Source organism: Sphaerochaeta sp. UBA5836 (genome assembly GCF_002432845.1).
Taxonomy (GTDB): domain Bacteria; phylum Spirochaetota; class Spirochaetia; order Sphaerochaetales; family Sphaerochaetaceae; genus Sphaerochaeta.
Genome location: NZ_DJGW01000068.1, coordinates 1 through 43,252 on the forward strand (window position 1 = coordinate 1; position 43,252 = coordinate 43,252).

The 43,252-nt window shown below is 52.2% G+C and carries 42 protein-coding genes; 19 read left to right on the forward strand and 23 right to left on the reverse strand.

Translation table 11 applies throughout. The features are described from left to right. The first annotated feature begins 88 nt into the window (after positions 1–88). The 3 genes from B3F49_RS05210 (at position 89) to icd (ending at position 4,504) form a co-directional block, all read left to right on the forward strand. Positions 89–1,276: an MFS transporter gene (locus B3F49_RS05210; protein WP_293891999.1), complete on the forward strand. Its 1,188-nt coding sequence runs from the start codon at positions 89–91 to the stop codon at positions 1,274–1,276. 61 nt (positions 1,277–1,337) lie between these two features. Continuing rightward, a complete protein-coding gene (locus B3F49_RS05215) occupies positions 1,338–3,275 on the forward strand; it encodes an aconitate hydratase (protein ID WP_293909487.1) in 1,938 nt (645 codons plus the stop codon). Beyond that, positions 3,275–4,504, forward strand: a complete 1,230-nt coding sequence (gene icd, locus B3F49_RS05220; RefSeq protein WP_293909490.1) for an NADP-dependent isocitrate dehydrogenase — start codon at positions 3,275–3,277, stop codon at positions 4,502–4,504. Before B3F49_RS05215 ends, icd begins: the two co-directional genes overlap by 1 nt. On the opposite strand, the gene B3F49_RS05225 is transcribed toward icd, so the two are convergent. Together B3F49_RS05225 and B3F49_RS05230 are read right to left on the reverse strand one after the other, a co-directional pair. After that, a complete protein-coding gene (locus B3F49_RS05225; protein WP_293892008.1) occupies positions 4,496–5,161 on the reverse strand; it encodes an HAD family hydrolase in 666 nt (221 codons plus the stop codon). The two genes, icd and B3F49_RS05225, sit on opposite strands and share 9 nt — an antisense overlap. Next, entirely contained in the window at positions 5,148–6,443 is a 1,296-nt protein-coding gene (locus B3F49_RS05230; RefSeq protein ID WP_293892011.1) for a citrate synthase, read from the reverse strand. The genes B3F49_RS05225 and B3F49_RS05230 overlap by 14 nt, the downstream gene beginning before the upstream one ends. A 174-nt stretch (positions 6,444–6,617) precedes the next feature. Here B3F49_RS05230 and B3F49_RS05235 point away from each other — a divergent pair, with 174 nt between their 5' ends. Continuing rightward, a complete protein-coding gene (locus tag B3F49_RS05235; RefSeq protein WP_293892014.1) occupies positions 6,618–6,944 on the forward strand; it encodes an ArsR/SmtB family transcription factor in 327 nt (108 codons plus the stop codon). 15 nt (positions 6,945–6,959) lie between these two features. On the opposite strand, the gene B3F49_RS05240 is transcribed toward B3F49_RS05235, so the two are convergent. Both B3F49_RS05240 and B3F49_RS05245 read right to left on the reverse strand, forming a co-directional pair. Next, positions 6,960–7,430 (reverse strand): nucleoside deaminase, encoded by a 471-nt coding sequence (locus B3F49_RS05240; RefSeq protein ID WP_293892016.1) that lies wholly within the window; start codon positions 7,428–7,430, stop codon positions 6,960–6,962. Between the two features lie 82 nt (positions 7,431–7,512). After that, positions 7,513–8,736: an argininosuccinate synthase gene (locus B3F49_RS05245; protein ID WP_293892019.1), complete on the reverse strand. Its 1,224-nt coding sequence runs from the start codon at positions 8,734–8,736 to the stop codon at positions 7,513–7,515. A gap of 218 nt (positions 8,737–8,954) precedes the next feature. Here B3F49_RS05245 and B3F49_RS05250 point away from each other — a divergent pair, with 218 nt between their 5' ends. Together B3F49_RS05250 and B3F49_RS05255 are read left to right on the forward strand one after the other, a co-directional pair. Next, positions 8,955–9,695, forward strand: coding sequence for an ABC transporter ATP-binding protein (locus tag B3F49_RS05250; protein WP_293892022.1), 741 nt, complete (start codon positions 8,955–8,957; stop codon positions 9,693–9,695). After that, the gene (locus B3F49_RS05255) at positions 9,692–11,347 is read left to right on the forward strand and encodes a hypothetical protein (protein ID WP_293892025.1); all 1,656 of its coding nucleotides are present in this window, start codon (positions 9,692–9,694) and stop codon (positions 11,345–11,347) included. The genes B3F49_RS05250 and B3F49_RS05255 overlap by 4 nt, the downstream gene beginning before the upstream one ends. Here the strand turns inward: B3F49_RS05255 and B3F49_RS05260 are convergent. From B3F49_RS05260 to hflK, 3 genes are all read right to left on the reverse strand, one after another. After that, the gene (locus tag B3F49_RS05260) at positions 11,329–12,000 is read right to left on the reverse strand and encodes a haloacid dehalogenase-like hydrolase (protein WP_293892028.1); all 672 of its coding nucleotides are present in this window, start codon (positions 11,998–12,000) and stop codon (positions 11,329–11,331) included. The genes B3F49_RS05255 and B3F49_RS05260 overlap by 19 nt on opposite strands. A 77-nt stretch (positions 12,001–12,077) precedes the next feature. Beyond that, a complete protein-coding gene (hflC, locus tag B3F49_RS05265) occupies positions 12,078–13,082 on the reverse strand; it encodes a protease modulator HflC (protein ID WP_293892031.1) in 1,005 nt (334 codons plus the stop codon). After that, positions 13,079–14,062: an FtsH protease activity modulator HflK gene (hflK, locus tag B3F49_RS05270; RefSeq protein ID WP_293892034.1), complete on the reverse strand. Its 984-nt coding sequence runs from the start codon at positions 14,060–14,062 to the stop codon at positions 13,079–13,081. Before hflK ends, hflC begins: the two co-directional genes overlap by 4 nt. A gap of 131 nt (positions 14,063–14,193) precedes the next feature. Here hflK and metG point away from each other — a divergent pair, with 131 nt between their 5' ends. Both metG and B3F49_RS05280 read left to right on the forward strand, forming a co-directional pair. Further along, positions 14,194–16,413 carry a methionine--tRNA ligase gene (gene metG / locus B3F49_RS05275; protein ID WP_293892037.1) on the forward strand — a complete coding sequence of 740 codons (2,220 nt, stop codon included), beginning with the start codon at positions 14,194–14,196 and terminating at the stop codon, positions 16,411–16,413. Between the two features lie 75 nt (positions 16,414–16,488). Next, on the forward strand, positions 16,489–17,523 hold the full coding sequence (locus B3F49_RS05280; RefSeq protein WP_293892042.1) for a lipid II:glycine glycyltransferase FemX: 1,035 nt from the start codon (positions 16,489–16,491) through the stop codon (positions 17,521–17,523). On the opposite strand, the gene B3F49_RS05285 is transcribed toward B3F49_RS05280, so the two are convergent. Beyond that, positions 17,489–18,814: a Mur ligase family protein gene (locus tag B3F49_RS05285; RefSeq protein ID WP_293892040.1), complete on the reverse strand. Its 1,326-nt coding sequence runs from the start codon at positions 18,812–18,814 to the stop codon at positions 17,489–17,491. The two genes, B3F49_RS05280 and B3F49_RS05285, sit on opposite strands and share 35 nt — an antisense overlap. Before the next feature lie 492 nt (positions 18,815–19,306). Between B3F49_RS05285 and rpsF the strand changes: the two genes are divergently transcribed. From rpsF to dnaB, 6 genes are read left to right on the forward strand one after another with little or no spacing between them, the layout of a single operon-like run. Beyond that, complete coding sequence (gene rpsF, locus B3F49_RS05290; protein WP_293895266.1) at positions 19,307–19,588, forward strand: 30S ribosomal protein S6; 282 nt, start codon at positions 19,307–19,309, stop codon at positions 19,586–19,588. A 23-nt stretch (positions 19,589–19,611) separates the two neighbouring features. Beyond that, positions 19,612–20,100, forward strand: a complete 489-nt coding sequence (ssb, locus tag B3F49_RS05295) for a single-stranded DNA-binding protein (RefSeq protein ID WP_293895263.1) — start codon at positions 19,612–19,614, stop codon at positions 20,098–20,100. 42 nt (positions 20,101–20,142) lie between these two features. Continuing rightward, the gene (gene rpsR, locus B3F49_RS05300) at positions 20,143–20,433 is read left to right on the forward strand and encodes a 30S ribosomal protein S18 (protein WP_244774806.1); all 291 of its coding nucleotides are present in this window, start codon (positions 20,143–20,145) and stop codon (positions 20,431–20,433) included. Between the two features lie 15 nt (positions 20,434–20,448). Further along, positions 20,449–21,417 carry a DUF115 domain-containing protein gene (locus tag B3F49_RS05305; protein WP_293895258.1) on the forward strand — a complete coding sequence of 323 codons (969 nt, stop codon included), beginning with the start codon at positions 20,449–20,451 and terminating at the stop codon, positions 21,415–21,417. A 12-nt stretch (positions 21,418–21,429) separates the two neighbouring features. Beyond that, positions 21,430–22,002: a 50S ribosomal protein L9 gene (gene rplI, locus B3F49_RS05310; protein WP_293895255.1), complete on the forward strand. Its 573-nt coding sequence runs from the start codon at positions 21,430–21,432 to the stop codon at positions 22,000–22,002. A gap of 4 nt (positions 22,003–22,006) precedes the next feature. Beyond that, positions 22,007–23,392, forward strand: a complete 1,386-nt coding sequence (gene dnaB, locus B3F49_RS05315) for a replicative DNA helicase (RefSeq protein WP_293895252.1) — start codon at positions 22,007–22,009, stop codon at positions 23,390–23,392. Here the strand turns inward: dnaB and rseP are convergent. From rseP to B3F49_RS05360, 9 genes are all read right to left on the reverse strand, one after another. Beyond that, entirely contained in the window at positions 23,382–24,767 is a 1,386-nt protein-coding gene (gene rseP, locus B3F49_RS05320) for an RIP metalloprotease RseP (protein WP_293895249.1), read from the reverse strand. The two genes, dnaB and rseP, sit on opposite strands and share 11 nt — an antisense overlap. Further along, complete coding sequence (dxr, locus tag B3F49_RS05325) at positions 24,764–25,879, reverse strand: 1-deoxy-D-xylulose-5-phosphate reductoisomerase (RefSeq protein ID WP_293895247.1); 1,116 nt, start codon at positions 25,877–25,879, stop codon at positions 24,764–24,766. Before dxr ends, rseP begins: the two co-directional genes overlap by 4 nt. Before the next feature lie 7 nt (positions 25,880–25,886). Further along, positions 25,887–26,717: a phosphatidate cytidylyltransferase gene (locus tag B3F49_RS05330; RefSeq protein ID WP_293909492.1), complete on the reverse strand. Its 831-nt coding sequence runs from the start codon at positions 26,715–26,717 to the stop codon at positions 25,887–25,889. Positions 26,718–26,722: 5 nt separating this feature from the next. After that, a complete protein-coding gene (uppS, locus tag B3F49_RS05335) occupies positions 26,723–27,421 on the reverse strand; it encodes a polyprenyl diphosphate synthase (RefSeq protein WP_293909494.1) in 699 nt (232 codons plus the stop codon). 1 nt (position 27,422) lies between these two features. Continuing rightward, entirely contained in the window at positions 27,423–27,977 is a 555-nt protein-coding gene (gene frr / locus B3F49_RS05340) for a ribosome recycling factor (protein ID WP_293909496.1), read from the reverse strand. A gap of 60 nt (positions 27,978–28,037) precedes the next feature. Beyond that, positions 28,038–28,889 carry a translation elongation factor Ts gene (gene tsf / locus B3F49_RS05345; protein ID WP_293895237.1) on the reverse strand — a complete coding sequence of 284 codons (852 nt, stop codon included), beginning with the start codon at positions 28,887–28,889 and terminating at the stop codon, positions 28,038–28,040. Between the two features lie 11 nt (positions 28,890–28,900). Continuing rightward, the gene (gene rpsB / locus B3F49_RS05350) at positions 28,901–29,797 is read right to left on the reverse strand and encodes a 30S ribosomal protein S2 (RefSeq protein ID WP_293909498.1); all 897 of its coding nucleotides are present in this window, start codon (positions 29,795–29,797) and stop codon (positions 28,901–28,903) included. A gap of 173 nt (positions 29,798–29,970) precedes the next feature. Continuing rightward, on the reverse strand, positions 29,971–30,558 hold the full coding sequence (locus B3F49_RS05355; RefSeq protein WP_293909500.1) for a Maf family protein: 588 nt from the start codon (positions 30,556–30,558) through the stop codon (positions 29,971–29,973). Continuing rightward, entirely contained in the window at positions 30,551–32,500 is a 1,950-nt protein-coding gene (locus B3F49_RS05360) for an ABC-F family ATP-binding cassette domain-containing protein (RefSeq protein ID WP_293909502.1), read from the reverse strand. Before B3F49_RS05360 ends, B3F49_RS05355 begins: the two co-directional genes overlap by 8 nt. A 112-nt stretch (positions 32,501–32,612) precedes the next feature. Here B3F49_RS05360 and B3F49_RS05365 point away from each other — a divergent pair, with 112 nt between their 5' ends. Then, entirely contained in the window at positions 32,613–34,097 is a 1,485-nt protein-coding gene (locus B3F49_RS05365; RefSeq protein ID WP_293909505.1) for a type I 3-dehydroquinate dehydratase, read from the forward strand. 1 nt (position 34,098) lies between these two features. Here B3F49_RS05365 and B3F49_RS05370 read toward each other — a convergent pair whose 3' ends face one another. From B3F49_RS05370 to B3F49_RS05390, 5 genes are read right to left on the reverse strand one after another with little or no spacing between them, the layout of a single operon-like run. Beyond that, complete coding sequence (locus B3F49_RS05370; protein ID WP_293909508.1) at positions 34,099–36,000, reverse strand: hypothetical protein; 1,902 nt, start codon at positions 35,998–36,000, stop codon at positions 34,099–34,101. Then, positions 35,988–37,649 (reverse strand): DNA repair helicase XPB, encoded by a 1,662-nt coding sequence (locus B3F49_RS05375; RefSeq protein WP_293895295.1) that lies wholly within the window; start codon positions 37,647–37,649, stop codon positions 35,988–35,990. The genes B3F49_RS05370 and B3F49_RS05375 overlap by 13 nt, the downstream gene beginning before the upstream one ends. Then, positions 37,649–38,698 carry a chorismate synthase gene (gene aroC, locus B3F49_RS05380; RefSeq protein ID WP_293895219.1) on the reverse strand — a complete coding sequence of 350 codons (1,050 nt, stop codon included), beginning with the start codon at positions 38,696–38,698 and terminating at the stop codon, positions 37,649–37,651. Before aroC ends, B3F49_RS05375 begins: the two co-directional genes overlap by 1 nt. A gap of 1 nt (position 38,699) precedes the next feature. Then, positions 38,700–39,230 (reverse strand): shikimate kinase, encoded by a 531-nt coding sequence (locus B3F49_RS05385; protein ID WP_293895216.1) that lies wholly within the window; start codon positions 39,228–39,230, stop codon positions 38,700–38,702. 2 nt (positions 39,231–39,232) lie between these two features. Further along, positions 39,233–39,706: a hypothetical protein gene (locus tag B3F49_RS05390; protein ID WP_293895214.1), complete on the reverse strand. Its 474-nt coding sequence runs from the start codon at positions 39,704–39,706 to the stop codon at positions 39,233–39,235. Positions 39,707–39,771: 65 nt separating this feature from the next. Here B3F49_RS05390 and B3F49_RS05395 point away from each other — a divergent pair, with 65 nt between their 5' ends. After that, on the forward strand, positions 39,772–40,923 hold the full coding sequence (locus tag B3F49_RS05395; protein WP_293895211.1) for a deoxyguanosinetriphosphate triphosphohydrolase family protein: 1,152 nt from the start codon (positions 39,772–39,774) through the stop codon (positions 40,921–40,923). Here B3F49_RS05395 and nrdR read toward each other — a convergent pair. Beyond that, positions 40,920–41,384, reverse strand: a complete 465-nt coding sequence (nrdR, locus tag B3F49_RS05400; RefSeq protein ID WP_293895299.1) for a transcriptional regulator NrdR — start codon at positions 41,382–41,384, stop codon at positions 40,920–40,922. The two genes, B3F49_RS05395 and nrdR, sit on opposite strands and share 4 nt — an antisense overlap. A gap of 226 nt (positions 41,385–41,610) precedes the next feature. Here nrdR and B3F49_RS05405 point away from each other — a divergent pair, with 226 nt between their 5' ends. The 3 genes from B3F49_RS05405 to B3F49_RS05415 form a co-directional block, all read left to right on the forward strand. Next, the gene (locus B3F49_RS05405) at positions 41,611–42,270 is read left to right on the forward strand and encodes a hypothetical protein (RefSeq protein ID WP_293909511.1); all 660 of its coding nucleotides are present in this window, start codon (positions 41,611–41,613) and stop codon (positions 42,268–42,270) included. Next, positions 42,260–42,760, forward strand: a complete 501-nt coding sequence (locus B3F49_RS05410; RefSeq protein ID WP_293895305.1) for a nucleoside-triphosphatase — start codon at positions 42,260–42,262, stop codon at positions 42,758–42,760. The genes B3F49_RS05405 and B3F49_RS05410 overlap by 11 nt, the downstream gene beginning before the upstream one ends. Continuing rightward, on the forward strand, positions 42,753–43,252 hold a 500-nt coding region (locus B3F49_RS05415; RefSeq protein WP_293909515.1), incomplete at its 3' end, for a queuosine precursor transporter. The genes B3F49_RS05410 and B3F49_RS05415, both read left to right, overlap by 8 nt.

Consider the following 43,252-nt stretch of genomic DNA (forward strand, 5'->3'; position numbering starts at 1 on the left):
GTTCATACCCTACAGTAGCCTTTTTTCCCTGCTTGCGCAAGAATCACTGTTCGCTATACAGTGCACGCATCACCATCTGGAGCCAAGCATGTATTTTTCACCGCAAAAAACAGACACGATCCAATTCTGGGTCCTGAACATCGCATCCTTCCTTGCACAGCTGACCATTGCCATGGTCAACCTCGCCCTCGTGTACCACCTCAGACAGGTGTTTTCCCTCGGTGCCGACGGTATAGGGCTGGCCGCTTCCATCAGTCCCGCCACCTATCTGATCTTCTGCATCCTCCTTGCCCCATATACCATCCACTTCCGACCACGCCATCTGGTCCAGCTTTCTCTTGCAGGGATGGCTGTTGCCGTATTCCTCTTTGTCACTACGAAATCGTTGCCGGTAGCCTATCTCGCCCTCGCACTCTATGGAGGCTTCATGAGCCTGCTGTGGCCGCAGATCGAAGGATGGTTTTCCCGGGGAAAGGAGGGAGCAAGCCTGAACCGGGTGGCGAATGCCTTCAATTTCTCCTGGTCGTTCGGTGTCGGCATAAGCTCCTATATAGCAGGGCTTCTGGTTGAGGTGTCCACCGTGATGCCGTTCTATGTCTCGGTGCTGTTGTTCGCATGTGTCTTTCTCATTATTTTCATCAGCAGTGCATTGGTTCCCGGTATTCGTGCCGTACAGAGCGAGCACTTGGAGAACAATGCCAACGAGAAGGTTGATCAGAGCACTCCGCTCAGATTCTATGCATGGACCGGCATCATGGCTCTGTACAGCGGCATGAGCATCATCCTTACCATTTTCCCCCTCTATGCCCAGGATGAGCTGAAAATCAGTGAAAGTGAAACTGGATTGTTGCTTCTCATCCGCGGGGTGGCGACCTGTCTCTCCTTTCTTGCTCTTGGAAGGCTTGAGTTCTGGCACTTCAAGAAACGCTACATTTTTCTGGTCCAGATTCTCTTTGCCTTGTCCTGCCTCCTGGCAACCGGTTTCACCAAGCCACTTTCCTATGCCTTCTTCTTTTTGGTCTTCGGCTTTCTCTTTGCCTTCGCCTACGACCAGAGCATGTTCCATGGGGCGAGCGGCAGCATCAACCGCTCCCAGCGGATGATCATCCATGAAGTGCTGCTGACCATCGGAACCATCATGGGAGCTGTCGGGGGAGGGTATATCTACGAGAAACTCTCCTTTTCACGGCTGCTTTTCATTGTTGCCCTCGCGGCCCTGGTGCTGGTTGGCATCGAGATGGCGGTTGCAGCAGTGTGGCAGCGAAGGAAGCAATAGGTTTTACACAGACCCGTTGATTCGTATACAATAGCCTTATCATCTGAACAAGGAGTTGGGTATGGGCAAGACGCTGACGGAAAAGATTCTGTTTTCACACCTGAAGGAAGGAACGCTTGAGGCAGGGAAACCAATCGGCATCCTTATCGATCAGACACTGACCCAGGATGCTACAGGGACCATGGCCTATCTCCAATTCGAAGCTATGGGACTGAACCGGGTGCAGAACGAGCTGGCAGTGAGCTATGTCGACCACAACACCATCCAAGTCGGCTTTGAAAATGCCGACGACCATCGCTATCTGCAAACCGTTGCAGCAGCCAAGGGAGTCATTTTCTCCCGGCCGGGCAATGGCATCTGCCATCAAGTGCATCTCGAGCGCTTCGGAAAGCCCGGCAAGACCCTGCTGGGAAGCGACAGCCACACTCCAACCGGAGGCGGCATTGGCATGATCGCCATCGGAGCCGGAGGGCTCGATGTTGCAGTCGCAATGGCAGGAGGAGCCTTCCATCTCATCAGCCCGAAGGTCATCGAAATCAGGCTCACCGGCAAGCTGCGCCCCTGGGTTGCTGCAAAGGATGTGATCCTTACCGTTCTTGAACGATACGGGGTGAAAGGCAATGTGAATTGCATTTTCGAATATACCGGCGACGGGGTTGCCACCCTTGAGGTTCCCGAGCGTTCCACCATCTGCAATATGGGTGCAGAGTGCGGGGTTACCACCAGTATTTTCCCATCCGATGAGAAGACACGTTTCTTCCTCAAAGCCCAGGGCAGGGAGAAGGATTGGGTTGCCTTGTCCGCTGATGATGATGCCGTCTATGACGGGCTTTTTGAGATTGACCTGTCAAAGCTCGAACCGAAAATGGCGTGTCCGCACTCACCGGGAAATATCGAAAACGTCTCGAAGCTTGCAGGCAAGCGGGTGGACCAGGTGCTCATCGGGTCTTGCACAAATTCCAGCTATGCAGATATGAAAAAAGTTGCCGACATTCTGGACGGGCACACGGTTGCCGACCATGTGAGCCTGGGAATAGCCCCCGGCAGCCGTGAGGTCTTCTTGATGCTCAGCAAGGACGGCTCTCTTACCAAGTTCATCCAAAGCGGTGCACGCATCCTGGAAAGCGCCTGTGGCTTTTGCATCGGCAACCACCAGAGTCCGGGAACCGATGGGGTGAGCCTGAGGACGAGCAACCGAAATTTTGAAGGCCGGAGCGGAACAAAAAGCGGACAAGTCTATCTGGTCAGCCCGGAAACGGCAGCCTTGGCTGCCATCACCGGGGTCTTTACCGATCCGCTTTCCGATCATGGAATAAAATACCCCGAGGTTGTTCATCCGACGCAGTTCCTCCTGGATGACTCCATGTTCATATTCCCTCCAAAAGACGGTTCGAACGTCCAGATTTTCCGAGGGCCCAATATCGGCGATCCTCCCAAAAATACCGCCCTGAAGGATGATTTGGAGGGGTATGTCACCATCAAGGTGGGAGATAAGATCACCACCGACCACATCATGCCGGCAGGAAGCCGCCTGAAGTATCGTTCGAATATCCCGGTGTATTCCAAATACGTCTTTGAACCGATCGACGAGCATTTCAGCCAACGATGCATCGAGAATCAGGATCGGGGCAAAGACAACTTCATTGTAGCCGGTGCATCCTATGGACAGGGCTCCAGCCGAGAGCATGCCGCCATCTGCCCGATGTACCTCGGGGTGAAGGCCGTCATCGCCGTCTCCATCGAGCGCATCCACCAAAACAACCTCTGCAATTTCGGCATCATCCCGCTGACCTTCGTGAACGAGGATGATTATGCAAAGTTCGAAGCAAACGATGAACTGTTGTTGGAGAATGTGAAGGAACAGATCAAAGGACGTGAAGTGGTGCTCAAGAACAAGACAAAGAGCACCGAAATCGTCCTTCGATGCGATATCACCGACGAACAGCGCAGCATGCTCATCAGCGGCGGCTTGCTGAACATCCTCAAGGAGAGAAACTGATGAATACAGCAATCAGCATTGAGAACGGCAGGCTTGCAGTACCCGATCAGGTAACCATCCCTTTCATCGAAGGGGATGGCGTAGGGCCCGAGATTACAGCTGTAATGAAAGCTGTAGTCGCCCATGCGGTGCAGAAGGCGTACCAAGGAAGGCGATCGATACACTTTCTTGAGGTGTTGGCCGGCCAGAAAGCCATGGACAGATTAGGCTCCTATCTGCCCGACGAAACCTTGGAAGCGGTCGATACCTACAAAGTTGCCATCAAGGGACCGCTGACTACTCCGGTAGGAAAGGGCGTCAGGTCGTTGAATGTGGCACTGCGCCAGAGCTTGGACCTCTATGTCTGCCTCAGGCCTATTGAGTATTTTGCCGGTGTTCCCTCACCCGTAAAACATCCAGAGAAAGTCGACATGGTTGTGTTTCGGGAGAATACCGAGGACATCTATGCGGGCATCGAGTGGGAGGCCGGGAGCAGTGATGTCCAAAAGGTCTTGGATTTCCTCTCCACCGAAATGGGAGTGAAGAAGATACGCTTTCCCCAAAGCAGCGCCCTGGGTATAAAGCCGGTGAGCCGCGAGGGCAGTGAACGCTTGATCAGGGCCGCCATCTCCTATGCTTTGGAGCACAAGCGACGCAGTGTAACCTTGGTGCACAAGGGCAACATCATGAAGTTTACCGAAGGCGGCTTCAATGCTTGGGGCTATGAGCTTGCCAAGCGGGAGTTCGGGGCCCGGCTGGATGAGAAAAAGCGTGTTTTCATCCCCCGCAAGGATTGTGAACCTCTTTATATCCAGGATTGCATCTGCGATGCCTTCTTGCAGAACATTTTGCTCAAGCCTGAGGCATACGACGTGATAGCGACGCTGAATCTCAACGGCGATTATGTCTCCGATGCCTTGGCAGCCGAAGTCGGTGGTATCGGAATCGCACCGGGAGCAAACATCAATTACCAGACTGGCTATGCAATTTTTGAAGCCACCCACGGGACGGCTCCCGATATTGCGGGCAAGGATATGGTGAATCCGCTTTCCCTGGTTCTGTCGGCGGTGATGATGCTCCAGTATCTGGGATGGGATGAAGCTGCTGCCATAATCAGTAGTGCCGTAGGCAAGGCAATCGCCAAGGGCAGTGTCACCTCGGATTTTTATCAGGCGATGATCAAGGAAGGGCGGGCAGCCAATCTCGTCGGGACGCAGGCTTTCGGCCAAGAACTGGTTGCCTTACTGTAGGGGATAGTAGGAAAAGTCTTCAAGCAGGCCATGGACACCGTCCATGGCCTGTAGTGTGTCCCGGTCGCTTCCCGGGCTTGCCACCGCCCAGATGCTCCCAATACCTGCACCCTTGGCTGAAAGAATGCCGGCTCTTGTGTCCTCGAACACGGTACACAAGGCAGGTTCAATGCCCAGGGCTCTGCAAGCATCGAGATAGATATCCGGCTCGGGTTTTCCTTTGCGCACTCCGTCGTCGTAGATGATCAAGTCCTCGTCGATGATATCGCACAGGCCGAACCAAAGCTTGTAGCGTTCTATGTTGGACTTGCCTGCACTGGTGGCAATGGCCATGGGAACCCCAAGCGCCTTGGCCCTGGCTGCCAAACCCAAGAAGCCCGGAGCAAGGTGAAGCGGCTGATTGTCCATGCAGATGTGTTGATAGATCAGCTCTTTCTCTTCACTCAGCCTTTCCAATTCCGCTGTACCGGGCAGATACCCCGACAGGTACGTGATGGTCTCGGCATTGGTTCGACCATTGAGGTAGTGGCTTTCCTCAAGGGATAATGGTTTTTTCCGGTACTGCATTGAAACGCTGTTCCAGGCTTGTCGATGATACTCGGAATCCCAGAACAGCGTACCATTGAAATCGAAAATCAAGGCATTATCGGTCCTCAAGCGGTACCACCTTGCGCACATGGGGGCCGGAGTAGACTTGTCTGGGCCTGCCGATTTTCTGATACGGATCATGTCTCCATTCAAGCCAGTGGGCGATCCAGCCGGGAAGCCTGCCCATGGCAAACAGCACGGTGAACATCGATTCGGGAATTCCCATGGCGTGGAAAATGATGCCGGTATAGAAGTCTACATTGGGATAGAGATTGCGTTCAATGAAATACGGGTCCTTCAAGGCCGCCTGCTCAAGTTCGATTGCAATCTGCAGCAGGGGATCGGTCTGGCTGTCGGCTCCCAATATCTGCTGGCATAAGTTCTTAGCAATCTTTGCCCGGGGGTCGTAGGTCTTGTACACCCTGTGTCCGAATCCATACAACAGGAAGGGTGTCTCCTTGCTCTTTGCCATCTCAATGACTTTTTCAATGCTCAAGCCCTCGGTGTAAATCTGATTGAGCATCTGCATGACGGCTTGGTTTGCTCCCCCGTGTTTACTGCCCCACAAGGCGCAACAGCCGGCTGCCACCGAGGCGTACAGGTTTGCTTCACTGCTTGCCACAAGGCGTACTGCACTGGTGGAGCAGTTCTGTTCATGGTCGGCATGGAGAATCAAAAGGATGTTCAGGGCTTTTACATGTAAAGGATCGGGAACATAGGCATTGACAGGCGTGTGAAACAGCATATTGAGGAAGTTTTCACAATAGGAGAACTTGTAGGAAGGATCGACGAAATCGAGACCGTTCATCTGACGATAACTGAATGCTGCGATGGTTCTCATTTTTGAAAGCAGCCGGCTGACGGTGAGGTCGACGTTTTCTTCAGGATCGGCATCCTCAAGTTCGGGATAGAAAGCCGAAAGTGAAGCGACCATGGCCGAGAGAATCGACATGGGATGCGCCTCCTGCGGATAATCTCGGAAGAAGTTGCGCATATCCACATGCAGCAGGGAGTGGCGGTTGAGCATTTCCGCATAGGTATGCCGTTGGGCGAGGGTGGGAAGCTCGCCTTTGATGAGCAGGTACGCAACCTCGACGAAATCGCAATGCTCCACAAGGTCCTCGATATCGTAGCCGCGATAGCGAAGGATGCCCTGTTCTCCATCCACAAAGCAGATGGAGCTCATGCAGGATCCAGTGTTCACAAAACCGGGGTCATAGGTTATGAACCCGGTCTGCTTGCGCAGGGAGGTGATATCAATCGATTTTCCTCCCATATTGTCCGTGATGACGGTGAGGTCCACTTCCTTGTCGCCAAGTACAAGCTTGGCAGCTTCTTTCTGAATATCCATATACCTGCCTCCTTAAGGGGGTCTGTTGCTTATAGTTTCGAAAATCAGGGAGATTTTTCGGCTTACGGTCACGGACGATGTGTCAAAAATGTACCGTATATTCCCGGTTTTGGAAATACAGCGGCCATGAAACCTTTACTTTTCATTTCTGCTTGCTCACTCTATACTGGTTGCATGCATACTACAGACAATTCAACAAATGAGATAGTTCTCCCCTTGGAAGAGGAAATCGTGGACATAGCCGATTTCTTCAAAGTCTTCGGCGATCCCACCCGCCTGAAAATCCTCTTCCTCCTCGAACAGGGTGAGCGGGGGGTGAATGCCATCAGCGAGGAGCTCGGGATGCAGCAAAGCACCATCAGTCAGCAATTGAAGTTGCTGAGGGCTTGCCGTTTGGTGCGGTTCCGCAAAGACGGGCGCAATGTCTTGTACCGACTGAACGATGAACATATCCATGACATCCTGGCTTTGGGCATCGAACACTATCAGGAACTGCAGTAGAGGGCAGCCTTCGGATCAATAGAGTTCTTTCTCCAGGGCGGCATACTCTTCAAAGAGGGGAAGGCAGGCTTGTCGATTGCTTGGATGCAGCGCAAGGACGGAAGCATCACTGCATCCTGCTTTGATGTACCGATAGATGAAATCATCGCGGAATCCGATGGCTTGGGCGTCCTGCGGGGTGCATCCATAATACACTTCCTTGATGTTCGCCCAAATGCAGGCTGACAGGCACATGGGGCAGGGGTAACAGGTGGTATAGAGTATGCAACCGCTCAGGTCGTGGGTTCCTTTCTTCTTGCAGGCCTGCCTGATTACATTCACCTCGGCATGGGCCGTAGGATCGTTGCTGCCCAAAACCGTGTTGGAGTCAACAAACACTTCGCCCAGATGATCCACCAACAAGGCGCCAAAGGGCCCTCCCAGGTTTTGATGCATCGTCTCACGTGCTTTCTCTACTGCTTGCACCAAGTATGCCCTGTCATCCATGACTACTCCTCACCATCCTATTGTAGCATGCAAAAATTCAGTCGGTCCAGGAAAGCCGCCTCCATCGGAGGCGGCCCGCTGCTTACTGTGCATCCCGTTTGGCGCTTGCCATAAGCCTGATGGCGTTGATGTTGATGAATCCCTTGCAATCCACCGGCTGGTACCCTCCTGCCTTGTCCATGGACCCGAGCGCCTCATTGTAGAGGGAGACAGGGCTTGAGACCCCGGCGAAAATGACATTGCCTTTGTAGAGAACAACCTTGCTGGTGCCGGTGACGTTCTTCTGGCTCTGTTCGAAGGCGGCAGTGAGCATCTCAAACTCCGGGGCCCCCCAATAGCCGTTGTAAATAAGCTCGGCGTACTTGGGCATCAGCGAATCACGCAGGTGCATCACTTCCTTGTCCATGGTGATGCCCTCCAGGTTGTGGTGTGCCTTCCAAAGGATCTCACAGCCCGGTGTCTCGTATACGCCACGGCTCTTGATGCCGATATAGCGGTTCTCCACCATATCCACCCGGCCTATGGCATTATCGTGGCCGAGCTTGTTCAGATACAGAATCATCTGCAGCGGATCGGTGACACATGTGTGATCCTCTTCATCGGATACAGAGACGGGAATGCCGTCCTTGAACTCGATCTTCAGCAGGGTTTCCTTGTCGGCAGCCTTTTGGGGGCTGAGTGTCAGGCTGAATACGTCCTCTTCGCACCGCTTTGAGGGATCTTCCAGAATACCTGCCTCATGACTGATATGGATCAGGTTCTCATCCTCGCTGTACGGCTTCTTGGTCGATGCCTTGATGGGAATGCCATACTTTTGGGCATAGGCGATCATATCGCTTCTTCCCTCGAACTGGGAAAGCCATTCGGGATCCTTCCAGGGGCTGATTATTTTCACTTCAGGCATGTTCATGTAGTAGCCGAACTCAAAACGAACTTGGTCGTTTCCCTTTCCGGTTGCCCCGTGTGCCACATAGACGGTGCCTTCCTTGCGGGCGATTTCAATCTGGCGCTTGGCGATGATCGGCCTGGCCAGCGAGGTTCCCAGCATATAGGTGCCTTCATAGATGGTATTTGCCTTCAATGCAGGGAATATGTAATCGGTTACCAGAGCCTTGCGCAGGTCCTCAACATAGACTTTGGATGCACCGGTAGCCAATGCTTTTTTCTCGATGGCGGCAAAATCCTCGTTCTGTCCGACGTTCGCAACATAGGCGATGACATCGAAGCCCTTGTTGGCCAGCCACTTGAGGATTACGGAGGTATCGAGTCCTCCGCTATACGCAAGAATGATTTTTTCCTTGTTCATGCTATTTCTCCCTGCTCGGTAAGTTCAATCTGGAAGCAGTGTAGTAAAGAGTACCAAGAATGACAAGAGGTTTTTGCATAAATATTCTATATAATCAAGGAATATGCAGAAAAAACAAAATAACAGGGAATAATGATGAATGAATATTCATAAAAACTAATTCGAAAAATATCGAAATAGAACTTGTCAAATGTACGGTTCCCTTCTATACTGCACTCATGTTGGAATGCAAAAATCTCTATAAACGATATGGCAATCAGAAGAAGAATGCAGTGGATAATCTCTCTCTTTGTGTTGAAAGCGGGCAGATTTTCGGTTTTCTCGGTCCGAATGGGGCAGGGAAAAGCACTACGATCAAAATGTTGGTCGGACTTTTGAAACCCGACCAGGGGACGATCCTCTTTGACGGGAAAAACAGCGGCAGCGATGCCCTCGCGTACAAGCAGGATATCGGTTATGTTCCCGACGAGCCGGTCTTCTATGAGCGGATGACTGCCTTGGAACACCTTGCGTTCATAGCGGACATCTATGAGATTGATCGGCATGAACGAAAAAACCGCATCGACGAACTGGCAAAGAGGCTGCTGCTCTCCGATGTACTTTCCGATCAGATTTCCAGTTACTCACACGGCATGAAGCAAAAGCTTTCGGTTATCGCCGCCTTGCTGCCTTCTCCCAAGCTTCTTATCCTGGATGAACCGATGGTAGGCCTCGATCCGAAAGCCTCGTTCATTCTCAAGCAGTTGCTCAAGGAGTATGCAAAGGCGGGCAACACCGTGTTTTTTTCCACTCACGTGTTGGAGGTTGCCCAGCAACTCTGCGATACGCTGGGAATCATCAAGGAGGGAAAGCTGCTATACAGCGGGAGCTTCGAGCAGCTGCAGGCAAACAAGGGGGAGGGGACCGAGAACTTGGAGCAACTCTTCCTGGAGTTGACCGAAGAAGGAACACCCTCATGAACTGGAAAACCATACGCTTGTTGGTACAAGCATATTGGCTTGGAAACAAGCCCATCACCAGCGCCCTCGAGCGGTTGAGTTTTAAAAGAAAAGGCAGCAGGTCCCCTCTGCTCACGGCTTTGATAGCTTTGATGCTCATAATCATGTTCATCTACTTCTCGTTGCTCCTTGGCCTGAACTACTATAGTTACCAGACGCTGGGCATATTGGTTGAAGAGCCGCTTTTGGGGTTGTTTGTCGCATCCGCCTTATCCTTCATTGTTTTGCTGTTGTTCAGCTTCACCTCCATCCATGATTTTCTCTATACCGCAAAGGACATCCTTTTGGTGCGAACCCTGAAGGTGGGGGATGCCTCCACCGCAATAAGCCGCTTGATTCTTCTCTATCTGCATTATGCACCGCTCTACTGGTTTTTAACCCTTCCTGCACTGGTGGTGGGCGTATTCATCCAGGGCTTCTCCCTATACTACGTACTTGCTTCTCTTCCCTATCTGCTTCTCGGCCCGATGCTTCCGCTCTGCTGCTCGGTTCTCTTTGCAATCGCAATCATCCGTGCAAGCAGAGGCAAGCGATTCCGGTTTCTTGAAGAGACGGCCCCCATGGTCTTGATGGTCCTTTTCATCGTGGGCCTCAGTGCCGCTTTTACCAGAAATCTCGGCCAGGACTCCCTGCTGGACTTTCAATACGAGTCCATGATGGTCACCTTGGCTCCGATTCTAAAAACCCTGCAGAAGCAATTGCCGCTGTTCAGCTTGCAGGCAGCACAGCTATTTTCAGGCTCCTCGGTATTGTTGGTGACCGCCATCAACGGAGCTGTGCTGCTGGTGACCTGCTTGGTGGTGGTCCGCACCTATCAGACAAATCTCTCGAAACTATTGAGCAACCAAAGTACGCGCAGCCGCCGTCGAAAGGAAATTGCATTCAAGGCGAACAGCCAGATGGCCGCATTGTTCAAACGGGAACTGGTAGTCATCAGGTCGAATTCCAGCTTTCTTTTCGAACTCGTGGGAGAACTTTTCATCCCTGTCATCCTGATACTCGTCTATATGCTGACCGGGGTGATGGATGAGATGGCTGGTATGGCCGAGGTCCTTACAGCTTTTCCTTTTTTTGAGCAGTTGGTGTTTTTGACCATGCTGTTGGTGGCCAATCTTGGAATGCTCAGCTCCACAAGCGTCTCCAGACAGGGCCGGATGTTCGTTTTTGACCGACTCTATCCTGTACCGGCAAGTGTATACGTACAGGCAAAGCTGCTCTTTCACTTCTGTCTGGTGGGAATTCCGAATCTGATATACCTGAGCCTGTCCCTCTCGTTTTTCAAGGTGAGCCTGTTTCACCTTGTTTGGATGGCTCCGCTCTCCCTCTGCTTGATCCTTTTGGCCGCTACACTGCATCTTTGCATCGATTACCATAATCCAAAGCTCGATTGGACTTTGGCGCAGCAGGCTATGAAGAGCAACACCAACGGCTTGATCGGGCTGGGACTCTCCTTTGTCTTGGAAGTGGTGGCGGCGGGTTTCTTGATTCTCCCTGTCCTGCTCGATCTTCCGTTCATCTATTTTGCGGCAATCCTGTTTGTGCTTGCCCTCTTCGTGTTGCGCCATGCCTATCGGCTTGCCGTCAACTTGGCCGATCAAGCACTCTCAAGGTAGACCAAAAGTCGTGCACAGATGGATTCAAGGCTGTAGTGGGTCTCAAAGGGGTAAGCCCGATTGTTCTGGTTCCAATCGATGATCAGGCCCAAATCCGATGCTTGCAGCATGGGCCTATCGGTGGGCCCGTCCCCTACAGCCACGATTATCCGGTACAGAGGCCTCAGGTGCGTCAAGGCTTCAGCCTTTGCCTCCGGCGTATCGATATCTACAACCATATGGGTCCTTCCCATCTCATCCCAGACCAAGCGCTTGCCTCGAATAAGGAAAAAGTGCTCACGAAGGCCGATGTGCTGCAGGAAGGACTCGACGAGGTTCTCCGTCCCGCAGGTCAATATGGCAAGGTCTGCCCTGCATCTGAGTGCGGCCAATGCCTTGATGTCCTCTTCGCTGAGAAACAAGGAAAGGTCGCGGGCTACCTCATCGATCATCGAAGGTGTTGCTGTTCGTACCAGATGCGCATATCGCTTGTGGAATGCATCATCAATGAGCCTGCCTGCTTGGTCTTGAGCGATAAAGCGTTTTGCCCTCTGCCTGAAGAGTGTGCCCTTCGAGGCTGCAACCCTTCGGATCAGGCGCTGCTCGCTGTCGTAGGGTGCGATGGGGTAGAGGGTTCCATCAAAGTCGAAGATGATGCACGCTCGCTCTCTCATGAGCGAGAGTGTAGCAGGAGGGCATAAAAAGAGGAAGGGGTATTCTCCCTTCCTCCAAATACTGCGAATACCAGGGGCTACTGAGACTCTTTCCCATAGAGAATATCGAAATACTGCATATCCGTGCTCAGGATCTTGTTGAGTGCCGGAATGGTCTTTCGATAGGACTCCAAGGTTCTCCACAGCTCGAAGAACTCAGGATCGGCTTCATAGGCCTCTGCATAAATCTCTGCTGCACGCGCATCTGCGATACCCTTGATTGTCTCACTGGTCGCATACGCGGCGGAAAGAATCTGGCGTTGTTCGCTCTCGGTCTTACCCTGCCACTGGGCGAGCTGGCCGCGTCCATAGGAGCGGTATGCCTCGGCGATCTGATTTCGTTCCTTGATCATCCTCTGGTATACACTCTCGGTCAAGTCGTCGCTGTATCGGATCTGGCGGACAACAATGTCAATCAGCTCAATGCCAAAGCCATCGGTGAACGGCTTGGCCTGATTGAACATCATCGTTGACAATCCATCACGGCCGATGGAGATGGTCTCCTGCCTCGACTGGGTGACTGTCAGGTTTCTCAACGTTTCAGCATCCTCGTTGCTCTCCACATCCAAGCTTTGGACCTGTTCCTCGACTGTCATCGAGTTGATCTGGTTGGTGTTTCGCACTGCCTCGTTGAGGTAGTTCTCACTGATGATGGTACGAATCGAAGAGTCCAGGATGTCGTTGAGCCTGGAAATACCATTATTGACGGTGTTCACTGTCTCATAGTATTTTGCCGGGTCGGAGATTCTCCAACGGGCCGTGGTATCGACCCAGATGAACTGATTTTCCTTGGTGGGAATGCGCTGTGCGGCTCCATCCCAGCTGAGAATTTTCTTTGGGTAGATGATCACATTGTCGATGAGCGGCATCTTGAACTTCAGGCCTGACTCTTGCTCTGCGTTCACGATTTTCCCGAAGCGGGTGATAACCGACTGCTGGCCTTCATAGAGGATGTAGAAAGGCCCAAGCAGGATGAATATCACTACAAATACCACTACAACAACCAAGGTGGTGATAAGTTTCTTGTTGGTATTCGCCTTCATTTTGCACCTCCTTCAAGCATTTGGACCGGGAGGAAGTTGGCCAGGTTCTTATCAACCAAGGTCACCGAACCTTCGCCGGTTGGGTTGATGATCGACTCCATGGCTTCAATGTAGAGGCGGGTGCGAGTAATATCCTTGTTCTTCTCATACGCTTCACGAACGCTGTTGAAGCGCGCCACGTCACCGGTTGCCTGGTTGACACGCTCGCTTGCATAGCCTTCCGCCACCTGGATGATCTGGTTGGCTTCACCGCGGGCCGAAGGAATGATCTTATTGTAGTTCTGCTTGCCTTCGTTGATCAGGCGGTTCATGTCCTGGATTGCCTTGTTGACATCCTCAAAGGCATCCTGCACCTGACCCATCGGTGGTACGATGTTCTGCAGCTTTACGGTGACGACCCGCACTCCCAAGCCGAAGGTGTCAAACAATTTTTGCATGTTGTCTTGGGCTTCAACCTCGATGCGTGTCCGCTGACTGGTCATGACCGCGAGGATGGGAAGGTCTCCGACCAGTTTGTTCATGACGCTCTGGCTGATGTCGCGAATGGTGGTCTCCCTCGATTCGACGTTGAACATCCATTTTACCGGATCCTCAATCTTGTACTGGACGATCCACTGCACATCAATGATGTTCAAATCACCGGTAAGCATCAAGGACTCATTGGTGTAGTCCGTATTGCCAAAGAACGGGCTGGCATTGGTGGTTGTCCGATACCCGAAGGTCATGGTTTGCACGACCTGCGTAGGTACATTGTAGCTGGCTTCGATCCCCAGGGGAATCTTGGTCTGAAGGCCGGGACCTACGGTACGATTGTACTTGCCGAGGCGAAGCACAACCGCCTGTTCAGTCTGGTCGACGACAAAGAAACTGCTGAGAACCAACATGACGAGCACGATTGCGACAATAATCCAGATAACCAGCTTCGGGCTGATATTGTTCACTTTTCGCGCAGGCCTCGGTGGTTGCTGCATGGTATCCATAATAACTCCTGTTGGTGCCGTAGCACTCTACCAATGTACCCGCTCAGCTTGGTATCGTCAAGGTCGCAATCTTGGCGACAATGTCCGGTTTGCCATTGAAATAAACGCTTTTGAAGGCTATGATGTCCCCTATGAAAAAGAGACTCGTAACCAGCGCACTCCCCTATGTGAATAATATCCCGCATCTGGGCAACTTGACCCAAGTGCTCTCAGCGGATGTATTTGCCCGTTTCTGCCGCTCAAAAGGGTATGAAACCTTGTATATCTGCGGTACTGATGAGTACGGTACGGCCACCGAGACCCGCGCCTTGAAAGAAGGGGTGACCCCCCAGGAACTTTGCGATAGGTATCATGCAATTCACCGCGATATTTATGCATGGTTCACTATCGGCTTCGATTATTTCGGCAGAACGAGCACCCAGGAACAAAAGCGGATAGTCCAGGATATTTTTACCAAAGTGGATGAGGCCGGCTATATCAGCGAGCATGAGCTTGAGCAGCTGTATTGTCCCTCATGCCAGCGCTTCCTTGCCGACCGCTTCGTTGAAGGTACCTGCCCCCACTGTCATTTTGAAGGGGCCAGGGGAGACCAGTGCGACAGTTGCCAGACCCTGCTCGATCCGGTTGAATTGATCAACCCGCGCTGCGGCGTGTGCGGCACCCGCCCGGTTCCCAGGAAAACCAAGCACCTGTACATCGATCTTCCCAAAGCGCTTCCCCTTTTGGAGGGATGGATGGAGAAGGCGAGTAAAGAGGGTTTTTGGGCGAACAATGCCATCCAGGTCACCAAGTCATGGATTCGCGACGGCCTGAAGGAGCGCTGCATCACCCGCGACTTGAAGTGGGGCATCCCCGTTCCCAAACCCGGCTATGAGGACAAGGTTTTCTATGTCTGGTTCGATGCTCCCATCGGCTACGTCTCCATCACCGCCAGTGCAACGCAGGATTGGAAACGATGGTGGCAGGATCCCGAGAACACCGAGTTATTCCAGTTCATCGGCAAAGACAATATTCCCTTCCATACGGTGATTTTCCCCTCCTGCCAGCTGGCAACCGGCGAGAATTGGACCATGCTGCATCATATGAGCAGCACCGAATATCTGAACTACGAGGGAGGGAAGTTCAGCAAGAGCCATGGTATCGGCATATTCGGCAACGATGTGCAGGACACCGGCATCCCGGCTGATGTCTGGCGCTTCTATCTGTTTTATAATCGTCCAGAAAAGAGCGATGTCACCTTTACCTGGGCCGATTTCCAGGAGAAGGTAAACGGGGAGCTCATCGGCAATCTTTCGAACCTCGTCAACCGCACCCTCACGTTCGTCCAGCGGTTCTACCCCGATCCCTCCTCCTTGCTCGCTGCTTCCATTGATGAAGGATTATGGGAACAGGTCTTGGGCAAGGAAGCCGAAATCGACGGGCTTTTGGAGCGTGCTGAAGAGCGGGAAGGCCTGCGTCAGATATTCGCCCTCTCCTCGATCGGCAACAAGGCCTTCCAGGACGGCGAGCCTTGGAAGCTGAGAAGCAGCGATCCCGCCAAGGCCGAGCGCCTGCTCAAAACGTTGCTGTATCTCATCAGGGATTTGGGGATCATGGTTGAGCCGTACATGCCGACCACGAGCAGCCGTATTCTTGCTTTCCTGGGATCAGAGAAAGCCCGATGGACCGACTTGGGTAGCGTGGAAGGAATCGAGCATCTCAATCAACCTGAATTGCTGTTCACCAAACTGGAGGATGATCGGATTGAAAGCTTGAGAAATCGGTTCAGCGGTTCTCAGGAAGAGCGAAAATTGAAGGAACAAACCAGCAGGATGGAGAAGGAAATGGATCACACAGAAGACCAGGTCAGCCTGGCAGAGCAGTTCGCCAAGAGAGTCATTCTCAAGGTTGCCAAGATTACCAATGTTGAAAAGCACCCGCAGGGGGATAAGTTGTATATCCTCACCCTCGATATGAAGGAAGAGGAGAGCAGGACAATTGTCAGCTCGATTGTTCCTTACTACACGGCAGACCAGTTGCAAAACCAGCATATAGTGGTGGTCAGCAACCTCAAGCCTGCCAATTTCAGGGGTGTGAAGAGTTATGGAATGCTGCTTGCAGCCAGTGATCCCAAGGCCGAGGAGCACACCACCTGTGAGGTGTTGTTTGCACCACAGTTCGAAGTGGGTACCATGCTCACCCCTGAAGGTTTTGAGGCTCCGAAGGAGGCTCTGCCCTATGTGAAGGCCGACCATTTTTTCTCCATGCCCATCGTTACCGAGGCAGGAGTGGTGAAAATCGATGGCAAGCCGATCGGAAAGGATGGAGTGTATCTTACCTCCAAGCAGTATCTGGATGGTCCGGTAGGTTGATGGCCTAGAGGAATTTCATGGACTGTATGGGGGCCGTGGGGGCCCCCGTTGTTTCATAAGGGGAAGGTGGAAGCGATGGTTGTCCGGTCGATTGATTACAAGAAATTTGTTTGTGCCGGATCGGTGATGCAGAGCAGTTACTGGGCTGCCGTCAAGCATGGGACCGGTTGGAAGCCGTATGCCTTTGAGGTTGAGGACGAAGAGAGGCAGTTTTCTCTCCTGGTCCTTGTCAAGCAGGTGCTGCCGTTCTGGCAACTGGCGTATATACCGTTTGCCCCTGAGCAATCCTCTCAAACAGGAGAGCTTCTCAAGCAGCTTGCAAAAGCCCTGCGCAAGAAGCTTCCCTCCTCTGTCTTTGCGTTACGCTACGACCTCCCCTTCGATGAAGTCAACGATCAGAATGTCATGCTCTACAACGGCCCCCGCTTCAGAACCTGCAGGGAAAGTGTCCAGCCTGAAGGGACTGTGCGCATCGATCTGCATTGGGGGTATCAAGCGGTGACGAAGGGGTATCGCGACAGAGCAAAACGGGCCCTTCGAAAAGCCAGCCAGGTTTTTGAGGTGGGCCTCTGGGGCGGCGATGGTGCCTCGTTCAAGCGTTGGTACGAAATCTATCTGGAAACTGCCAAGCGTGACGGGTTCTCCCCACGGTCGGAAAAATATATCAAAGCGCTCTTGTCCCTGGATGGCAAGGTGGCCGGCGATGTGGAGTGCAAACTCCTGCTTGCTGCAGAAAAACGCAAGATAGTGGGTGGCATCATCGTGCTGTTTTCCAAATTCGAGGCTGTCTATCTCTACGGGGCTTCCCTGCGCTTCGACTCTCTCTCTTGTGCTCATGTGTTGCAGGATTATGCAATCAGGATGGCTTGTGAGAAAGGTTGCGCAATCTATGACTTGTACGGCATTCCCGGTCCCAAGGGAAGGGGAAGCCATTTGGCGGGTTTGGAGGTGTTCAAGCTCTCCTTCGGCGGCCAGGCGTATTATCGTACTCCTTCAACCGATTATGTCTATGCATTCATACCTTGGAAAATCTATGCTGTTTCGGAGTACATCAGATATCATTTGAAGCGGCGGGTCAAGCCTCAAGAAGGAGTCCAACCAAATTCTTGAACTGGTTGCCTCGGTCGAACTCATTGGCAAAGAGTTCAAAGGAAGCGCAACCAGGTGAGAGCAGGATTGCCTGAGGCAGATCCGGGAGCTCGTACTGTTTTGCTTGGGCGGCATCGAAACTTGCCTGCAAAGCGTCCCCCATGGCCTTGAATGGACCCATGTACGCAATTCCGTGCATCTGCAGAAGAGGCAGCAGCTTGTTTTGTGTGAAGCTGCCATCCAGAAGGGAAATGCTGCTTGCTTGCTTCACCTCTTGCAGCATGGCATCGGCTTTCAGGTTCTTGTCCGTCCCTCCGCAGATCAAGTGTACTGCCATCGAGCTGAATTTCGCATACGAGAAATGCACTGCCTCCGGTATGGTTGCAGCGCTGTCATTGACAAACAGGATGGAGCCGAGCGTTCCAACCTGCTCGATGCGGTGAGGCACTCCCTGAAAGCTCTCCAGTGCCTTGAGGATGCTCTTGTATTTGAGACCCAACGCCAACAGGATCGCATAGGCGCTCTGCAGATGGGGTTGCTGTTCCAGTTCTTTCGGGCAGGATCGGTCGATGCCCCTGATGTGCCGGCGGTCGAGTTTTGTCTGCATCTGAATCCGCTTCATCATGACATCGGGGACCACTGCGGTGTGAATGTTTGGTGTGAACAGCTCGAGTTTGTCCTCAAGGTACTGTTCGATGGATTCGTAGGAGTTGAGGTGGTCGGGATAAAAATTGGTAAGCGCGCAAACCTCCATGATGGGAAGCTGCCCATGCAGGGATTGTACAGAGTCCCTGATTTGCCAGGAGGAGAATTCTACAACCAGAAAATCGGGAAGCCTTCGTCCTTGTTCGTGCCGTCGTTCCCACTCCCTGAGTACGGTAAATGCGCTGATGCCCATATTGCCGCACTGCATCGCTTCATATCCGAGGGATGTCAAGACATGCGCTACAGCAGCACTGGTGGTGGTTTTTCCCTTTGTCCCGGTTATCCCGATGATTTTTACCTGTTCACACCAAGGCGAAGAGAAGAGCCAGGCAAAGTCGTTGACCACCATCCTGGCATGGGCAAGCATCGGATGATTGGGTGGGATGGCGGGATTCTTGACAACGATGTCCGCCCAGAGGAAATCTTCACTCCGATGTGTTCCCGATATGCATGAGGCGCCGCGAAGCGTGAGCGACTCCATCTCGGAGCCCAAGTCGCAAGCTCCCTTCAGGTCTGTTATCCTCACTTCATCGCCATGGTCGAGAAAATAGGACGCAGCAGCATAACCTCCACCATGCATCCCCAGTCCGAAGATGAGAACCTTCATACAACCTCCACCTAGCTCTATAGTAGAAAGAAAGTGGGAACAGAGCAAGACGAATCCGTGCAATTTACAATGGAAATCGTGTTCGGAGATTTTGTGCTCATCCCCCTTGACCTTGGTTTGGTATACTCGCATAATAGTACGGTAATTACAAAACCACCCTGATTCGGTTGACACTGAAAAAAAATCGGATGGTAAGGAGCTCTACAGTGCCTTGTGGAAGAAAAAGAAAAAAGCATAAGATTGCTACTCATAAGAGAAAGAAAAAGCTCAGAAAAAATAGACATAAGAATAAATAGTTTTTTCTGGTAATCTTTAGCTTGGTACCAAAGCAGAAAACCGTCGGTCGCTCCGGCGGTTTTTTTCTGCAAGTACGTATGGCATTGTAAGATATTGCATCGGTTTTGTTGACCTTGGTGTGAAAAGTATGGTAGTGTTCAGAGAACCTCTTTATCCGCTCTTGTGGGCGGATCATTTAGTCCGTAAGGAGGAACCATGAGAAATTATGAGTTCACCGTTATCTTCAATGCAAATGAAGAGAACACAAACGCTGGCCTGGAGTATGTGACCAGCACCTTTGCAACTGCCGGGGTAGAGATTACCAAGCAGGAAGACATGGGCGTCAAATATCTGGCCTATGACATCAAGAAACAGGAAAAAGGACATTACGTCTACTTCGAATTGAAGGCAGATCCGAGTACTATCCTCGAATTCGAACGAGGATTTCTCTTGAACTCCAACATTTTGAAGTACCTGTTTGTAAACACTGAGAAATAATCTAAAAGAAATGGAGCAAAAGAATGGCAAATGACTTGAATGTAGTCGCGTTGGTGGGTCGGCTTACGAGGGAGAGCGAGCTTCGTTATTCCAATGGAGGTATGGCCATCTGTCGTTTTTCCATTGCAGTCAACCGGAGAAAGAGGACGGCTGACAATCGATGGGAGGATGAAGCCAACTTTTTTGACTGCACGATGTTTGGAAAGAGTGCCGAGTCCATCAACCAGTATCTGGAAAAGGGCAGGCAGGTCTCAATCATCGGAGAACTGAGACAGAGTCGCTGGGAACAGGACGGACAAAGTCGAAGCAGGGTAGAAATTGCCGTCAATTCTTTGCAGCTCCTTTCCAGTCCCGGTTCTACCGAAGGTAGAAGCGAGAGAAGCTACGGCGAACAGAACGTGGCAAGAAATCAGGGGTCATACAGCCCTCGTCCAAGTGCCAAGCCGGAATCAGTTCCCATGATGGATATCTCCGGTCCCGAGCAGTTTGACGACGACCAGATCCCATTCTAGAACGCTGCCCGGGGGCAGCCGATGTTGCAAGGAGAAATATGCATGCGTGATGACGATAATGATTCCATGATGAATGATATGGATGGAAAAGGTGGAAGAGACAGACGGATGGGTGGCCGAAAGCCCGCTTTCCGCAAGAAGGTTTGCAAGTTTTGCACCCAAAACCTTACTCCCGACTACAAGAATCCCGAGATGCTTCGGCGCTACATCACCGAGCGTGGAAAGATTCTGCCCGCCCGCATCACTGGTTGCTGTGCCAAGCACCAGAGAGCAGTTACCAACGAAATCAAGAAGGCCCGCGTGCTTGCGTACCTTCCGTTTGAGAAGAAGTAAACTGTGTTGGGCAGCATGAACCAGAAGAATCGTGAAGCACTGAAGTTCCTGTTGATCTCTGTGGGTGTAAGCTATGTGCTCTCCCGCATGATGGTCGGCAATTTCCTCTTCACAATTCCCTTGATGGTTCTTGCCCCAAAGTTTTCCGATCGCAAAGGAGAATTGCTTCCCGTCATCCTGGTGGCTGTCTTGATACTGCTCACCGAGTTGATTCGCTCAAGGAGCGCCTTGAGCAGTGAGGAAGGAAGGATCCTGTTGGTGATTGGATTGTTCATCCCCTCTGTGTTGTTGGTTGCTGCTGCGGTATGGATCGCGATGGCAAAACAACGGACAGTGTACCGCTACCTGGCTTCCTGCCTCTTCGGGGTGGTCGCCTCCTTCGCGGTGGTTATCTGGTTTTCACAGCCGACCGAGCCGTTGATGCGGGTATACTCATTAATGTATGAGACCTTCCGCCTCATTCTTGGTCAGGCTTCCGGCACGACAGATTCAGTCCTTCCGATGGCAGAGGATGCCCTCAAGGGAGTGTTTCACATGTCGGTATTGACGATAGGAGCCGTATTGGCTCCGCTGTGTATGGCATTGGTAGGATTTGCCAGTTTCCTGGCAATGAGTTATCAGGCGCGGTTTGATGGCGGTTTTTCCGTCCGGGTTTCCAAGTGGAGAGTTCCCGATCCTGCGATCTGGATTTTTCTCGGCTCCTGGACTGTGGTATTGCTGCTGATTCTTGCCAAGTCAGGCTATCTGGTCAGGGCTCTGTCCCTGCAGGTTGCCCTGGGAAGCGCTGTGTTGTATGCTGTGCAAGGTATGGCCATCGTGACACATTTCATGTTGCGAAAAGGCCTTGCCGTCAATACGGGAAGGTTGGTCACAACCACATTCCTGCTGGCTTTTCTGATTCCCGGGGTGAACCTGCTGGTTGTCTTTGTACTGCCTTTGTTGGGTGTTACGGAGACTTGGATTGTGTATAGACGTAATGAGTAAGGAGTTTTCCCTATGAAAATCATTCTCAATCAGGATGTCGTCAACCTCGGTGAAGAGGGAGACGTTGTAGTTGTAAAGGACGGGTATGCCCGTAACTATCTGCTTCCCACCGGTATGGCTGTGATGTTCAACAAGACCAACCAGGCCATTTTGGCTTCCCGTGCCGCTGCCATCGAGAAGCGCAAGATCGAGAAGCGCAGCGCCAGTGCAAGCCTGAAGGAGAAACTGAACAAGGTTGTCCTCACCATGGTTGTCACTGCCGGCGAGAGCGGCAAGCTTTTCGGTTCTGTCACTTCCTCCATGGTTCAGGAAGCTCTTGCAAAGCAGGGTATCGAGGTCGATCGCAAGAAGATCGAGGTCCCCACCCATGCAATCAAGATGGTCGGTACCTACTCGATCCGCATCCGCCTCTATGAGGACGAGAGTGTAGAACTCAAGTTGGTGGTTGAAAGCGAAGCTACGGTCAAGGCCCGCCAGGTGGCCGAGGCAAAGGCTGCTGCAGAAGCTGCCAAGGCTGCTGCCAAGGCTGAAGCTGAAGCTGCCAAGGCTGCTGCCCAAGAGGCACAGACCGAAGCCACCGAGTAAGTGCATGGCGTCGAATAGCATGCTGGGGCGCGTCCCACCCCAGAATGAAGAGGCGGAACGCGCAGTATTGGGAGCTATCCTGCTCAATGAGAAGGTCCTTGTTGAAGTGACCGACTTTTTGGGCAAGGATGACTTCTACAAGGTAGCTCACCAGCAACTGTTCGGTGCCATCGTTGCGTTCAGGCAGGAGAGTTCTGAAACCCTCGACCTTATTACGCTCAGCTCCTATCTGAAGCGAAAAAATTTGGTTGAGCAGTGCGGGGGACTCTCCTACATTTCCACCCTCACCAGCGACGTTCCCACTACGACGAACGCCGCGTATTATGCAAAGATTCTGAAAGCCCTCAGCCAGAGGCGCAAACTTTTATTGTTCGCCTCAAAGCTCAAGGACAACGCTTTTGACGAGTCGCAGGATATCCAGAAAGTCATCGATGAAGGAGAGCAGGCTCTCTCGACGTTGAGCAATGAGACTGCAGGCAGCGACAATTACTACTCGATCAAGGATCTTATCACCAATACCATCAGTGATATCGAGATGCGCAGCACCAGCGGGATCAAGAACGGCTTTGAAACCGGATATATTCCTTTGGACTCCATCACCGGTGGTTTCAAGAAGCAGGAGTTCATCATTGTCGGGGCGCGACCATCAATCGGCAAGACCGCCTTTGCACTTTCCATGACCTTGAACATGATCGTCAAGAAAAAGTACCGGGTTGGTTTCTTCTCGCTCGAAATGAGTGCCTCAAGCCTTATGGAACGACTTCTGACCGGTCACAGCCGTGTTGACTTCTCCCATATCCGCAAAGCCACCCTGAAGAACAGCGAGATGAGTGCCATCATCGATGCCTCCGGAGCCTTGTATGAAGCCGAGCTCTACATACAGGATACTCCCAATATGAAGCTGATGGAGCTCAGGGCCCAAGCCCGCAGGATGAAGCTGGAGCACGACATTCAGGTGATATTCATCGACTATATCGGTCTGATCGATGCCGAGGCCGATGCCCGCATTCCCCGCCATGAACAAATTTCCATCATCAGCCGGTCGTTGAAACAACTTGCCCGTGAACTCGATGTTCCGGTGGTCTGCCTCAGTCAGGTAGGACGTCAGGCCGACGGTGTAGAACCCAAGCTCAGCGATTTGCGCGACAGTGGATCGATCGAGCAGGATGCAGACGTCGTCATTCTCCTGCATCGCGAAGTCGGTAAGAACCGCACCGACGATGAGGGCGAACGCGAAAAGAACAACATTCAAGAGACGAAAATCATCATGGCCAAGAACCGAAACGGTGAGACCGGTGTATTTTCTCTTGCATTTGTCAGCAATATTGTTCGTTTTGAGGAAATGGAGTTCAGCCGCAAATATGTGGCTGGCAACAATCCTAACGCCTGATCGACAACAGATGGCGGACGTCGACCAACGTCAAGAGCAAAAAAATCCCGATAATACAGGCAACACCCAGAAGCTGGAGTACATAATAGGTCTTGGGTCGGATCTGCTTTTTTCTCACCCATTCGCACAAGGCGATTATGATCTGGCCCCCGTCGAAGGCGGGCAGTGGGATGAGGTTTGCTATGGCCAGTGAAATGGAGACCCCGCCCATCAGATAGAAGAGTGCGTAGAGTCCGCTTCGAGTGTTTTGTTCCAGACCCAGGGTGGTGATATCGCCGATGAGCAGGGCCGAGCGCGCCATGCCCGTGACCGAACTGCGCAGGTTCTCCTCATCCCGGGAAAATACGCGGGCAATCATTGCAAAGGTTTGGTCCACAATATGTTTGGTGCGGGTATAGCCCTCGATGATGCTGAACGGCATGCCTTCCCGCCTCACCGTCCCGGCAGCAAGGGAGAATTGCAGGTCCAAGGCACCGCTCTCATCGAGCTTGGGGGTGAAACGAATGAGAACCTCACGCCCATCACGAAGGACGGTCAACGCTATTGAGATCTGGGTTGCATTGAGGGTGGAGAGCAGGTCGAGATGGTTGGCGACCGGCTTCCCATCCACTGCTTTGATCAAGTCGCCTTCACGCAACCCTGCACGATACTCCTCGGAGTTCGGCCGTACACTTCCCACCAGAGCTTGTTGGAGAACGGTCAGCCCATATCGGTAGGTCCCATCAGTGTTTTGCTCTCCTGAAACGGTAATCTCCAATTCGGTATCATCACGTTTGATGGTGAAGGTTTCAGTACCTTTGGATTTACTAAGCCGACGCTCCAGATCCTCCCAATCGACAATGTTCACACCATTGAGTCTCGTAATTTCATCTCCGGTCCGAATACCTGCCTCTGAAGCAGGGCTGTGCGCATCAGAGAACAAGGCAGGGTAGTCGTCGACCACAGCTACTATGGGAAGCCTGGAAATGACTGGCATGGGGAGGGTTGCAAGCACTGCGTAGAGCAGGATGGCGAAGATGAAGTTGGCCAAGGGGCCTGAAAGGTAGGTGATCATCCGTTTGGATGGATGGACCGAGAACAAGGATCCCTCTTCGGTGTGGGTGAAGGTTCGATGCCCTCCGATGAGGGCCTGGCTGAGATCGTCCGATCCCTTCAGTCGGCAATACCCACCAAGGGGAAACATGCTGATGCGGTATTCAGTGCCTTTGTACAGCGTACCCAGCAGCTTCGGTCCAAGCCCGAAGGAGAAAATTTCAACTTCTATACCATGAATTTTTGCAGCAACCAGGTGGCCGATTTCATGGATGACCACCACGATGGTGATGCCTGCCAGCCCGATGAGATATTTCACCAAGAGGGAGGCGGTCTCACTCATACAAGACTTCTTGCCAGCTGTCTGGCTTTTTCATCCAGGGCCAAAATCTGTGAAAAGGATGCAACCTCTTCATCCCACCTCTGCTGGAGTGTCCGCTGTACCACCTCAATTAATTTCAGGTACGAAATTTTTCGTTGCAGAAAGGCATGCACCGCGATTTCATCGGCGGCATTGAAGGCAAGGGCGCTTGAACCTTTGCGGTTGAGGATCTCAAAGGAGAGTGCGAGCAGAGGAAAGCGCTTGAAGTCTGGTTTCTCAAAGGTCAGGGACAACGAGGAAAAGTCGAGTGGTCTGACCAATGAAGTCCCTCCTTCGCCCAAGGCATTGATGATCGGCAGGGTCATATCGGGAGTACCGAGTTGGGCGTAGACAGCACCATCGAAGGTGCGAATCATCGAATGGACGATTGACTGTGGATGAATCACCACTTCGATCCGGTCGGCGTCAAAACCGAACAAGTAGGAGGCTTCAATCACTTCCAAAGCCTTGTTTGCCATGGTTGCGCTGTCGATGCTGATTTTCTTTCCCATGTTCCAGGTGGGATGGGCGAGAGCCTGATCGACCGTGATGGTTGAAAACTGTGAGGCGTCGAGTGTTCTGAACGGCCCGCCGCTCGCAGTAAGGACCAAGGATTGCACCTGGTTTCGTTCATGGCCCTTGAGCAGTTCAGCCAAGGCTGAGTGTTCGCTGTCGACCGGTATGATGCGGCAGTCGTTTTCTTTAGCCACATCAAAGAGGTATGATCCAGCGCATACGATGCTTTCCTTGTTGGCGAGGGCAAGATCGAACCCACATGAAAGGGCTTCAAGGGAAGCCTGCAAACCTTCAAAGCCGGCGATGGCATTGAGGACGATATCTGCTTCAAGCGAGTGAAGCATCTGCTTAAGGCCGGAAAAGTATGAGTAAGTCTGAATGTTGGGAAGTGATTCGAGCTCAGATCCGGTAAGGCACACTGCCTTGACAGAGAATTCCCGGGCCAAGGCAACCAACTGGGATTCATTGGCATGCGCCGACAATCCAACGACGGAGAGATCGAGGTGCTTGGTTCGAATGGCCTTGAGTGCAGTAGTGCCGATACTTCCTGTACACCCAAGGATGATGACCCGTTTCATACAACTCCTAGAAGAGCGAGAGCAAGATCCAAAAAACAGGGGCGCTTGCCAACATCGAATCGATGGAGTCCAAAAGGCCGCCGCGGCCGGGGATCAGGTTTCCACTGTCCTTCATGTGAGCAGAACGCTTGAAGGCGCTCTCAATCAAATCACCGATATTGGCAGCCGTACTGGTTGCCAAGCCTAGGATGATCGCCTGGATCAGGGATACCTGTTCCTTGATGCCTGGAACAAAGAAACAGAAAAGAACTGAAAGCAGGATTGTAGTTGCCGTCCCGCCGACAAATCCTGCAATGCTCTTGTTTGGGCTTACCTTGACAAATCCCTTATTGGCCCTGCCGAATGACATACCGAAGATGAAGGCAAAGATGTCATTGCCGAAGACAAGCAAGAAAAAGAGCAAAAACGATTGGGTGGGGTAGGCGAGCGTGGAAATTCGTTGGATGAACGTAATCAGAAGGCCGGGGTAGAGCAAAAGCAGGCTTTGCCCTGCAATACGGGAGAGAGATTTCGCAAATGCATCCCCGACCCCATAGAATAATTCGTTGGAGAAAAGGCCCAAAGCCATGAGTACGACAGCCAAGTCGACCAATGGAAGGTTGGGATAATACGCTATCTCAAGCCACTGGGCGAACGGCAGCAAACCGATTACATAGGAAGGAAGATGAACCTTTACGTTCTCGCTTTTTTGATAAAGATCCTTCAGCTCTTTCGCCCCCCAGCTTGCAGCGGCCATGGCAAGGATCGAGAGAGCGAGATAGGAGTTGTGGGGGAGGAAAAAAATTATGCAGAACAAGGTAGGAAGCGTAACTATGGTGGTAAGCACCCTCTTCGCCATTGATGTCATTCTACTCCCCCAAATTTTCTTACTCGCTGGCTATAATCCTGGCAGACTTTATGAATATCATCCTCGTTCCAGTCAGGCCAATATTTTTCATAGAAAGCAAGCTCAGCATATGCACTGTCCCACAAGAGAAAATTACTCAGTCTCTTTTCGTTTGCACTTCTCACTATCATATCGACAGGCGGTACCTGAGGCAAGTCCAAATTATCAGCTATGGCAGCCTCGGTAATGCTTTTTCCTGGGTTCTGCTTGAGGAATTTGTTCACGGCCCTGCAGATTTCATCCCTTCCTCCATAGTTGATCGCTATGATAGCGGTAATGGTGGAGTTGTTTCTTGTTTCCAAGACAGTTTTTTCAATGGCCGTTTGCACATCATCAGGCAATGCCTTGAGATCGCCCCTGGCAAGGATGCGAATCCCATGTTTGTTGTAGAATGCCAGTTCACCATGAATCTTCGAAACGAAGAGATGCATCAAGTACTGCACTTCCTGCTCGCTTCGTTTCCAATTTTCAGTAGAGAAGGTATAGAAGGTGACATACCCGATGCCCTGTTGTGCCGCCTCGCATATCACTCGTTTGAGGGCTTTCAAGCCTTCAGCATGTCCGGCGGTGCGAGGAAGCGATCGCTTCTTCGCCCATCGGCCGTTTCCATCCATGATAATGCCAAGGTGGACAGGGACAACGGGTTTCTCTTCCATCCTAGATCTCCATGATTTCCTTCTCCTTCTCATCAGAGAGGGAGTTGATCTGGGCGATGTAGGAATCGGTCATCTTCTGAATCTTGCTCTCGGCGTCCTTGAGCTCGTCCTCGCTGATTGCCCCGCTTTTCTGCAGTTTCTTCAGTTCATCCATGGCCTCCCGCCTGATGTTGCGCATCGCAACCCTGCTCTGTTCCGCAGTAGCCTTTGCGCTCTTGACCAGTTGCTTGCGCCTCTCTTCATTCAAAGGGGGGAAGTTGAGACGGATCAGCTTGCCGTCGTTGTTCGGAGGGAGTCCGAGGTCGCTTTTCAGGATTGCCTTTTCGATAGCGCTCAATACGCTCTTGTCCCAAGGCTGGATGACAATCATCCTGGCCTCCGGCACGCTGACAGTTGCGACTTGGTTGATGGGTGTCTCCGATCCATAGTAGTCGACACGAATCTTGTCCAGAAGGGATGCCGAAGCTCTTCCGGTTCTCAGACTGGAAAAATCCTTGGAAAGACTCTCAAGACTCTTAAGCATCTTGTTTTCGCACGTATCAAGTACCTGTTGCATAGATATCTCCAATAAAACTACCGCTCACAGGGGTGAGCGGTGGGCATTAAACGATTGCAGTTAGTTACTGCAGGAAGCGACGCCGGCGCGAAGGAAGGAGAAGTTGACAATTTCGAGCTTGCCGCCCGCACTCTTTGCAACTTCAGCAGCCTTCTTCTCAACACTCATGGAGTCGTCCTTTACGAACGGCTGTTGGAGAAAGCAGATTTCTGAGAGATGCTTGCTCAGCTTGCCCTTGACAATGCCTTCCAATACCTTGGCGGGCTTGTCGAGTTTTGCCGCCTGAACAGTGAAAATCTCAGTCTGCTCCTTGATATATGATTCATCAACGGTGGAGGTGCTGAGATACGCGGGGGTGAAGGCAGCGACGTGCAGGGCACAATCGTTGGCGAATTCCTTGACCAACTCGTTCTCGAACAACTCAGCCTTGTCCGCCTTGAACATGACCAATACTCCCAAGGAACCATTTCCATGGATGTAGCTGGAAGCATACTCATTCGGTCCAAGCTCGAAGAAACACAGGTTTTTCAGAGCCATGTTCTCCTTGATGATGGCGATAAGGTCATTGACCATGCCGGTCAACTCGTCGTTGATCTGCTTATATCCCTTGGCGAGTGCGACATCACAAATCTTGTTGCCAAGCTCGGCGAACTGCTCATTGGTGGCAACAAAGTCGGTTTCACAGGAAAGTTCAGCCATAACAGCCTTGTCTTTCTGCACCTTTACGAATATACGGCCGTTGTCGGTTGCACGATCCTGGCGCTTTGCAATTGCAGCAAGCCCCATTTCCTTGAGGAGTCTTTCAGCAACAGCGAAATCGCCGTTGGCCTGAGTCAATGCCTTCTTGCAATCCATCATGCCTGCACCGGTAAGGTCGCGCAGTTTCTTTACTTCATCAGCGGTAATTGCCATGCTTGTTCTCCTTAGTCTTTGTACAAGGTCTCTTCATCAACGAGAAGGTCCTCTTCTTCGCCCTCATCCTCATCCTCATCCTTCTTCTCTACAGCCTTCTCCTCGAACTTGGAGAAGTCTGCATTCTCATCGGTGGAAAAGACGATGGCTTCTTCTTCCTTGTCCTTGTTGACGACTTCTTCACTCTCGTCTTCGTTGCCCAGAGTCTCGATGATCTGGATGCCGGCTTCATTGTCGGCGTCAACTACTGCGTTGGCGATGATCTCAACAAAAAGGCTGATGGCACGAATTGCGTCATCGTTGCCGGGGATGGGGTAGGTGATATCGGTGGGGTCGCAGTTGGTGTCAACGACGGCAATGACAGGAATTCCCAAACGTTTTGCCTCGGCTACAGCGATGGCTTCTTTCTTGGTGTCGATGATGAAGAGGGCTCCGGGCAGATCCTTCATATCCTTGATGCCGCCAAGGTTCTTCTCCAGCTTGATTTTCTGCTTGGTAAGCAGGGAGACTTCCTTCTTGGTAAGGGAATCGAAGGTCCCGTCGATTTCCATCTTCTCAATCTTCTTCAGCGTTGCAATGGATTTCTTGATGGTGCTGAAGTTGGTCAACATACCACCGAGCCAGCGATTGTTGATGTACGGCATGCCGCATCTCTTGGCTTCTGCTTCAATAGCCTGCTGGGCCTGCTTCTTGGTTCCAACGAACAGGACCGTCTTGCCCTGCTTTACGACTGCACGAACAGCATCATAGGCTTCAACGATGCAGGCAGAGGTCTTCTGCAGGTCGATGATGTGGATTCCATTTCTCTGACTGAAAATGAAACGGGCCATCTTGGGGTTCCACCGCTTGGTCTGGTGGCCGAAATGCACGCCTGACTCGAGCAGGCTCTTCATGGTAACTACGGACATAATCCTCCTGTCTGACGACACACCTCTCCCAACGGGACAGGTCTTGACTGTGCGTCACCCTTCTACTCTTACTCACCCCTGGGGGCGGAGATTCCGTTTTGTATACACAAACCGGTACTGCCTAGTATTTCAGAAAACAAAAAGTATGACAAGTATCAGGGAACCCATAGCTGTCAGGGTGAAGTCTTTTCTTCCAGAATTCTTTTCAACTGTTCCACCGGCAAGCCGATGACCGTCCCCCTGTCTCCATCGATTCGGTCAACCAAGTGCTTTCCCAGCCCCTGGATGCGGTAGGAGCCTGCAGCTCCTTCCCACTCCCGCGTTTCTAGATATGCTTCAAGTACCGGCTCATCCAGGTCCTTGAACCAAACCAAGGCCCGATCCGCATCACAGAACTCCTGATTTTCATACCACAACGCCCACCCTGAGTAGACATGCTGGGCCTTTCCGCTGAAACTCTGAAGCTGGTTCTTTGCATCCATCTGGTCAACAGGCTTGCCGATGAGCTTGCCCTCGAACCATATGAGGGTGTCGCAGCAAAGCACCGGAAGGGTATAGGAAGGGTGCTCTTTCCGATAAGCCTGCAGCTTGCGTCGGGCAAGCATGGCCACCACGTCAGCCGGATCTGACATGTCGAATGTCTCATCGCTATGGGTGGGACAGGTTGCAACCTCGATTCCCAGCTCCTGGAGCAGTGCCTTGCGTGCCACCGATTGGCTGGCAAGGATGAGGCGGGGCAGCATGTGACTCAATTCAGGCAAGTTCTTCCTCCAATTCCTCTATTTCCATCGTCAAGGAGAGCCAGGATTCCTCCTGCTGTTCCAATGCCATATGCAGATGCTCCTTTTGTTGGACCAGTGCGGTTATCTTTTCAGCATTGCTGTAGTTTTCAACCAAAGCCATTTGCTGTTCCGTGTGCTGGATTTTTTCCATAAGCAATTCATGAGCCTTCAACAGCTCATCACTCTGCCTGCGCAGCGTAGTGAGCCTATTCTTTTTCCGGTTTGCTTCCTTGAAGGAGAGGGCGGCTTTTGCTGCAGAAGGTTCGCCACTGCTCACCGCCGAACTTTTTTTGTGGCTCTCGACTTTCTCCTTCTGTTCCAGCTTGTAGATGAAGTACTCATAATCACCATCAAACACTTCGGGTGGCTTGTCTTCGGTAAGGTAGAGAATCTTGGTAGCTATATGTTCAATGAAATAGGAATCGTGGCTGACGAACACCATGGTGCCATCGTACTGTTTGAGGGCTTTGAGCAACATCTCCTTGGCGTTTATGTCCAAGTGGTTGGTCGGTTCGTCGAGAATGAGCAGGTTCACCGGATGCAGCAGGATTTTGAGCAAGGCGAGCCTGCTCCGCTCCCCGCCGCTGAGCACCGACACCGGCTTGAATACATCATCCCCGCTGAAAAGAAACGAGCCAAGATAGTTGCGCAGTTTTGGCAGGTCGGCGGTTGCCGCTATGCTGGAGACCTCCTGGAGAACTGAATTATCAGGATTGAGGGTTTTCTCCGTATCCTGGGCGAAGTAGCCGATTGTTACGTTGCTGCCAAGCCGTACGATTCCGCTGAAATCGGAATCCTGTCCGCTGATGATCCTTAGCAGCGTGGATTTGCCACTGCCGTTCTTGCCCGTGACGGCAAGCCTCTCCCCTTTGTTGACCAACAGGGAGAAGTCGGAAAAAATCTCCCGGGTGGAATAACGCTTGCCAAGATGCTCGATGATCAGCACATCGTTTGGGCTGTGCGGAGCAGGAGGAAAGCTGAAGGAGAGTTGCTTCAGGTGCGACGGCACTTCAACGATATCGAGTTTTTCAAGCATTTTGATGCGGCTCTGCACCTGCTTGCTCTTGGTCGCCTTGTACCGGAACTTTTCTATGAACTGCTCGGTTTTCTCAAGCTGTTCCTGCTGCACCTTGTAGGCGGCTTCCAGTTGGGCGATTTCCAGCTCCCGTTGCTTGACATACTGGGTGTAATTGCCGCTGTAGCGATGCAGTCTGCCTTGGAAGAGCTCATAGACTTCATTGACCGTTTCGTCGAGAAAGCCTTGGTCATGGCTTACAATCATCACGCCGCCATCAAAAACTTTCAAATAGTTTTTCAGCCAGTAACGAGCCTCGATATCGAGATAGTTGGTCGGCTCGTCCAGCAGCATGATCGTGGGATTCTCCACCAGGATCTTGGCCAGGGCGATTCTCATCTGCCACCCGCCGGAGAACTCCTTGGAGGGGCGGTCCATATCCTTGTTCGAGAAACCCAGTCCGAACAGGACCTGCTGGATGGACTCCTTGCGGCCGTAGTATCCTTCATTGAGCAGGGTTTCCTGAATCTCATGCACCCGAATCAGGAGCGACTCGGTCTTGTCTTCCTCGCCCGCCCGGGCAAGGTTTGTTTCCAGCTCATGCAACTGCTCCAACATCTCATCAAAACGGGCATAGGCCTTCTCGACTTCCTCGTATACGGTGCCTTCCTCAAAGACGATGTCGCTTTGCGGAAGATAGCTGATCCTCATGCCCTTGGTGGCCGAATATGCAAAGTCATCCGCACTCATGTGGCCGCTGATCACCTTCAGCAGGGTGGACTTGCCGCTCCCATTGCCTCCGGCAAGTGCACTGCGGCTTTTATCCGATAAGGTGAAGGAGATATCACTTAGGATATCCCGATCGGCAAAAGCCAATTGAACCCGTTGTACCTGCAAGGTTGCCACGCTCGTTCCCCTTTCTCCAAACGGGTGTTGAAAAGCCCGTTGAATGACGTTATGATTACCTTAACACAAGCGTGTATTCGGTGACAATCCACCCCAACTCAGGAGGTCTTCAGTGCTTTGCCTTACACTTACCGGCTCAACCTTGGAGGAGAACCGGGCATTAGTTGAACGCAACCGCAAATGGATCTCCCTTGCAGAGCTCCGTCTCGATTACCTGCACCCGGATGAACAAAAAATCGCCTCTTCTTTTCCTTCCACCGTAGACCTGCCGGTGATCCTGACGCTCAGGCGCAGCTCTGATGGAGGTGCCTGCACCCTGGGGGAGAAACAGCGGCTGCAACTGCTGTATGAGGCTGCAAAAGGCGATTTTGCCTATGTCGATATTGAAGAGGACGTCAAGAAAGCCGATTTGAAGTTCAAGGACCCGCTCTTCGAGCAGAAAGTGGACCTTGAGCAGAGCCTGAGGCAGCGTTCGGTAAAAATCATCCGTTCGTATCACAACTTTGAGTGCGTTCCTGCCGATATCTATGCAAGGATCAGCAAGCTGGCAGCAAAAGGCGATATCCCCAAGGTTGCTGTCACACCGCAAAGCATGATGGATGTAATCACGCTGTTCCGTGTGGAGCAGGAGTTGGGCAACCTCAAGGAAAAAATTGTCATCGGCATGGGCGATTACGGCATCTGCACCCGCATATTGTACAAAAAGTGCGGATCTTTGCTCAGTTTCTGCTCCGATGGCCAAGCCGCGCCCGGTCACCTCGGCGCCCAAACGATGAGTGAACTCTATCGTGCTGACAAACTTGACGAGAAGACCCATATATTCGGCATCATCGGCAACCCCGTCTATCATACGGCCAGCCCGAAAATCCATAATCCCGGTTTCGAAGCCATCCGGTACAACGCAGTCTATGTCCCCTTCCTGGTCGATTCCGTCCGGGCGTTCTTCAAGCTCGCAGAAATGTTGCAGATCCATGGGTTCTCCGTGACGGTCCCGCACAAACGCAGCGTGCAGCCGTACCTGGGAAGAATCACCCGCGAGGTGAAACAGATCGGTTCCTGCAACACAGTGGTACGCATCCAGAACATGTGGAAGGGCATCAATACCGATTACTACGGCTTCTTGGCCCCGATTTCCGAACCGCTAGGCAAGGGCGAAATCAAGAATGCCTTGGTCGTAGGGGCCGGAGGAGCCGCTAGGGCGGTGGTGTGGGCGCTTCACAATCATGGAGTGAAGGTCACCATCCTGAACCGCAGTCTCGAGCATGCCCAAACGCTTGCATCAGAGACGATGAGCTCATTCGATACCTTGGAAAACGCCCATCTGTACAACGGAATCCCTGAGTTGGTTGTGCAGACAACCTGTGTCGGCATGGGAAATCTGAGCGATGAGGAAAGTATTCCCTCCTTCAGCTTCACCGGAAAGGAAATCGCCTATGATCTGGTCTACAATCCCAGACTGACACGTTTCTTGAAGCGTGCCATGGAAGCAGGGTGTACAATCATCGGAGGCTCACAGATGCTGATGGAGCAAGGTAAACTGCAGTTTGAAGCCTTCACCGGGTATCACTATCCCCACTGGATCCAGGCTGACATCTGATTCACGAGACATGAAATCGAACCAGCTGTATGAGAAAGATTTTGCTGATGGGAAGGATCTTCACTTCCATGGTCGGCATGACCGCTGCTTTCAGCAGGGCTTCCCGCTCGACCGTGTAGGCCACCTCGAGGGCCTGAACGACCAATTCCTGATCGGTCAGCTGCAATTGCAATGCTACATCCTTGCGACCGACCGCCTGCCGGACCAGACTGACCTTGCCTTGGTAGTCAAAGCCGCCTGCTTCAATAGTGGTATTGATCGCCTGGGCTACAACCTGGCTTGACGAAAGAATCATTTTTGCGTGGAATCGGTGCAGCAAATCCTGTTTTTGTGCTTGGGTGAACGGGGATGACTCGATTTCCCTCTGCAGGGATTCATCGGTTATCATCTGAATCTTATCGCCATCCACTTTGAGTGTTGTACAGCGGTGGCATCGCAGTGCCTGTTGTACAAGAAGGGAGAGCGAGACCGGTTCTTTCTGTTTTAGTACCTCGATTTTCTCGTACGACCTGGTAGCACCGATAAGCAACCCCGCAGAGGCCAGGATCTGCCGCCATGTCTCCTCGGTATCGCGTCGCATCAGAAACAGGGTAGGGCTGATGCTCTTGTATCGGTGCTCGGCAAGGGCCGGAAGGTTTTGGACGACATGGGCGGTCCTCTCATCACAGCTCAACAGCAGTGCGTCATACACGGTGATGGCTTGATACCGCTCATTGAGCATGCCAAGCTGCTTGAGCAGCAAGGAGTGCATTGCTGTACTGCTGTTCTCTTGCAGATACTGCTCGATTTCCCGATAGCTGAGACCTGAATCCAAACCCCGGAGAAAACTCTCCTTGGTCAGGCGGTACCGTTTTTGGCGGTCAAGCACCTCGATGAAGGTGAATCGATAGAGGATATCGTCCATCAGGCGGTTCCCCAGATAGCTGATCGTCTGGTCGCTGTCTATCAAAAGTGCATTGGATTGCTGTTCAAGCTCGATATCGGCGACCTTCCACACCCCGTCGAGGGTGATGACACCCCAAGTCGACAGATGAGTCAGCACCTCACTGTCATAGGCGATGCCGTGCTTGAGTGAGAGCGAGCGGATCAAGAGTTTCAGCGAGGAGGTGTCGATTTGCGCAAGAGCGTTGAGGTAAGAGAGCAGGTCGGAGCAAAAAGCGAAGCTGCTTTCTCCCCTGAACGTGTTCATCTGCGAGCACAACAACAAACATATGAGCTGATGATCGTTCAATTGCAGCAACATCCTGGCCCTGTCGTAGTCGATCGATACTTTTTTCTCTCCTGTGAGAATCAGATTCTGTGTCAGTACCTGGGTGAGTGCGGTGAACATCTGCTGCAACGGTTGCAGTTCGAAGCTTGGGAACACTTTCAGGTACTCTTCACGAAATACAGCCTTGGACTCTTTGGCGACCAGCGACAGGTAGGCCCGCAAAAATTCGGTGCTGCAATACGGGGCGGTGGAAACCTGTTGCCCGTGTTCACCGAACAGGGGCCTGAGGCTGCACCGCGACGCCAGTTCTTCAGCAAGCAGGGGATTGAATACGAGTTTGCCCTCATCGGTGAGAAGGACCAAGCGCTCCTGCAGATTGGCCACCCGCCTGAGAACCGTACCATAGCTGTACGAGCCTTTGAGCAGATCCATCACACCTTCCGATGGAAGGGGACCGGTGACTGCAAGCAGGCTGAGGATCACCAAATCGAGCTCGTCCAGAAGTTCCAGCATGCGGTCCTGGTGTGTCTTCTGGCTGAAGAATTGGCAGAGTTTTGCCGTCAGCTGGGGTTTATGGAACGGCGTGGTCACCACCCCGAGGTAATTACGCACCAAATAGAAATACGTGTCCTCGTTGTAGCGGCCCAGCATTTTCATGAATAGCTGTTGTGCCTGATCGGTCAATTGGTCCATACCTCTATCTCATAAGAATATCCCTGCTCGGCAAGGAATTTTTGGCGGTTGGAGGCAAACTCCTCCTCATTGGAGTAACGGGTCACCACCGAGTAGAAGAAACTCGATCGGTTTTTCGGCCTGAGGATTCTTCCCAAGCGCTGAGCCTCCTCGCTTCGGCTCCCAAAGGTGCCGGAGACCTGGATGGCGACCGAAGCATCGGGCAGATCGATGGCGAAATTGGCCACCTTGCTGACAACCAGAATCCTGCAATCACCTTCCTTGAAGGCCTTGTACAGTTCCTCACGCTTGGCATTCGGGGTGCTGCCGGTGATGATGGGAAGTCCGAATGCATCAGCAATCTGTTTCAGCTGGTCCAGATACTGGCCTATGATCAGGATGAAATCATCCGGATGCCGGCTGACCAAATCCTTCACCACCTCCAGCTTCAGTGGATTCTCGCTGGCCATGCGATACTTTTCCCGCTTGGTTGCCAGTGCATAGGGAATCTCCAACTCCTTGGGGAGGTCGATGCGGATTTCATGGCAGTATGCTTCGGCGATGAAACCCTGCTGCTGCAACTCGTTCCATGGTACATCGAAGCGTTTGGGACCGACGAGGCTGAACACCTCGTCCTCCCTTCCGTCCTCCCGCACCAAGGTGGCGGTCAGACCGACGCGGTAGACTGCCTGCAGCTCGGCGGTGACCTTGAATACAGGAGCGGGCAGCATATGCACTTCATCGTAGATGATCAGGCCCCAACGGCCCTTGGTCAGCAGTTCCAGATGGGGGAACGGCCCTTCCTTGTCAGGGCGGTAGGTGAGCACCTGATAGGTGCAGACCGTCACATCCCTTGGGTCCTTGCGCTCGCCGGTATATTCACCGATTTGATCGCTGCCAAGCGTGGTCTTGTCCTGAATTTCCTGCATCCACTGGTGCACAGCCGCCACATTGGTGGTTACCACCAAGGTACGGGTGCACAGCCGTTGCATGATCTGCATGCCCACCACGGTCTTGCCTGAACCACAGGGCAGTACTATGGTGCCGAAGCCGCAACCGGGTCCCAGATCCCCAAGCAGGGCATCAGAAGCCATCTGCTGATAGGGTCTGACGGAAAAAGGTTTGCCGCCGAGGGTTTCAGTCCTCAAGGCGATCGGTACTTCCGGCCCCTTGGCGAGCGGCACCCTGTCATCGACCGGGTAACCGATTTTGATCAGTTGCAGTTTCACCTCGCCCCGTGCGTACGTTTCCAGCAGAAAGGAGTGTTCATCCTTGACCACCAGCAGCTTGGACAGGGCCTTGCGCTGCATCAGCTCGGTCTTGATCCGCTGACTATCCACGGACAACCGATAATAGCGGGGGTCGTCGCTTTCGCCCAGGCGGACTTTTCCCCATCTCGATGCAATGTCCTTGACGTAGAAAAGGATGCTTTCGGGAACGGGAAACCTCGACCAGGCCTTGAGCCTGTCTACAACCGAATCCGCATCGAAACCCGAGGAGGCCGCATTCCACAAGGAAATGGGGGAGAGTGCATAGGTGTGCATGTGTTCCGGGCTCTTGATCAACTCACAAAAGCGGACCAAATCGGCACGGCAGGCCTCACTGTCCTTGTGATGGACATCCAACAGCAGGGTCTTGTCACTTTGTACGATCAGGGGGGTGTCTTGCATCATGTTCTTCCAAACGCAGTGTAATAGAGGTCGATCAGCGTGATGGCCACCATCGCCTCAACCACCACCACAGCCCGGGCACAGATGCAGGGGTCGTGTCTGCCCTCCACCACCAAGGTTGTTGTCTCATTGTTCTTGTTGACTGTCTGCTGGGCCCTGGAGATCGAGGAAGTGGGTTTGATGGCTGCCTGCAGGACGATTTCCTGCCCGCTGGAGATGCCGCCCAGAATCCCTCCTGCATGGTTGGATAAAAACCCTTCGCTGGTTCTCTGGTCGTTGCACTCGCTGCCCCGCATTGCAGCACAGGCGAAACCCGAACCGAATTGGATTCCTTTCACCGCCCCGATGCTCATCACAGCATGGCTGAGCAGGGCCTGCAACTTGCCGAAAACCGGCTCGCCGAGCCCGGCGGGGACGCCGTTGACCCTGCACTCGATAACGCCGCCGATGCTGTCGTTCTCTGCTCTCACTTGTTCGATCAGGGCTGTCATCTGAACGGCGGCAACCTTGTCGGGGCAGTTCATGACATTGTCCGCCTCATCCCAATTCCGTTTATGGGCAACTATCGAGCCGACTTGCACCGTCCCGGCCTGGATGGTTATTCCCCGTTTTGCAAGCAGCTGCATGGCTAAAGCCCCTGCAGCAACCCGTGCACTGGTCTCCCTTCCGCTGGACCTGCCGCCACCTCGGATATCGCGAATCCCATACTTCTTGTAGAAGGTCCAGTCGGCGTGTCCTGGACGGAAAACATCCTTCAGGTGGTCGTAATCGGCTGATTTTTGGTTGGTGCTGTAAAGTATCATGGCAATCGGGGTGCCGGTGGTATAGCCCTCATACACTCCCGAAAGAATGGAGAGTTCATCGATTTCATTGCGCTTTGTCCCGGAGGGATTTCCCCCCGGACGACGACGGTTCATCTGTTCCTGCAGCGCCTGCATATCAATCTTGAAACCGCTTTCCACCCCGTCGATGATGACACCGAGGGCAGGGCCGTGAGACTCGCCGAACGTGGTGACGGTAAATGCATTTCCAAAGCTGTTGTGACCCATTTCATACCTCGCTCTTGAGTGTTTGCACAAGGAAGTTGGCTGTATCGCGGATATCGGGATAATTTGGTAATTGTACCAAAACATCACAGATGTTTCCATAGATTGCGTGTCTTCTTGCATACAGGGCGTGAAATGAGCCTTTTGGGTCTTTCTCATCCAAGAAGGGAGGTACTCCGTCATGAAGAATCCTGCCAAGCAGCACCTCTTCATCAACCATCAAATAGATCAGTTTCCCATGGCTTTTTGCAAGGCTGAGCAACTCGTTGTTGTCCGAGGCCCCGCCTCCAAGGCTTATCACGGTGCGTTGTGTTTGCAAAGAGAGAAAAGTCTTCAGCGAAATGACTTCCTGGTTCTGGAAGGCTGCTTGGCCCTCCTGCTTATAATAGGCTCGTATGCTCAGGCAAGGTGCAATGGCTCTCAGTATCAGGTCGTCCAAATCAACCCAAGCCAGATTGTTTGCTTTCGCATACAAACGTCCTAGCGTGGATTTCCCGCTGTGCTTGATCCCGCAGAAAAAAAGATGGCCGTCCATACTCATCGCTGGTCGAACAAGCCGATCCACTGCTCGTCATAGGCATCGATGGAAGGAACCTCGGCTGCTTGCTTGGTATAGTACTGTTTCCTGCGTCGTTCCTTCTGCTGATGAACCAAGGTATCCACAGCCATCTGGTACCGGGCTTCATGCAGGTTCTTGCGCACCTGCTCCTCATAGTGATTGATGTGAACCGTCTTTTTCAAGGCGAAGTGGAAGGTGACAATCATTGCATACCAGAAAAGGGAGAGCAGAAGCGGTTGCAGGTCGAAATAGGTATAAGGCAGCGGTATCGATCCTGGATCGCTGGCGACCCGGTAGAGATTGAGTGCGTTCGGCCACAGGATGAACAAGGTCAACAAGAGAGGGACGATCCAGTACAAGCCTTGGCGTGAAAACAGAAAGCGCAGGCAGGCGGTGAAGGCGAGAAAGTTCAAGAGCAGGCAAACCAAGGGAAGTGCATATAATTCAGCCATGGAACCTCCGCTATCCAAGGAGTCTTTTCCTATGATACCATAGGCCAACGATTTGGGGAATAACTATGAAATTGCAGAATCAAATCTCCGAGCAGTTGTTGAAACAACGAAAGACCGAGAAACAAGAGGATGTTCGTGGTCCTTACTACCGCGATACCACCGCCATCATCCACTCATCGGCCTTCAGGCGGCTGAAGCACAAGACCCAGGTCTTCTTCGCTCCAAGCAACGACCACATCTGCACCCGCATGGAACATTGCCTGCATGTGGCCTCCATTGCATCCACCATCTGCCGAGGTCTGGGCCTCGATACCGAACTGGCCTGGGCGATTGGAATGGGCCACGACTTGGGCCACACCCCCTTCGGTCATACCGGTGAGAAGATTCTCTCTTCCAAGATGCAGCAGGCGGGCTTCGGCCCATTCGAACATGAGATAAACAGCCTCAGGGTCGTCGATTTCCTCTCCAACCAGGGCAAAGGTCTCAACCTGACCTATGCAGTGCGTGATGGTATTGCCTGCCACAACGGTGAAAAACTGGTGAAATCCATCAAGCCGACCTTTGAGGTCAGAAACTTGGATGCCTTGCAAGAACGCAAAGGCCTGCTTCCGGCAACCTATGAGGCCGCAGTCGTCCGGCTTTGTGACACCATTGCGTATCTGGGTCGGGATTTTGAGGATGCCTGCAGACTGGGGCTTATATCCAAGAGAGATCTTCCTTGGGATGTGGAGAAGCTCCTTGGAAACCGAAACGCCCAGATTATCGATACCCTGGTATTTGATGTCATCGAACATTCAAACAGTGAGGATGGTATCAGTTTCAGTGATGAGTTGTTCCCCGCAGTCCAGAAGATGATTGCATTCAACTATGAATACATCTACAAAAGCCCCATGCTGGAAGGGTATGAGCGATATTTCAGCCGGCTTTTCACCCTGATATTGGACTATCTCGGGTATCTGCTTGCCACCTATGAGTTCAACGAGGAGCTGTACACCCAGGAAAAGAACATGCTTGCAATGGGGTTCTATCATCATTTGATGGATATGAAGGATGCCTACCTGCAAAAGGACGGCAACCTGGACCGCCTGATCTTCGACTATATCGGAGGCATGAGCGACAACTTCTGCCTCGATTGTGCCAACGAGATTCTCAAGCCGGAGCATTTGAACGACAGCATCGAGCACTCGCTTACCGGAAAATGGTTTGACGTGCGCTAGGCGAGTTCCTTGCCCAGCTTTTGGATTTCGGCAATGAACTGGCCGAGGTCGTTGAAGGCCTTGTAGACGGCTGCAAAGCGGACATATGCCACCAAATCCACTTCCCTCAGCTGCTTCAGTGCTTCATCCCCGATATCTGAAGAGGCGATTTCCCGTTTGCTTCCCACCTTGAGCATGATGGCATCCTCGATGTTTTGCAGCAGGGTGTCTATTTGATTCTCACTGATTTTCAGTTTCTCGGTGCAAGAGCGTATGCCTCTTCCCAATTTGTTCAAATCGAAGGGTTCCCGTCTTCCGTCACGTTTGATGACCATCAGCGGCTTGTCCTCGATCCTCTCATAACTGGTGAAGCGGTAACCGCACGAATTGCACTGGCGCCTGCGCCGAATCGTTGAACCGCTGGAATTCTGCCTCGATTCCAATACCTTGTCATCCATCTGTGAGCAGTGGGGGCATCGCATACAGGTTCCTCCTCGTGCATCCAGTATACACACTGTGCATGGGCTTCACAAGAAAATAGTGTTTTTATGGCGCCATTTTCGATACAATTATCAATGCTTTACACTAGATGTAGGTTTTGATGTGTTTCGCTGAGGTGTAGTGCAGCTGTGCAATTTTCCAACAATTCCAGCTATATTTGTTGTAAAAAGTTATATCTTGTGATAATAATAACATAACGGAGGCAGTATGGCTGATTCAGTAAGCGGTTGTGTAAAACGGATTGTGGACAAATCTCCTTTTATCCACGAGATGTTGATCAATGGGATTCTCTCGTTCAGCAATTACGCATCCTCGATCCAGGACGAGGTTCAGAAAGCTTACGGCAAGGAAGTCAAAGCCAGTGCCATCGTGATGGCCCTCAGGCGCTATGCTGAAGAGTTGCGCAAAGGCAGCTACAAGAAACAGGTGGGTAATGTTGAGTACGGGATTGTCATGAAGACCAATATCTTCGACCTCAATCTGGTGCGCCGCGACAGTTTCATCAGCAAGTTGGGTGTCCTGTATGGACAGATCTCCACCGAGAAAGGTGATTTTTTGAATATCACCCTGGGCAGCCATGAAGTATCGTTGGCGGTCAGTGAGAAGTACCGATCTCTGGTCGGCGAGCTCGCCAAGGACGAGGAAGTGTTGCATCAGATGGACGACTTGGTAGCCCTCTCCTTGGTGTTCACCGGTGATTTCCTCCAAACACCGGGTATTGTCTATGAGGCGGTGAGGCATTTGGCCTGGGAGCAGATCAATGTGATTGAAATCGTCTCTACGATGAATGAGCTCACCTTTGTCATCAAGCGGGAGGACTCAATGAAAGCGTTTGATGTACTGCAGGGCTTCTTGAGTGCAAACTAGGCTGACCTTGGTGGTCGCTCCCCTGAACGGGGGAAAGACCACGTACTTGGTGCACTTGATAGAAACACTGAAACAGGACGGTCTTGCTGTAGGCGGAGTGCTCGCCCTTGCCAATCCTGAAAAAACTTGGTATAGACTCAAAGACCTGTCCAGTACAGAGTCCAGGCTTGTCCTCTGTGAAACGCAGTCGCTTGGGATGCAGCGCATAGGCCGCTTCAGCATCGATGCTGAAGGTTTTGCCTGGGCGAACGCACTCATAGAGAAATCACTGGGGAAATCCGATGTGGTGGTCTTCGATGAAATCGGCAGGCTGGAGTTGAACGACGGTGGCTTGGCCCCTTCGTTTCGCAAGGCTCTTGCCCGAAAACAGGTAAGTATCCTTGCTGCTGTCAGGGATGTGCATGTAGAGGAAGTGGTGAGGCATTTCGGCCTGGAGGCATCCGAACTGAATCTGGTGCAGGTGAACAAGGATGATATCGAAAATGAATGAACTCTATTGGTTTGTAATGCTGCTCTGCAATTTCATCTTGATCATGTTTGCTTTCCGAAAATGGGGAAAGCTGGGTCTGTACATCTGGGTGCCCATCAGCGTCATCGTTGCCAATATTCAGGTTACGAAAAACGTCATGCTTTTCGGATTGGAAGCCACGCTTGGCAATATCGTCTATGCCACAGGTTTCCTTGCAACCGATATTCTCAGTGAGTTCTACGGAAAGAAAGAGTCGGCAAAAGCGGTGGCGATCGGTTTTTTCAGCCTGCTCACCATGACGATCCTGATGCAGGTCGCACTGTTCTTCGAGCCGGCTGTTTCTGATATCGGCCATGCTTCCCTGGCCCACATATTTGGCTTGATGCCGAGAATCGCTTTCGGCTCCCTGACTGCCTATGTGATCAGCAATATGCACGACATCTGGGCCTTTGATTTCTGGAAGCGCAAGAAGCCTGGACGCAATACCTTGTGGCTGCGCAACAACCTGAGCAC

Excerpts from the sequence above, each read along its gene's own strand:
- B3F49_RS05210 (WP_293891999.1), top strand. The coding sequence starts at position 89 with ATGTATTTTTCACCGCAAAAAACAGACACGATCCAATTCTGGGTCCTG.
- B3F49_RS05215 (WP_293909487.1), top strand. The coding sequence starts at position 1,338 with ATGGGCAAGACGCTGACGGAAAAGATTCTGTTTTCACACCTGAAGGAA.
- icd (WP_293909490.1), top strand. The coding sequence starts at position 3,275 with ATGAATACAGCAATCAGCATTGAGAACGGCAGGCTTGCAGTACCCGAT.
- B3F49_RS05230 (WP_293892011.1), bottom strand. The coding sequence starts at position 6,443 with ATGGATATTCAGAAAGAAGCTGCCAAGCTTGTACTTGGCGACAAGGAA.
- B3F49_RS05235 (WP_293892014.1), top strand. The coding sequence starts at position 6,618 with ATGCATACTACAGACAATTCAACAAATGAGATAGTTCTCCCCTTGGAA.
- B3F49_RS05240 (WP_293892016.1), bottom strand. The coding sequence starts at position 7,430 with ATGGATGACAGGGCATACTTGGTGCAAGCAGTAGAGAAAGCACGTGAG.
- B3F49_RS05245 (WP_293892019.1), bottom strand. The coding sequence starts at position 8,736 with ATGAACAAGGAAAAAATCATTCTTGCGTATAGCGGAGGACTCGATACC.
- B3F49_RS05250 (WP_293892022.1), top strand. The coding sequence starts at position 8,955 with ATGTTGGAATGCAAAAATCTCTATAAACGATATGGCAATCAGAAGAAG.
- B3F49_RS05255 (WP_293892025.1), top strand. The coding sequence starts at position 9,692 with ATGAACTGGAAAACCATACGCTTGTTGGTACAAGCATATTGGCTTGGA.
- B3F49_RS05260 (WP_293892028.1), bottom strand. The coding sequence starts at position 12,000 with ATGAGAGAGCGAGCGTGCATCATCTTCGACTTTGATGGAACCCTCTAC.
- hflC (WP_293892031.1), bottom strand. The coding sequence starts at position 13,082 with ATGAAGGCGAATACCAACAAGAAACTTATCACCACCTTGGTTGTTGTA.
- hflK (WP_293892034.1), bottom strand. The coding sequence starts at position 14,062 with ATGGATACCATGCAGCAACCACCGAGGCCTGCGCGAAAAGTGAACAAT.
- metG (WP_293892037.1), top strand. The coding sequence starts at position 14,194 with ATGAAAAAGAGACTCGTAACCAGCGCACTCCCCTATGTGAATAATATC.
- B3F49_RS05280 (WP_293892042.1), top strand. The coding sequence starts at position 16,489 with ATGGTTGTCCGGTCGATTGATTACAAGAAATTTGTTTGTGCCGGATCG.
- B3F49_RS05285 (WP_293892040.1), bottom strand. The coding sequence starts at position 18,814 with ATGAAGGTTCTCATCTTCGGACTGGGGATGCATGGTGGAGGTTATGCT.
- rpsF (WP_293895266.1), top strand. The coding sequence starts at position 19,307 with ATGAGAAATTATGAGTTCACCGTTATCTTCAATGCAAATGAAGAGAAC.
- ssb (WP_293895263.1), top strand. The coding sequence starts at position 19,612 with ATGGCAAATGACTTGAATGTAGTCGCGTTGGTGGGTCGGCTTACGAGG.
- rpsR (WP_244774806.1), top strand. The coding sequence starts at position 20,143 with ATGCGTGATGACGATAATGATTCCATGATGAATGATATGGATGGAAAA.
- B3F49_RS05305 (WP_293895258.1), top strand. The coding sequence starts at position 20,449 with ATGAACCAGAAGAATCGTGAAGCACTGAAGTTCCTGTTGATCTCTGTG.
- rplI (WP_293895255.1), top strand. The coding sequence starts at position 21,430 with ATGAAAATCATTCTCAATCAGGATGTCGTCAACCTCGGTGAAGAGGGA.
- dnaB (WP_293895252.1), top strand. The coding sequence starts at position 22,007 with ATGGCGTCGAATAGCATGCTGGGGCGCGTCCCACCCCAGAATGAAGAG.
- rseP (WP_293895249.1), bottom strand. The coding sequence starts at position 24,767 with ATGAGTGAGACCGCCTCCCTCTTGGTGAAATATCTCATCGGGCTGGCA.
- dxr (WP_293895247.1), bottom strand. The coding sequence starts at position 25,879 with ATGAAACGGGTCATCATCCTTGGGTGTACAGGAAGTATCGGCACTACT.
- B3F49_RS05330 (WP_293909492.1), bottom strand. The coding sequence starts at position 26,717 with ATGGCGAAGAGGGTGCTTACCACCATAGTTACGCTTCCTACCTTGTTC.
- uppS (WP_293909494.1), bottom strand. The coding sequence starts at position 27,421 with ATGGAAGAGAAACCCGTTGTCCCTGTCCACCTTGGCATTATCATGGAT.
- frr (WP_293909496.1), bottom strand. The coding sequence starts at position 27,977 with ATGCAACAGGTACTTGATACGTGCGAAAACAAGATGCTTAAGAGTCTT.
- tsf (WP_293895237.1), bottom strand. The coding sequence starts at position 28,889 with ATGGCAATTACCGCTGATGAAGTAAAGAAACTGCGCGACCTTACCGGT.
- rpsB (WP_293909498.1), bottom strand. The coding sequence starts at position 29,797 with ATGTCCGTAGTTACCATGAAGAGCCTGCTCGAGTCAGGCGTGCATTTC.
- B3F49_RS05370 (WP_293909508.1), bottom strand. The coding sequence starts at position 36,000 with ATGGACCAATTGACCGATCAGGCACAACAGCTATTCATGAAAATGCTG.
- B3F49_RS05375 (WP_293895295.1), bottom strand. The coding sequence starts at position 37,649 with ATGCAAGACACCCCCCTGATCGTACAAAGTGACAAGACCCTGCTGTTG.
- aroC (WP_293895219.1), bottom strand. The coding sequence starts at position 38,698 with ATGGGTCACAACAGCTTTGGAAATGCATTTACCGTCACCACGTTCGGC.
- B3F49_RS05385 (WP_293895216.1), bottom strand. The coding sequence starts at position 39,230 with ATGGACGGCCATCTTTTTTTCTGCGGGATCAAGCACAGCGGGAAATCC.
- B3F49_RS05390 (WP_293895214.1), bottom strand. The coding sequence starts at position 39,706 with ATGGCTGAATTATATGCACTTCCCTTGGTTTGCCTGCTCTTGAACTTT.
- B3F49_RS05395 (WP_293895211.1), top strand. The coding sequence starts at position 39,772 with ATGAAATTGCAGAATCAAATCTCCGAGCAGTTGTTGAAACAACGAAAG.
- nrdR (WP_293895299.1), bottom strand. The coding sequence starts at position 41,384 with ATGCGATGCCCCCACTGCTCACAGATGGATGACAAGGTATTGGAATCG.
- B3F49_RS05405 (WP_293909511.1), top strand. The coding sequence starts at position 41,611 with ATGGCTGATTCAGTAAGCGGTTGTGTAAAACGGATTGTGGACAAATCT.